We start from the raw sequence: 57671 nt of genomic DNA, 5'->3' as shown, positions 1-57671 counted from the left end.
AGCGGCCCACGAAGATTTCACCCAGCGCTTCTCCAAGAACGCCATGCCGGACGAAATGCCGGAAGTCGAGCTGGCGCTGGAAGGTGAAGGGCTGGCCATTGCCAACCTGCTCAAGGATGCCGATCTGGTGGCCACCACCTCCGAAGCACTGCGGATGATCAAGCAGGGCGCGGTCAAGGTTGACGGCGAGAAGCTGGAAGATGGCAAGGCACTGGTTGGTGCCGGTACTGCCGTCTATCAGGTTGGCAAACGCAAGTTTGCCCGCGTGACTGTTAAGTAAACAGTATCGCCAAGTAAGCAGTACCATCAGGCAAGTCGGCCATCAGGTCGATTCAAGCTTGTTTAACAGGGCCTCCTTCGGGAGGCCTTGTTGTATCTGGGCGACACGGATCTGGGAGATAAAGTGCCGGAGGACGGCACTGCCGGGGTGCGGCCGTGTCGCCAGACTGATGCTGGTCATCATGCCGTTGCCTGCAATGGGGTGATAACTGACCCCGAGCGGGCGCAGCGCCGCCACCGAGCTTGGCACCAGAGTGACCCCAAAGCCCGCCTGCACCATGCCTACGGTGGAGATCACCAGCGGACATTCGGGCCCCAGTCTCGGCTCGAATCCGGCCTCCCGGCAGAGGGCCACGATGCCGTCATAGAGCCCGGGCCCGATGGCATGGGGGAACAGAATAAAACTCTCATCCTTCAGGCTGGCCAGTGGCAAGGGGCCCGGTCTGGCCTTGGGGTGGTTGGTCGGCAGCGCAATCAGCAGTGGCTCCTGATCGATAAGGTGATGGGTAAACCCCTCGCTGCCACGGCAGGGCAGCCGCAAGATGGCGGCATCCAGCCGATCGTTGCGCAGCGCCTCCACCAGCGCTGGCATTGTGTCCTCCTGCGGGCTGAGGGCCACCTCGGGGTAGCGCTCCCGGTAGTCGTGCAGCAGGGTCAGCACCGCGGGGTGGAGCACGGTTGAACCGGCAAAGCCGATCCGCAGCGCCCCCTGCTCGCCCCGGGCAATCCGCTTTACCTTCTGTTTCGCCCCATCGGCCAGCGCCAGGATCTGCGCCGCATCCCGATAGAGGCTCTCACCCGCCTCGGTCAGCTCGATACTGCGGGTCAAACGGCGCAGTAGCGGGGTGCCGAGGGTCTCCTCGAGCTTGCGGATCTGCTGGCTCAGCGGCGGTTGGGCCATGTTGAGTGATTCGGCTGCGCGGGTGAAATTCTGCTTTTCAACAACGGCCATGAAGTAGCGGAGCGTACGAAGTTCCATATCGATTGAGTCTCAAAGTCATGGGGTCAGCGTATTGGTGTTGAAATGTGAACCAAGTCACCATTGGATCCGAACGCTAACAGGATTCACGGTGGAGGTGAAACCCGAATGGAACATATTGCAACATCTGACAGTGCCGGGTGCAGCTGTGCCCTCGAAGTGAGCCAGCAGTTTTCCCGCTGGCGCAGGCAGCATGACGGTGGCGAGATCTACCAGAGTTCCCTGATGAGCGCCCTGCTGGCAGGGGTCTACGAAGGGGAGACCACCATGAGCGAGCTATTGCGCCACGGTGACTTTGGCCTTGGCACCTTCAACCACCTCGATGGCGAGCTGATCGCCTTCGAGCGCCAGATCCACCAGCTGCGCTCCGATGGCTCGGCCCGTCCCGCCCGCGCCGATCAGAAGACCCCCTTCGCGGTGATGACCCACTTTCGCCCCTGTCTGGAGCGCCGCTTCGACCATCCCCTGAGCCGCGACGAGATCCACCAGTGGGTGGATCGGCTGGTGGGCTCCGACAACGTCTTCGTCGCCCTGCGCCTCGACGGCCAGTTTGAAACGGCCAAGGTGCGCACGGTACCGCGTCAGGAGCCCCCCTACCGCCCGATGCTGGAAGCCATCGAACAGCAACCGCTGTTCCGCTTTGCCGCGGTGGCGGGAACCCTGGTGGGCTTTCGCTGTCCGCCGTTCGTGCAGGGGGTCAATGTGGCGGGCTTTCACGAGCACATGATCACCGCCGATCGCAAGGGGGGCGGCCATCTGCTCGACTACACCATGGCCCACGGCACCCTGCGACTCTCGGTGGTGCGTCACCTCAATCTTGCCCTGCCAGCGGATCCGGCTTTTCGTCAGGCCGATCTCAATCCGGCCGATCTCGATCGCGCCATTCAGGCCGCCGAAGGCTGATATACAAGGATCAATATCATGGAAAACAGACAGTGGAAGTGCGGTGCCGAGCTGGTGGTACGCCATCTGGAGGCGCAAGGGGTCAAGCAGGTGTTCGGGATCCCGGGTGCCAAGATTGACCGGGTGTTTGATGCGCTGGAGGACTCCCCTATCGAGACCATAGTGGTGCGCCACGAGGCGAACGCCGCCTTTATGGCGGCTGCCGTGGGGCGCCTCACCGGCAAGGCGGGGGTGGCGCTGGTCACCTCGGGCCCCGGTTGCTCGAACCTCATCACCGGGCTGGCGACCGCCACCTCGGAAGGGGACCCCATGGTGGCGCTGGGTGGTGCGGTGCGCCGTGCCGACGGCCTCAAGCTCACCCACCAGAGCATGGATACGGTCAACCTCTGCCGTCCGGTCACCAAGTTCAGCGCTCAGGTCAACAGCGGGACGGCGATCTCGGAAGTGATGGCCAACGCCTTTCGCGCCGCCGAGCTGGGACGGCCGGGGGCGGCGTTCGTCAGCTTGCCGATGGACATCATCAATAAGCCGGTGCAGGGCAGTGTGCTGGTGCCCCACGAGGTGCCGGAGCCGGGCTGCGCCGATGAGCAGAACATGGAGCAGGCATTGACCCTGCTGCGCAGCGCCGAGAATCCGGTGGTGCTGCTCGGCCTGATGGCGAGTCGGCCTTCGACCGCCGAGGCGGTGCGCGCCTTCCTCGACAAGGCGCGGCTGCCGGTAACCGGCACCTATCAGGCCGCCGGGGTAGTGGACAGCTGCCACTTCGATGACTTTGCCGGACGGGTGGGGCTATTCAACAACCAGCCGGGGGATCAATTGCTGGCAGGGGCCGATCTGGTGATCTGCATCGGCTACAGCCCCATCGAGTACGACCCCGTGCTGTGGAATGGCGATCGGGAGCGGCGCATCCTCCATATCGACGTGCTGCCCGCCGATATCGACAGCAGCTACTGCCCGACCGCCGAGCTGGTGGGGTCGATCCGCGCCAACCTGTTGCAGCTGACCCGCATCATGGGCAATCCGAAAATCCGTCTCCCCGAGGTGGATCGGCTGCTGCAAGGGGTACGCCAGCAGCGGCTGCGACTGGCGTTGCGGGCCGACGATCTGCACGGCAATCCGGTTCACCCCCTGCGTATCGTGCGCGAGCTGCAGGATCTGGTGCGCGATGACATGACCCTTTGCGTCGACATGGGCAGCTTCCATATCTGGATTGCCCGCTACCTCTACAGCTTCCGCGCCCGTCAGGTGCTTATCTCCAACGGTCAGCAGACCATGGGAGTGGCGCTGCCGTGGGCCATCGGTGCGGCGCTGGTGCGGCCGGGGGAGAAGGTGATCTCGGTATCGGGGGATGGCAGCTTTATGCAGTCGAGCATGGAGCTGGAGACGGCGGTGCGGCTCAAGAGCAATATCGTTCACATCATCTGGGTCGATAACGGCTACAACATGGTGGCGATGCAGGAGCAGCAGAAGTATTGCCGTACCTCCGGCGTCTCCTTTGGCCCTATCGATTTCAAACGCTATGCCGAATCGTTCGGGGCGGCCGGTTTCGCGGTGCGCTCGGCCGATGAGCTGCGCGCCACCTTGCGGGCCGCGCTGGCGGTGGAGGGGCCTGCGGTGGTAGCGATCCCGGTGGATTACTCCGACAACCCCGGGCTGATGGCCCAGCTCAGGCCAGAAGTATTGGCATAAGTACGGGCAGCAGTGCTGGTTTGAGTAGATAAGCGCAGGCAGGCCAGCTCACATAGCAAAAACCGGCATCAGGGATGCCGGTTTTTTATTGCTACGCGGGATTGGCGGCCTTAACGGGCCAGCTGGACGGCGGCGCGCGCGCGGGCCGGTTGCGGGTGGTGCCTGGCTTTTGGCGCGCAGGCCACTTTCAGGCGCAGCCACTCGCGCCACAGCAGCCAGCAGAGCGGCAGGGTCAGCAGCAGCACGGTGGCGGGCTGGGCCATCAGCACCCCATCGCGGCCCCACAGTTGCGGCAGCAGGAAAATAAGCGGCAGCAGCAGCAGGGTTTTAGCGAGGGAGATGACCAGCGCTTGCCGGGTACGGGCCATGGATTGCAGCAGCACTATGCCAAATACGATGATCCCCTCCAGTGGAATGGCACCGAGGTTGAGGGTCAGGCTGCTGATGGCGGCGGCCAGCAGTTCGGGATCGTTATTGCCGGTATAGAGCATGGCGACCTGTCTTGGCAGCAGTTGGATGGTGAGCCACACCAGCATGCCGTAGATAAAGGTGATCTTGAGCCCCATCTCCATCAGGAATTTGAGGTCGCGGTGGCGCTTGGCCCCTGCCGCCTTGCTGATCAGCGGCTGAATGCCGAAGGCCAGCCCTTGCAGGATCACGATAAAGACCGCTTCGGTGTAACCGGCCACGGTAAAGCCCGCCAGATCCTTCACATTGCCGTACACCATCAGTTGGCTGTTGTGCAGCATTAGCAACAGGCCGAGGTTGAACTGGGCGATCAGGCTTGGCAGCCCGGTAAACAGCAGGTTCGGCATGGCCGGGAGGTTTGGCACCAGATCTCGCCATGCGAGTTGCAGCCGTGCCCAGGGGGTAAAGAAGTAGCCAAGGCCGATCAGGCTAACGATACCTTCTGCCATCAGGGTGGCCTGGGCGGTGCCGATCAATCCCAGCCCCAGCCGACCCACCATGATGTAGTTGAGGATGATGTTGAGCACGGCGCCGCTGCTCACCAGCACCATCGCCAGTTTCGGGCGGCCATCGTTGCGCAGCAGATAGGGCACCGCCAGATTGCTGGCCAGCAGCAGGGTACCGCCGCCAATCCAGGTGAGGTAGTCGCTCGCCTGCTTCCAGGTGTCGGTGCCCTGCTCGATCCCCAGTCCCAGCAAGATATCGGTGTGGGTGTAATAGAGCAGCGCGGGTGCAAGCACCCCGAGTCCTGCCAGCAGCCAGAGGGCATTGACCAGCGCCTGACGGGCCAGCTTGTCGTTTTTCGCCCCTTGCTGGAAGGAGATGGCGGTAGCCGCCCCCATGCTGATCATGGCGGCCAGACCGATCAGCACCATGATGACCGGATAGACCAGATTGATCCCGGCGAGGCCAGCGGCGCCAACGTAGTGGCCGACGAAGATGCCATCGATGAGGTAGTAAGCCCCCGAGACCAGCATGGCAAGAATGGAGGGGAGGGCGTAAGCCCAGAAGCGGCGGGTCATCGCCTGCTGGCGCAGTGTTAAATAGGCAGACATATCTGTTCTCTTGGGGAGTTCGATTATCGAACAGACAGTGTAGATTAATACTGATTTGGTGATAATCAGGGTTTCACTTGATGGATTGCTGAGTATTTCTCATTAATTCGAGGTGGGTAGTGGGCCTTGAGCATGTCGATCAGGATGCGCAGGCCGCTGCCCAGTTGATGGCGGCTGGGATAGAAGAGGGAAAAACCTGCAAAGATGGGGCACCAGGGCTCCAGCACTGTGAGCAGTTTCCCCTCTGCCACTTTTTGGCTCACCTCCTCTTCCAGACAGTAGGCCAGCCCAAGCCCCGCCTCGGCCGCACCCAGATAGAGGGCCGGGGTGCTGGTGGTGAGTGGCCCGGTCACCTCGATCTCCAGCATGTTGCCATCGGCGGCAAAGGCCCAGCGATAGTGATGGTGCGGGGTGAGGCGATAGCCGATGCAGGCGTGGCGACTCAGCTCGCTCGGGTGCTGCGGTGCGCCATGTTCCGCCAGATAGGCGGGGGAGCCCACCACCAGATAGCGCTGGGGCGAGCCGAGGGGGATACCTATCATCTCTTTGGGCAGCAGATCGCCATAGAAGAGCGCCGCATCATACCCATCTTCAATCAGCCGGGGCATCAGCTCCTGCTCCACCACCTCCACCTGCATTCTGGGATAACGGCGCAGATAGTCGATAAGCACCGGTGCCAGCAGGCTGTCGATGGCGCCGCGCGGGGCGCAGAGCTTGATCCGGCCCACCGGCTCGTCGCTGTTGCGAGCCAACTCGCTGAGCGCCTCTTCCAGGGTGTTAAGGGTTGGCAACAACTGCTTGAGCAGCCGCTGGCCCGCATCGGTCGGCACCACGGCGCGGGTGCTGCGGTTGAGTAGACGGACACCTAATCTGGCTTCCAGTCCCTTCAGGCTGTGGCTAATGGCGGAGGCGGAGACCCCGAGTTCGAGGGCGGCCTTGCTGAAGCTGCGGTGGCGGGCGACGGCGGCGAATACCGCCAGTTCGGCGAGATCGGTACGGGTAATGGTCATCATCAATCAACAAAAAGGCGTGAGCCACAAGGGTACGCCAAGGCTGTGCTGCACACAATCCGCGCGCAATGAGTGACTTGTTGCAAAAATGTATCTGCTCGCAGGCCATTGATTCCAGTGAAACTAAGTTGAATTGTTAAAAAAAACTCACAACAAGGCATTCGCAATGTGATCTTGGTCGTCCGAAAGGCGACACGAATCAAACTTTGGTTGATTAATTCAAAAAAACGCTGTGATTAATAGGGGTATTTAATTAGAGTCAACCCATCAAGAGTGGTGCACGTTAAGCAGTTGTTAAGTAAGACGGGCACTGACCCTCAGGGTCAAAATTTCGCACTGTTGTTTGTTGCGGTCTTGTTGTCACAAGGAGTGATGGCCAGGTTGCCGGGGTGCGAGAGGTTAATGAGAGGGATGAACAGCAGGCGTTCCAGGGAGATGGAACCGGGCCGAGGGCCCGAACAAACAAGAATCCCATTTTTCCTAGATGACAGGAACAACGTATGTCTGACATGAATATTGCAGCTGATGGTCGTTTAGCCAGCAACACTTCCCGCGGCATCAACAAGGCCGATGTGGTCTGGATGCTGGGTCTGTACGGTACCGCGATCGGTGCCGGTGTGCTCTTCCTGCCAATCAACGCCGGTGTAGGTGGTCTGTGGCCGCTGGTTGCCATGTTGATCCTGGCCCTGCCGCTGACTTTCTTCGCTCACCGTGGTCTGGCCCGCTTCGTGCTGTCCGGCTCTACCCGTGATGGCGACATCACTGAAGTAGTAGAAGAGCACTTCGGCAAGACCGCAGGCAAGTTCATCACCCTGCTCTACTTCTTTGCCATCTACCCGATCGTACTGATGTATTCAGTCGCCATCACCAACACCGTCGAGAGCGTGATTGTTCACCAGCTGGGCATGTCTGCACCTCCCCGTGCCGTCCTGTCACTGGCGCTGATCCTCGGTCTGATGGCGGTTGTTCGTCTGGGCGGCCAGGTTATCGTTAAAGCGATGAGCGTGCTGGTATTCCCGTTCGTGATCACCCTGATGGGCCTGGCGTTCTACCTGATCCCGCACTGGAACGGTACCATCATCACTGAAGCACCAGCACTGGCTGACGCTTTCAACGGTGACTTCCTCAAGACCCTGTGGCTGGCTATCCCGGTAATGGTGTTCTCCTTCAACCACTCCCCGATCATCTCCTCCTTCGCGGTGGACAACAAAGGTCGTTACGGTGAAGGTGCCGAGAAGAAGTGCAGCAACATCCTGCTGGGCGCTCACGTCATGATGGTAATGACCGTTATGTTCTTCGTATTCAGCTGCGTACTGAGCCTCTCTCCGGCTGACCTGGCTGCTGCCAAAGAACAGAACATCTCCATCCTGTCCTACCTGGCCAACCACTTCGACAACCCGGTTATCGCCACTGTGGCTCCGTTGATTGCCATGGTTGCCATCAGCAAATCCTTCCTGGGTCACTACCTGGGTGCGCAAGAAGGCATGAACGGCCTGATGGCTAAGGCGCTGCGCGAGAAGGGCAAGAACGTTGACATCAAGCAGCTGAACAAAGTAACTGCGGTGTTCATGATCCTGACCACCTGGGCTATCGCCACCATCAACCCGAGCATCCTCGGCATGATTGAAGACTTGGGCGGCCCGATCATCGCAATGCTGCTGTTCCTGATGCCGATGTACGCCATCACCAAGGTTCCGGCCATGCGCAAATACGCTGGCAACATCAGCAACGGCTTCGTGACCCTGATTGGCCTGATCGCCATGTCCGGTATCATCTACAAGCTGATTGCCTGATAACTCCGGTTACCAAGTTGAATGAAGAAGCCGCCTCGCAAGAGGCGGCTTTTTTATTGCCTGCTCAACAGCGGCAGACTTGCATAAACCCGAGCATATTCTCTGCACTCTGCTTAACAAAGGGGCGGGGGAGGCCTAACATGGCGGGATGTTTTTTTAGTCAGGACAAAAGGATATGTCTGGGTTGAAAAAGGATCTCGGGCTCTGGCAGGGGATGGGGCTGCTCGCCACCTCGCTGCTCGGCACCGGGATCTTCGTGGTACCGGCGACCGCCGCCTCGTTGGCGGGTGGGGCCTCGCTGTGGGCCTGGTTGCTGCTGATTGCGCTGGTGCTGCCCATCGCCTTTACCTTCGCTCGCCTCGGCCGTCGCTATCCCCATGCGGGTGGTGCGCCGCACCTGATTGGTCTCGCTTTTGGCAATGGCGCCGAGCGCTTCTCCGCCTTTCTCTTTCTGGCAGTGTTACCCGTGGGCCTGCCTGCGGCGTTGATGATTGCCGCCGGTTTCTGGCACGCCCTGTTCGAGATGGGGGAGTGGGCCCTCTGGGGCATCCAGCTGCTCACCCTGCTCGGGGTGTTTCTGCTGGGGCTGCGCGGGGCGCGCTCCTCCGGCAACCTGCAACTGCTGATCGCGCTGGCCATTCTGGGGCTCACCCTGCTTATCTGGTTCAAGGGGGAGGTGAGCTGGCGCGATGCGGCCCGGCCCTTGCCGAGCGCGGAGGAGTGGCCCCCTATGGCCACCGCGCTGGCGGTGATGTTCTGGTGTTTTGTCGGGCTCGAGGCCTTCGCCCATATGGGGGAGGAGTTCAAGCGACCGGAACGGGACTACCCCATCGCCCTGCTCGGCGGGGTGCTGTTGGCGGGGCTTATCTACTGGGTGCACTCGCTGGTGGTGCTCAAATATGGCCTCTACGGCGATGAGGCGAAAAACGCCACTGCCATCCCCTCCCTGTTGGCGCTGCTGTTTGGTCCCACCGCCAAGTGGCTGGTGGCGGTACTCGGTTACCTCTCCTGTTTTGCCAGCATCAACATCTACATTCAGGGCTTTGCCCGGCTGATCTGGAGCATGGCACGAGAAGGCAAGTTGCCCGCTTCGCTGGCGCAGCTTACCGCGCGCGGCGCACCGCTGCGGGCGCTCAGCCTGGTGCTTGCCATCTGCCTGCTCTGTATCACTCTGATCATCTGGCTGCGACTGCCCCTTGATGAGCTGATCCGCTACGCCAACGGCAACTTCGTGCTGGTCTACCTGCTCTGTATGGCGGCGGGCTGGCGCCTGCTCGGCGGGGTGGGCAAGGGGCTGGCGGGGGTGAGCGTGCTGCTCTGCGCCCTGATACTGGTGGCCCTCGCCACTCAGGTGCTCTATGCGGTGGTGCTGAGTCTTGGCTACGGCTGCTTCTCGTTGTGGCGGCGTTATCTGCGCCGCAGTCGTCAGCAGGATGCGCTCCCGGTGGCGAAGTAACGTTTCCCCGATTGCCGGAAAAATGAGAAAGCCCTGATGTTCAGGGCTTTTTTGATTCCGGCATATGGGATGTTCATATGAATACTAGCTGGCACGCAATTTGCCGAAAAGTGCGGGGTCGGATCAACTCAGCGGCGATTTATAGCCAAAAAAAGTGGGATCCAGCTCCCGTTTTGCTTAAAGTGCCTCTTTCCGATCCCGGTGGTCGGAATGCCCGCAAGGATGCCCTTCAGACGTAAACAGGATGGCCTGGCCAGACTGACTCACAGCGATATTCACTGTTCCGGTTCCCTTTTCTGCCGCTTCCTTGTTGGCAGCGCCCTGTTCCGTTCAGTCAGTCCGGGTTTTGCGTCACTCTCATCGTGCATTGTCACCATCTGCAGCGAGTGAATCATGAGCGAATCGGTTTTTGAGATCCACGACTGGACCCTGAGCGTTGACGACAACATGTTGTGTCGCCCCGACCGCGAGGTCTACCTCGAACCCAGACTGGTCAATCTGTTGCGGTTTCTGGCCCACAATGCCGGCACCGTGTTTGGCCGCGATGCCCTGATCAACGAGGTGTGGGACGGCGCCGAGGTGACCGATCAGGTGGTGACCCAGTCCATCTTCGAACTGCGCAAGATCCTCAAAGATGGTCGCACCGATGCGACCGACTATATCGTTACCGTGCCCAAGCGCGGCTACAAGCTGGTGGCGCCGGTGCGGCAGCCGCAGGTGGTTGCTGTGGTGATGGCGGACGAGCAGCCCGCGCCCGCGGTCAATACTGCTCTCTCCGACAACCCGACTCTCTCTGATCTGAGCCCGCCCACGGCTGATCACGACGATGATGCTCTGCCCAATGTCGCCCCTTTTCCCGCCGGGCCCCTGACCCGCGCCATCTCCACCCATGCCAAGGATGCGCGCAGCCGCTGGAAGATGGTGAGTTTCGATATCTTCGTTGCCATCGTGCTGATCGCCATTGTCAGCATGCTCAGCTACCAGCACACCAGCCCCCAGGTGCACGCCATGCTGGATCCCAACCTGCTGGTGTTCCGCTTCCACTCCGGCATGGATGACAACAACGAGAACGTGCGTCTGGCCGATGGCATTACCCGCGCCCTGATGGGGGAGGTGGCGGTGGCCACGCCGCTGCGGGTGCAGTACGGCGCCACCAATCTGATGGGGGGCATCATGCCCGGCAAGGAGCTGAGCGTGCGGGTTACCCGCCAGCCCCGGGGCACCTATCTCGACTTGGAGTACCGCAATATCAACACCAACCGGGTGCTGTTCAGCCATCAATACCAGCTCAGCCGCCACAATGTGCACGGGGTGTTGCAGGCGAGCAGTCAGGATCTGCTGCGCGCCCTCGACCAGCCGGATGCCGAGCCGGGCATGGGTTGGCCCACCGATGATGCCTCGCTGATGGCACTGATGGAGGCCCACTACTACACCAACAGCCGGGATCCGGTCGCCCTCAAGCGCGGCATCGATCTGCTGGAGCAGGCGCTGATTGCCCATCCGGATCAGCCGCTGCTGCTGGCGGAGCGCTATCTGGCTGGCGAGGCGCTGGCGACCCTGGCGGGCAAATCCGAGAGCGAGCGGCTGCAGGGGATCGGCACCCATCTTGCCAGCGTGGTGCAAAACAGCGGCGCCCTGCCTGCCAGGGTGTGGGAGGCTTTGACCCTGCAGGCGATCCTCAACAGCCAGCAACAGCAGGCCGACTATCTGCTGGAGCAGGCGGCGAGTCGTGGCCGCTCGGTGCTCTACTACATACTGCAGGGCAAGCTGGCGGAGCTGGGCGGTCGCCCCGAGGCGGCGGGGGATGCCTACAGTCAGGCCTTCCTGATGGAGGCGACCGAGCAGACCTATCTGCTCTGCCAGCAGCTCGGTTTCTACAGCAATATGGAGACCCTCACCCCCGCCCTGTTCAATGCGCTGGGCCAGAGCAAGGTGAAGCTCTTCTAACACTGCGGCTCTTGTTTTCCTTCGGCCAGCCCCGTTGCTGGCTCCATCCACAGGCTGCCTTCTGGCGGCCTGTGTTGTTTCTGCCTGTCTCAATCCTGCTTGTTTGCCACCAGATAGTCGTACTGGAGTGGCCCGATTTATCCCCCGCAGCTCCCCACTATCCCCATTTGCCTTATCGCGGTATTTGCGGCACTCGCGTTTGTCCGGCTTTGTGCCGCGCGCGCAGCTTGTGACATCTGCTCATTGTTGGCGGCGGGATAAGCTGTCCGTCACTACCCATTTCTCATTGCTTACCTTCTCATTGCTTACCGGTTATCGCCGTTGCGCTTTACCTCTGAGCCTGGATTGTGATGAGCCGAGCGGAGGGCCGAACAGGAGGTGAGCGGCCACTCAGAGTGATGATCAGCAGGTCTTCCAGATGGCCACAAGGGGAGGGGGCGCAATGGGTGCCTCGTTATCCCGGGTTTATCTGACCAAAAATATCAAGACGGCGAGATAAGGGGGTTATCAAGGGGCAAAAACGGGGCGGTCGGATATCAAGGTTTTATCAAGATGGTGGTGCGCCTTGATGTCAAGATGCTGTTTTTAAATGATTTTTATAAAAAATAATGAGGCGGCGAAAAAAGTTGCCTCATATTTTTATCCGTTAGCTGGTCTTTATGTTTTCCGGGGATGAGAGGCCTAGTCTGTGCCCATTCGTTGGCGGGACGTTCCGCCAAATGTGTATGTGACGACCCGACCTTTTATAGAACCGGAGATCTTATGTCCCTCGATACGAGCAAGAAGATTGGCCTTATCGCCTGTACAGGTGTGGTGGCCGGCAACATGATGGGGAGCGGTATCGCACTGCTGCCTTCGGCACTGGCCACCATCGGCTCCATCTCTGTCTTTAGCTGGGCAATCTGTCTGGTAGGCGCCATGGGCCTCGCCTTCGTCTTCGCCCGCCTTGCGACCAAGAACCCGCAAGAGGGTGGCCCCATTGCTTACGCTGGCGAGATCTCTCCGGTGTTCGGTTTCCAGACCGGTGTGCTCTACTACCACGCCAACTGGATCGGTAACCTGGCCATCGCCATTACCGGCGTCTCCTACCTCTCCGTTTTCTTCCCCATTCTCAACAGCCCAATTCCGGCCGCCGCAGCCACCATCGCTGCCGTCTGGATCTTCACCTTCGTCAACCTGCTTGGCGGTAGCTGGGTGAGCCGACTCTGTACCCTGGGTCTGGTGCTGATCCTGCTGCCGGTTGTCGGTACTGCGGTGATGGGTTGGGGTCATTTTGATGCCACCGTCTACAGCCAGAACTGGAACACCACCAGCGGCAGCGACCTGCATGCGGTCATCAGCGCCGTGCTGATCTGCCTCTGGTCCTTCGTCGGTGTTGAATCTGCCGCCGTCTCTTCCGGCATGGTGAAGAACCCCAAGCGCACCGTACCGCTCGCTACCATGCTGGGTACCGGTATCGCGGGTGTTATCTACATCCTCTCTACCCAGGTGATCAGCGGCATGTTCCCGGCCGGTGAAGTGGCTGCCTCCGGTGCCCCGTTTGCCATGGCCTCCTCTGCCATCTTCGGTAGCTGGTCTGCGCCGTTCGTCTCTGCCTTCACCGCCCTGGCCTGTTTTACCTCGCTGGGCTCCTGGATGATGCTGGTGGGCGAGGCGGGCAAGCGTGCCGCCAACGATGGCAACTTCCCGAAAATCTACGGCGAACTGGACAAGAACGGCGTCGCCAAGAAGGGTCTGATCCTCGGCTCCCTCAAGATGACTGCCCTGATGATTGGCCTGACCGCCTTCACTTCCCAGTCCGCTCACGCAGCAGATCTCTTCAACGTGCTGACCACAGATGCGGTGCTGCTGACCATGCTGCCCTACTTCTACTCCAGCATTAACCTCATTCGCTTCGAGGGCATGACCTCCCGCAGCATCGGCACCATGATCTTCTCCGGCGTCGCCTGTGTCTTCTGTCTGGTCGCCCTGATGGGCGCCCAGGGTTCCAACCTCACTGCCACCTTCGTGGTGTCGCTCATCATCCTGATGTTCTACGCCAAAAAACAGGGGCTGCGTCAGCACGACGCCCTGCTCAAAGAGCAAGCCAGCCACTAATTCCGTTTTCCTTTTCCGAGCGCTCTTCACTCACCATCCCTGATGGAGAGCGCCCCTCTACGTGTGGAGCATCAAGATGAATATCATTGCCATCCTCAACCACCTGGGCGTTTTCTTTAAAGAAGAACCCATTCGCCAGCTGCAAGCCTCCCTCGAGCGCAAGGGTTTCGAGGTTGTTTATCCGGTCGACGTCGCCGACCTGCTGAAACTGATCGAGAAGAACCCCCGTGTTTGCGGCGCCATCTTCGACTGGGACAAATACTCGCTGGGTCTGTGCAAGGAGATCCACGATCGCAACGAGAAGCTGCCGATCTTCGCCTTTGCCAACGACCAGTCCACCCTGGATATTCACCTGACCGACCTGCGTCTGAACGTGCATTTCTTCGAGTACCGTCTCGGCATGGCTGACGACATCGCCCTCAAGATGGGTCAGGCCACTCAGGAGTATCAGGACGCCATCCTGCCGCCGTTCACCAAAGCGCTGTTCAAGTACGTGGAAGAGGGTAAATACACCTTCTGTACTCCGGGTCACATGGGCGGTACCGCCTTCCAGATGAGCCCGGCCGGCAGCATCTTCTATGACTTCTACGGCCCCAACGCGTTCAAGGCTGACGTCTCCATCTCCATGCCGGAGCTGGGCTCCCTGCTGGATCACTCAGGTCCGCACAAGGAAGCCGAAGAGTACATCGCCCGTACTTTCAACGCCGATCGCTCCTATATCGTCACCAACGGCACCTCCACCGCCAACAAGATCGTCGGCATGTTCTCCGCCCCGGCCGGCAGCACTGTGCTGGTTGACCGCAACTGCCACAAGTCCCTCACTCACCTGATGATGATGAGTGACGTGACCCCGCTCTACTTCCGCCCGACCCGCAACGCCTATGGCATTCTGGGCGGTATCCCGCAGAGCGAATTCAGCCGCGAGACCATAGCGGCCAAGGTTGCTGCCACCCCGGGTGCCCAGGCTCCCCGTTATGCGGTGATCACCAACTCCACCTATGATGGCCTGCTCTACAACACCGGTTTCATCAAGGAGGCGCTGGATACCCCTTACATCCACTTCGACAGTGCCTGGGTGCCTTACACCAACTTCAGCCCGATCTATGAAGGCAAGTGCGGCATGAGTGGCGAAGCGATGCCGGGCAAGGTGTTCTACGAAACCCAGTCCACCCACAAGCTGCTGGCAGCCTTCTCCCAGGCCTCGATGATCCACATCAAGGGTGACGTGGAGGAAGAGACCTTCAACGAAGCCTTCATGATGCACACCTCCACCTCGCCGCAGTACGGCATCGTGGCTTCCACCGAGATCTCTGCCGCCATGATGCGTGGCAACACCGGCAAGCGTCTGATCAAGGACTCCATCGATCGCGCTGTCTCCTTCCGTAAAGAGATCAAGCGTCTGCGTGATCAGAGTGAAGGCTGGTTCTTCGACGTATGGCAGCCGGACAACATCGACACCGTCGAGTGCTGGAAGCTGGATCCGAAAGATGACTGGCACGGTTTCAACGGCATCGACGATGACCACATGTACCTCGACCCCATCAAGGTCACCCTGCTGACCCCGGGTATGGGGCGTGATGGCCAGCTGCTGGAGAAGGGTATCCCTGCTTCACTGGTCTCCAAGTTCCTGGACGAGCGCGGCATAGTGGTGGAGAAGACCGGTCCTTACAACATGCTGTTCCTCTTCTCTATCGGTATCGATCAGTCCAAGGCGATGCAGCTGCTGCGTGCCCTGACCGAGTTCAAGCGCGGTTATGATCTGAACCTGACCATCAAGAACATCTTGCCGAGCCTCTATCGTGAAGACCCGAGCTTCTACGAAGGGATGCGCATTCAGGCGCTGGCCCAGAGCATCCACGATCTGACCTGCAAATATCGTCTGCCGGAGCTGATGTTCAAGGCATTCGACGTGCTGCCGGAGATGAAGATGACCCCGCACGCTGCATGGCAGCAGGAGCTGGCGGGCAATCTGGAAGAGGTGCCGTTGCGTGACATGGTTGACCGTATCAGCGCCAACATGATTCTGCCGTACCCGCCGGGAGTACCCTTGGTACTGCCGGGCGAGATGGTGACTGCCGACTCCCTGCCGGTGCTCGAGTTCCTCGAGATGCTGTGCGAGATCGGTGCCCACTACCCGGGCTTCGAGACCGATATCCACGGCCTCTATCGTCAGGCCGATGGCAGCTACACCGTCAAGGTGCTGCGTTAATCGCCAGTGACAACCATCGAAAGTGACCACCATCGAAAGTCACAACAACGGGCCGCCAGGCCCGTTTTTCCCTCCGGAATTTTTGTTCTTATTGCGTGAGTCGCCAACCATGAAGCGAGTGCTCTCCATTCAATCCCACGTAGTCTTTGGCTGTGCCGGTAACAGCGCCGCCGTTTTTCCCATGCGTCGCCTAGGCATCGAGGTGTGGCCGATGAACACGGTGCAGTTCTCCAACCACACCCAATACCGCGAAGGCTGGCAGGGGATGGTGATGCCCGGCGGCCATATCCGTCAGCTGGTAAATGGCCTGGCGGAGATCGGCGTGCTGGCCGAGTGCGATGCGATCTTGAGCGGCTACCTCGGCTCGGCCGAACAGGGGGAGGAGATCCTGGCGGCGGTGGCCAGACTCAAGGCGCTCAATCCGGCCGCCCTCTATTTTTGTGACCCCGTGATGGGTCACCCCGACAAGGGGTGCATAGTGGCACCCGGCGTCGCCGATTTTCTGAAAAACCGGGCATTGGCCTGCGCCGATATGCTGGCCCCCAATCTGCTGGAGCTGGAACAGCTCACCGGCCGCGATATCCGCAATGTGCCGGAGGCCATCGAGGCGTGCCAGCAGCTGCGGGCACAAGGGGTCAAGCTGGTGATGGTGAAACATCTGGGCAAGGCCGGTTTTGCCATGGACCGCTTCGAGATGCTGCTGGTGTGCGAGGAGGGGGCTTTTCACCTCTCCCGCCCGCTCTACCCTTTTGCCCGCCATCCCATCGGGGTGGGGGATCTGCTGAGCGCCACCCTGCTGGCCAATCTGCTGGCCGGTTGCACCCCGCTGGCGGCGTTTGAGCGCACCAACGCCAGCGTCGATGCGGTGCTGGCCCAGACCTGGCTGGCGGGGGCCTATGAGCTGCAACTGGTGGCGGCCCAGCACGAGATGGCGCTGCCGCAGGTCTCCATCCGGGCGACCCGCCTCTGAGCCGTTTGCGCCAACCGCAGAAACAACAAAGCCCTGATCATCAGGGCTTTTTATATTGCTTGTGCCGGGAGATGGGTCAGTCCTGCGGGCTTTTGAGCGCCTTGACCACATCCTCTTTGGGCTCCAGCTCCTTGACCTGATTGAAGATCTCCAGCTCCCCTTGCGGAGTGACGGTGTAGGCATCGGCATCCTGATAGCTGCCGCTGCCAGCGCTCTCGATGATGACCACCAGCTCGGGCTGTTTGTCGCCATTCAAATCGACCAGCTTCAGCTCCCGGATAAAGCCGTTGCGGGCCATCACCTTGCCATCCTGAAACTCATCCAGTGGAAATTGGGCGTTCTGACCTGAATAGAGCCGCACGTCATAGCTGCCGATGGAGGCGGGCTCACCGACCCCCTGCGCAACCCTGATCACCTGACCGGAGGGGAGGGTCAGTTGTTTGCTAAATCCCTCTTCGGCTTGTGTTTGTGCTTGCGCCGCCAGCGGCAGGGTCAGCAGCCCTGCCATCATCAATGCTCTGTTCATCTTGCAACCTCTTGCTGTCTGTTGAGCGCGGGCTCCCGGGGGAGCCCGCCGTGATGCTGTTACCAGATCTTCACCCGCTTCTGGGGTGGCAGATAGAGCTTCTCCCCGGGCTGGATGTTGAATGCCTCGTAGAAGGCGGGAATGTTCGGCACCACCCCGTTGACCCGGTACTCGGGGGGCGAGTGGGGGTCGGAGCGCAGCAACATCTGCATCAGCTCGGGACGATACATCCCCTTCCACACCTGTGCCCAGCCGAGGAAGAAGCGCTGTTCGCCGGTAAAGCCATCCAGCACCGGCGCCTCCTTGCCATCCAGTGACAGCTCGTAGGCCTTGTGGGCTATGGTGAGACCGCCCAGATCGCCGATGTTCTCCCCCAGGGTGAACTGGCCGTTGACGAACTGGCCGTTGATGGGCTCGAAGCGGTTGTACTGGGCCACCAGACGGCTGGTACGGAAGCGGAACTCCTTGAGATCCTGCGGTGTCCACCAGTCGCGCATCATGCCGTCACCGTCGGATTTGGCCCCCTGATCATCAAAACCGTGGCCCATCTCGTGGCCAATGACCCCGCCGATGGCGCCGTAGTTGACCGCATCATCCGCCGTCATGTCGAAGAAGGGGGGCTGCAAAATGGCCGCCGGGAAGACGATCTCGTTGTTGCTCGGGTTGTAGTAGGCGTTCACCGTCTGCGGCGACATGTGCCACTCATCCCGGTCGACCGGTTTGCCGAGGCGCGCCAGACTGTCTGCGTATTCAAAGGCTTGTGAGCGCTGCAGGTTACCCACCAGATCATCCGGTTTGATGGCGATGGCGCTGTAATCCTGCCACTTGTCGGGGTAGCCGATCTTGGGGCGGAACTTGGCCAGCTTCTCAAGCGCCTGCGCCTTGGTCTCGGGCGACATCCAGTCGAGCTCCTTGATGCTCTGGCCGTAGGCGGTGCGCAGGTTCTCCACCAGCTGCTCCATCCGCTCCTTGGCCGCTGGCGGGAAGTAGCGGGCCACATAGAGCTGGCCGACCGCTTCACCGAGATGATCGTTCAGCACCCCGAGCGCCCGCTCCCAGCTGGCGCGCTGCTTGGGCGTGCCGCTCAGGGTGGTGCCGTAGAAGGCGAAGTTGGCCCGGTCGGTCTCGCTGTCGAGATAGGGGGCGTAGTCGGTCAGCAGTTGCCACTTGAGGTAGGCCTGCCAGTCGGCGATGGGGGTCTGTGCCATCACCTGATCCAGCGCGCTCAGATAGGCCGGCTGACCGATGATGAGATCCGGCTGGGCAGCGATGCCCGCCGCGTTCAGATAGGCCTGCCAGTCGAGATGAGGGGCGAGCCGTGCAAGTTCGCTGGCGGGGCGCTTGTTGTAGTTCTTCTCCCGATCCCGCAGCGCGACGTTGTCCCACTGGATGGTGGCGAGCCGGGTTTCGAGGGCCAGAATCCGCTTGGCCTTGCCGCTCGGGTCAGACTCCCCGAGGCGGCTTAGCATGGCGGCGATATGCAGCTGGTACTTCTGGCGCAGGGCCTGACTCTCGGGATCCTGCTTGAGGTAGTAGTCCCGATCCGGCAGCCCCAATCCCCCTTGATAGAGGTGGACGGCATAGCGGTCGGGGGATTTGGCATCGGCGTCGATCCAGATGCCGAACGGCGCGCCGCCGCCCATGCGGCCTGATTGGGCAAAGGCGCGGGCCAGTGCGGCCTGATCACCGATCCGGTCGATATCGGCCAGCGCCGGTGCCAGCGGGGTGAGCCCCTTGGCATCGCGACCTGCCTGATCCAGATAGCTGGCGTAGAGATCGCGGATCTGCTGGGTCGGCGTACCGGTGGCGGCCTCCTGCTTGGCCAGCCCCTCGACCAGCACCCGCACATCGGCGAGGGATTTATCCCGCAGCATGTAGAAGGCGCCATCGGCGGGGCGATCATCGGGGATCTTGGCGGTGGCGAGCCACTTGCCATTGACGTAGCGGAAGAAGTCATCGCCGGGTTTGACCTGGGTGTCCATATTGGCCAGCGCCAGCCCGGAGTGTTTGGGGGATTCTTGCGGTGCCTGACTGCAGCCAGCCAGCAGGGCCAGTCCAATCAGGCCGGCCAGTAAGCTTTTGTTATTGTTCATGCTGTTTGATTCCAATTCGGGTTGTTTGCTTCCCAGCCTCATTGCTCCGACATGCGGTTCGAACGCTTTGTCTGTCGGTTCGTTTGCTTGGCGGCCTGCCTGCTTGGTGCTGAGGGGGAGCGAGCCTCACTCTAGCAGCAGGGGGGCAGCTTGATAAGCCTGACTCTGCTAAGATTCGGCCGGTCTGTTTTGGGGAAGCCTATGATTTCTCATCTTTATTCTCGCTTTAGTCTGACTATGCCTGCGCCGGAAGGTTCCACCGGTTTGCTGGTGGCCTTTAGCGGTGGTCTCGACTCTACCCTGCTGCTGGTGCTGGCGGCGCAGTATGCCCGCGAGCACGGCCTTGTGCTGCGCGCCCTGCACGTGCACCACGGCCTCAGCCCCCATGCCGATGAGTGGGTTGCGCATTGTGAATCTGTGTGTCAGCAATTGGCGGTGGAGCTGCTGGTCGAGCGGGTGACCCTGGCCCGTGGCAATGGCGAGAGTCTGGAGGCGCAGGCGCGCACCGCCCGTTACCAGCGGCTGACGGCCCGGATGCGGGAGGGGGAGTGGCTGCTCACTGCCCACCATCAGGACGATCAGCTGGAGACCCTGCTGCTGGCCCTCAAGCGTGGCGCCGGTCTGCGCGGGCTGGCGGGGATCCTGCCAAGCCAGCCCTTTGCCGGTGGCCTGTTGCTGCGCCCGCTGCTAGATGTCAGTCGCGCCGAGCTGGCTGAGGCGGCGGCCACTCTTCCCTTTGGCTGGGTGGAGGATGAGAGCAATCAGGACGTGAGCTATGACCGCAACTTTCTGCGCCAGACGCTTATCCCCCAGCTCAAGGCGCGCTGGCCCGCCATGGCCCAGACCGCGGCGCGCAGCATGGCCCTGTGCGCCGAGCAGGAGGCGCTGCTGGACGAGCTGGCCGAGAGTGACTGGCAGCTGGCGGGCGAGGGGGAGGCGCTCCATATCGGCCCGCTGCTCGACCTTTCTCCTACCCGGCGCAACAACCTGCTGCGCTACTGGATCCGCCGTCAGGGGGGCGAGATGCCATCCCGTGAGCAGCTTGCCCGACTGTGGCAGGAAGTGGCGCTGGCGCGCGGCGATGCCAATCCCCAGCTCAACTGGGGGCGCCAGAGCTGCCGCCGTTTTCATGAGCGGCTCTATCTGGTGAGCCCTGACCTGCAACCCTGTCATCAGGTGTTGCCGCTGATTGTGGGTGAGCCGCTGACCCTGCCAGAGGGGCTGGGCGAGCTGGTGGTGCGCATGGCGGAGCGCGGCGAGGGGCAGTTGCGTGCCCCCCGGTCGGATGAGCCGCTCTCGGTGCGTTTTCAGGTGGCGCCCGGCATCCCCCTCAAACCGGTGGGGCGAAGCGGCAGTCGGCGGATGAAGAAGCTGCTGCAGGAGTATGGCGTTCCCTCGTGGCAGCGGGGGCGCATTCCCATCCTCTACTATGGCGAGCAGGTGGCGGCGGTGGTGGGGCTCTTTGTCTGCGACGGCTTTATGGCGCAGGGGGCCGGGCTGGTGTGCCGCTGGCAGGAGCGCGGTACGACCCCCATCCTGCCCGAGCGCGATCTCCCCTGACTTGATCTCGGTGTGAGCGGTTAGCCCCAAAAAAAAGAAGCTCCGGTCACATGATGCACATGTGCCGGAGCAAAGAAGAGTTCGGGATTATTCCTGATGACTGGCCTTGCCGGCTTTTTTGCGGGCGTAGAGGTGGCTGTCTGCCGCCTCGTAGAGGCTTTGCACACTGATGCCCGATTGCCAGCTGGCGGCGCCAAGGCTACAGCCGACCGAGAAGGTGCTGAGCTCCTTGTTGGTCATTAACATATGCTGCAGTCGCAGCCAGACCGGGCGCCACGCCTCGGGGTCGGCCGGTTGCAGCAGCAGGGCAAACTCGTCCCCCCCGAGCCGGAAGGCTTGATCCGTACTGCGGATACACCCCTTGAGCAGCTGGGCGAAGCGGCTCAGTACCAGATCCCCCACCGGATGACCCCAGGTGTCATTGATCTGCTTGAAGCGATCGAGATCCAGCAGCACCAGCACCAGACCGTAGGGCTCGCGGCTGTGTTGCTCGATGGCGCGGCCGATGGCTTCGTCAAAGTAGGATCGGTTGCCAAGGCCGGTCAGGTGATCGAGCCGTACCAGTTGATCCAGTTTTTCCAGCCGCAGGTAGAGGGGCAGCAGCAGACAGAGCAGTTGATGATATTGCGTCAGTACCCGTTGCTGTCTGCCACTGAGCGGATGTTCCAGCTCGTAGTGGAGTTGACCCAGCAGCTGGCTGTGCTGACCGCGCAGCTCAAACGGATAGTTGTGCAGGTTGAGGGTGGCCAGCGGCGGGTGCTGGATCAGCACCTGGGGTTGGCCACAGTCGAGGTAAAGACCATGGATCCTGACAATTTTTGCCGCACGATCGGCAAAAGTTGTCAGCAAACCGCCAAGATCGCTCTGCCCCAACAACTGCTCCAGCAACTGGTTGCGTTCCACGCTGGGTAGCGGTGTGAGCCGCTCCATCTGGCGAACCCACTGCTCGATGCCATGACTAAAGCCATTAAGTGACGATGTATTTTCCATGGTCTTTCACCTGTGTATCTAACGACTTTCCTACTCGTCGCTTGCAATTGGCATGCCCAATATATCTTTCCTTCCGCCCACATCGGCTGACTAGACTTAAGTCGATAAAAAGGAGAGGAAAATTTGTACACAGACCTGCTGATCCTGCTGTTTACCGCCGTCTTGCTGGTGGCAACTTTCCGGCGCCTCGGGCTGCCGGTGATCCTCGCTTACCTGATTGCCGGCGTATTGCTCGGCCCTCACGGGCTGGCGGTGATCACCGGCCAGTCGATCATGCAGACCATTGCCGAGCTCGGGATCGTCTTTCTGATGTTCTCGCTGGGGCTGGAGTTCTCCCTCCCGAAATTGCTGGCGATGCGCCGACTGGTGTTGGGGGTGGGTGGCTTGCAGGTGCTGCTCACCTCGCTGCTCTTTTTCGCACTGGCCTGGTGGTGGGGGTTGGGTCTGGCGCAGGCGCTGGTGGTGGCGGGGACGCTGGCGCTCTCCTCCACGGCGGTGGTGATCAAGCAGCTCGGCGAGCAGAAGCAGCTCCACACCCGCCGCGCTCAGCTGGGGGTGAGCGTGCTGCTGTTTCAGGATCTGGCGGTGGTGCCCCTGCTGGTGATGATCCCGATCCTCGCTCAGCCGGACGTGCAGGGCAGCGCCCTGGCCGCCGAGATCGCCTGGGCCACCCTCAAGGGGTTGTTTGCCTTGCTCACCCTGCTGGCGGTCGGCAAGTGGTTGCTGCCGCTGCTGTTTCACGAGGTGGCGCGGGCCCGCTCCGACGAGCTGTTTGTGCTGAGCGCCCTGCTGGTGGCGCTGCTCGCCGCTTTCATGACCCACTCGCTCGGGTTGTCGATGGCGCTGGGGGCTTTCTTGGCGGGGATGATGCTGGGGGAGTCCCACTACCGTCATCAGCTGGAGGTGGACATCAAGCCGTTTCGCGATGTGCTGATGGGGCTCTTCTTTATCACCATCGGCATGGCCATGGATTGGGAGCTGGTGGCGCGGGCATGGTGGCAGGTGCTGGTCTGTGTGGTGCTGTTGGTGCTCTGTAAATCCCTGCTGGTGCTGCTGGCCGGGCGGCTGATGGGGGAGCGCAAGCGCGACAGCATGGCCGCTGGCATCATGTTGAGTCAGGTCGGTGAATTTGGCTTCGTGCTGCTGGCGTTGGCGCTCCACCATGGCCTGCTGGATCAGCAACTGGTCTCCCTGCTGATCGGCATCGGCATCATCTCCATCGCCATGACCCCCTGGTTGGTGACCCAGGCCCATTCGCTGGCCCGCAGTCTCACCGATCCGGCGCTGCTGACTCGCTCCGAGGTGGCCCAGTCTGGCCTGAGCAAAAACCAGCACGTTATCATCGCCGGGTTTGGTCGGGCCGGGCAGACCTGTGCCCGTTTCCTCAAGATCGAGGAGATCCCCTTTCTGGCCCTCGACCTCGATCCCGAACGGGTGAGCGAGGCCAAGCTGGCGGGGGAGCAGGTGGCCTTCGGTGATGCCAGTCGCCGCGATATTCTGCTGGCCGCCGGGTTGCTGCGGGCGCGGCTGGTGATCATCACCTTCGATGATCGCAAGCGGGTTGAGGCGATGCTGGCGCTGATCCGCGAACTGGCGGGGGAGCTCAAGGTGCTGGTGCGCACCCGGGATGACAGCTTTCTGGAGCAGTACAAGCAGGCGGGGGCATTTGAGGTGATCCCCGAATCCCAGGAGGGGGCCCTGATGCTGGTTTCCCACCTGCTGCTCAACTGCGATATCCCCATCGGTCGGGTGATCCGCCGGATGGAGCTGGAGCGCAGCAGTCAGTATCGCTTCCTGCACGGCTTCTACTGGGGGGATCAGAGCGCCAGCAATCTGGAGGCAGATCAGCTGCTTGAGCGTCTCCATCCGCTGTTGCTGCACGATCAGGCGTGGGCGGTGGGGCGGGAGGTGCGGGAGTTGCCCCTTGATGAGATAAGGATCAAAGAGATTCAGCGCGGGGATCAGAGTCTGGAACCCAGACCCGAGCTGGTGCTGGCTGCCGGCGATCGGCTGATCCTGTTCGGTACCGTGGTGGCGATGGAGCAGGCGGAGCAGCGTCTGCTGGAGGGGCACTGAGTCCCCTCGCACTCATCGGCCGCCCGTTTACTCCCCCTCGTTTGGCTGCCCTTCGATATCAAGGAAGGCCGCGACCCGCTCCCGCTCTCTGAGGGTGTCCTGATAGCCCAGCTTGATCAGCTGCTGGCAGTAACCCGGATAGAACATCAGAAAGCTGGCCAGACTGCTGGTCTCATCCCCCTTCACGCCCAACACCCGCAACAGGCGGCGCAAGGGCAGCGGTAGCTTGTGCAGATAGGCCAGCGCTATGGTGTCAAGATCCTGACTCGGTTTCAGCACGCAGGTCTCCACCCGTTTCAGCTGCAGGCGGTTGCGCTCCCGCTCCGGGATAAGATCCAGGGTCTGGTTGATGCGCCACAGCCGCTCCAGATCGGAGTTGAGGGTGTCGGTAAAGACCGTATCGAGCAGATGGCTGGCGATATTGGAACTGGTGAGGTGGCCGTGATGATGGGTGGGCGCCGAGTGCTCAGGCGGATCGAGGGTGATCAGCAGGATCCGCTCCGCCCCCAGATGGATGGCAGGGCTTAACGGGCTCAGCTGGTGGATTGAGCCATCACCGTAGAACTTCTCGCCGATATGGGTAGCTGGAAAGACAAAGGGTAGCGCCGAGGAGGCGAGCAGATGCTCCGAGGTGAGCAGGGTGCGCACCCCGCGGCGTCTGGCCCGCTCCCACGGATGGTGGTCGGCCCGCCCCTGAAAGAAGGTGGTGGAGAGGCCGTCATCGTAATCTGACGCCGTGATGGCCAGCGCCTCCAGACTGCCGTAGAGGATGTTGTCATCGATGCGGTGATAGTCGATGAGCTGATCCAGCAGGCGGCGCAGCGGGGCGTTATCAAAGAGCTGAAAAGCGTGGTTGGTGTGGGGATTGATCAGCCCTGCCGAGCCCTCGTACATCAGCCGCCACAGCAGCCGACCGGGGTGAAAATCGAAGATGTGGTGCGTCTCGAAGCGGCGCCAGACCCACTCCAGCTTGCGCACCCCCAGATGGAAGCAGGAGGCGTAGCAGGCGAGCGCAGTGACATTGATGGCCCCCGCCGAGGTGCCACACAGAATGGGAAAAGGGATGCCGAGATTGCGCGGGTAGAGCTCCGCAATCGCCTTGAGGGCGCCGACCTGATAGGCGGCGCGAGCACCGCCACCGGTGAGCAACAACGCTGTATTCGGTCTGGCCATATGCTGGCGCCTTATTGTTGGCCCGAGAGGGGCGTTCCCACTGACAAGTTAACTATAAGGCGCTGTATCAAATATAAAAACGGGCGCTCGCCCGTTTTTTTCATGACCCTCTGTCAAAGGGCGCGGTGAGGATTTTCCGGCCGCGCCAGCTGATCGAAGGCGGCGAATACCGGGGCACTGGCGAGGATGCGACCGTGGCCCAGACCCCGGGTGCTCACCAGCCGGGTATGACCATCCTGACTGGCCCGCAAGGAATCGCCGTGGGGGGCAAACCTGTCCTCCTCGTCATGCACGATTATCGCCGCGCCGCTGCGGCTGGCGAGTCGGCCCAGCGGATCGACCGTGCTCAAGGGGTGTTGGTACTCCTGCTCAATCTCCTTGACCACCGCATCGAACAACCGGATGGAGTAGCCGGAGCGCGCCACCATGCCGTAGAGCTGGGGCACATAGTCGAGCACCGGCGAAATCAACAGCAGTGGCAGGGCATCGATACCAGGCTGACGGCTGGAGAGAGTGACGGCGCCCCCCATGCTGTGGGCGATGACCCCGTGCAGCGGGCCCACTTCGCTGGCCAACCTGGTCGCCAGCTCGTCGAAGGCACGCACGAAGCGGGGCAGGTGGCCGGTATTGCCTGCGCTCTGGCCGTGGGCCGGATGATCGTAGGCAATGGCGGTGAAACCCTGCGCGGCGATATGGCTCATCAGCGGATAGAACTGGCTGGCGCTGCCGGACCAGCCGTGCATCAGCAACCACAGTGGCCCCTGACCGAGCCGATAGCTCATCAGTACCCCTTCGCTGGTATGGACGGCCTGTTTCACCAGACCGGCAGGTTCGCTACCATCCCGCTGGTTGCGCTGGGGGGTGAGTAGCAACTTGCTGGCGGTACGCTTGGCATGGGTGGGGGCGAATCTGTGGTGCAACCGGGTGCCGATCCCCAACAGCCATTTGCTCGGGCTGAAGCGGCGGGTGTTGAAGTAGATCTTGCTGCTCATGGTCATCCTGTGGTTTTTATGTGCGAACGGTCGTGCTTTTTTATCGGTTTTTAAAAAGTCGTATTGAACGGATGCTAAAACATCAGCGCCAGCTGCTCAGCAGAGCATCCACCTCGGGCCAGAAGTGGCGGGCCGGATCCTGACACAGTTCGAGGTCGTTGAACACCTGATCCGCCAGATAGAGGCCATAGAGGCGGTAAACGGCGCGCCAGGGATCCATCTCCTGTCGCCACTCGCCTGCGGCCTGACCCTGCACCACCTGACGGGCCAGATAGTCGAGCCAGAAGCGCACCAGCTGACGGGCTGCTTGCTGCACCTGGCTCGTTTGCTCATGGCCATCCTGCGCCGAGGTCCAGGCGTCGAGGAACATGCAGCGTCCGGCGAAGCAGTGGTTCCACGCCTGCCAGGCGCGCAGCAGGGCGATCAGCTTGTCATGCTGGCTGCGGTGATCTTGTTGGCGTACCGGCTGGATCACCCGCAGCCGAAACACCTCGGCGGCGTACTCCAGCACGGCGATCTGCAGATTGTCGCGGGATTGAAAGTGGGCAAACAGGCCGCTTTTCGACATTTCGCAGGCGCTGGCCAGCGAGCCGATGGTCAGGCTCTCCAGCCCTTGCTGGCTCGCCTGCTCAAAGGCAGTTTGCAAAATGTTTTCCCGGGTCAGGCGCCCCTTGCTCATCACTCTCTCCTAGTTGGCGCTGGCAGCATAAAGTACGATCGTGCTAATTGTCGAGCAACAAATAGCCAGCATGGCTGGCTATGCTGTCTTGCGCGTGTCTCAGTTCTCCCTGATATCGAGCTGTTGCAGGGCGATAACCGCCTGAGTGCGGTTCTTGACCCCGAGCTTGCGGAAGATGGCGGTGATATGCGCCTTGATAGTGGCCTCGGAGACGTTGAGTTCCCAGGCGATCTGTTTGTTGAGGCTGCCGTCGCGCAGCATGATCAGCACCTTGTACTGCTGGGGGGTGAGGCTGGCGAGCTTGCTGGCGAAATCGGGGCCATCTTCCGATTCGGGATGGAGCGAGATGCCTTCCGGCACCCAGTTATCCCCCCCGATCACCGTATTGAGGGCGTTGACCAGCTCCTTCATCGGTACCGACTTGGGAATAAAGCCGAGCGCGCCGAGCCGCAACACCTGTTGGATGATGGCCGTATCTTCCGAGGCGGAGACCACCACTATGGGCAGGTCGGGATATTGGCCACGCAGGTGGGCCAGCCCCTCGAAGCCATTGGCCCCTGGCATCTTGAGATCGAGCAGCAGCAGGTCAACTTCGGGGTGCTCCCCCAGCAGGCTGATCAGGCTGTCGATGGAGTCCGCTTCCAGCAATTGAGCGTCGTTGATGGCCATGTGCACCGCTTGGTAGAGGGCGCCCCGAAACAGGGGGTGGTCATCTGCGATGACGATGGTAAATTGGCTGTCCATATTTCGGTTAATGGCTCACATTGTTGCTAACTGATTGTTTTGAAAAATCAAACTAGCATCGCTCACCAAGGGGGTCAAACCCGCCGGTGCGCAAATGTGAAGCGACCATCGGATGTGTTGCCATCAGGGCAGACAGGCTGGTCGCAGGCAACTCATGCAGGAGGCAACAGATGGGATCCTTGGTATTGGCGGTGGGCACAGGTTCGACCTGGGCGATGCGGGCGGCACTGGTGCTCGCCATGAGCGGGCTGACGTGGCAGGAGCAGGTGTTCGATCTGGAGGATGCCAAGTCGCTGGCGCGACTCAAGCGGCTGGCACCGGCCGGTCTGGTGCCCTGGCTGGAGCATGACGGGGTGCGGGTCCACGACTCGCTGGCTATCGCTGAATATATTCACGAGCTCTGTCCCGACCGCCAGCTCTATCCTGTTTCGCTGGCCGAGCGGGCGCTGGCTCGCAGCCTTTGCGCCGAGTTGCACGCGGGATTTCGCCAGATCCGTTCTCTGCTCCCCTTCTTCCTTGGTGCGCCAACCCGTATCGATCCTCCGGTGGAGGCGGTCGGCGAGCTGGCCCGTTTGCAGGAGATCTGGTCGCAGGCGCGGGGCCCCTTCTACTTTGGCGAGGCGGGTATTATCGACGCCTTCTATACCGTGATGGCTTATCGGCTGGCCAGCTACGGCATCGTGCTGCCCGGTCAGGCCGGAGCCTATCAGCAGGCGTTGCTGGCCTGGCCCCTGTGGCAGGAGACTCTGCTCAAGGCGCGGTTGCAGTGGCCGGTGGCGGCGCGCCAGTCACAGTGAGTCGTGGCAGATGGATAAACGAGAGAGGGGAGCCAGTGGCTCCCCTCTCTGCTGCTGGTGAATGTGGCTCAAGGGTTACTTCTGCCGACCGGCAAAGACCACCACCACCTTGTCATCCCCCTTCTCCCGCACGAAGGCGTAGGGAGTCTCCGAGAGTTTCTGGTGGCTGCCTGCCGCAATGGCCGGATGGGCGGCGCGGAACTGGCCCAGTTGCTGCCAGTGCTTGACCAGCTCAGCCTTGTCTCCGCTGGCCAGCTCCTGCCAGTTCATGTCCGAGCGAACACTCTGATCAAACACCCCGCCATCCTTGGCCAGCCCGCGGCCAGACTCGTCGCCGTAGTAGAGCTGGATGCCCCCCGGCAGCAGCATAAAGCTGTTGGCGACCCGGCGCTGCAGCGGTACATCCTGATAGTCGCCAAAGAACAGCTTGGTGTCGTGGGAGCTGATGTAGCTCAACACGTTGAACTCGGGATCCTGATTGATGCGACTGGCGTAGCTGGCATAGGTGGGCTCGGCGCTGGCCATGCACTGGGCCTGGGGCAGGGCGAACTCGCGCTGATAGTCAAAGTTGATCAGGGAATCGAAGCCGTTCTGATACCAGAAATCCTTGGCGACCCCGTGATCCCACACCTCGCCCACCATGTAGAAGGGGAGCTCGTCGAGGGCTTTGTCCGGGTTGGTGGCCTTCCACTCCTTGAGCGCAGTGGTGCCCGCCTGTTTGAGCTTGGCCCATACCTCGGGCTCCAGATGTTTGACGGTATCGGCCCGAAAACCGTCGATGCCAAAGCGGCGCACCCAGTCGGTGTGCCAGGCGATCAGGTAGTCGCTCACCGTGGCGTCGGGCAGCACCTTGGCCTTGGTGTCTTTTTTCGCCGCCAGCAGCGGCGGCAGCCCTACCGGTTTGGTCGATTCGGTCAGAAAGTCCGGCAGCCCCGCCACCGAGCCGGTGACATCGTCGGTGCCGGGTTGCGGGTAGCCGGGCAGACCGGCGCGCACCCAGTCACCGCTCCACCACTTGTTCCACGCTGGCGATTGATAGTCGATGAACTGGTTGTAGCCATGCCAGTTGAGGCCGCCGCTCGGGCGCCACTGGTTCCAGGTGGTCGGCAGTTTGCCGCTGTTCTGGGTCAGCCCGGTGAGCCCCAGATCCTGCAGGTCGGCGAGGGTGGCGTAACCGGCGTGGTTCATCACCACGTCGAGGATGATCCGCATGCCGCGTTTGTGCGCTTCGTCCACCAGGGTTTTCAGGCTCTCCTCGTCGCCGTAGTTGGGGTCGATTTTGGTGAAGTCGAGCGCCCAGTAGCCGTGGTAGGCATAGAAGGGGAAGTTGCCCTGCTCGCCGCCGCCAATGAAACCGTGCACCTGCTCCACCATGGGGGTGATCCAGACGGCGTTCATGCCCAGCGACTTGATGTAGTCGAGCTTCTCGGTCAGCCCCTTGAAGTCACCGCCATGCCAAGTGGCCACCTCATCCTGACCATCCTTCTGGCGGCCGAAGCTGTGATCGTTGGCAGGGTCGCCATTGTGGAAGCGGTCGGTCAGCAGAAAATAGACGCTCGCCTGATCCCAGCTGAATGGCGATGGCTTGGCTCTCTTGACCGGTTCGAGCAGCAGCAGGCCGCCGCTCTCTTTACTCGGGGTCAGAGTCAGCTTGCCCTGTTTGACCACCGCCTCCTGTTTCGAGTAGGCATCTCGCAGTCGGGTGCCGTCGGGCCAAACCCCTTTCAGGGATACCGTGACCGGACCACCATCCCAGCTGATGCAGGGCTCTTGTGGTGGCTGGCGTTTGAATTCGCTCTTCTTGGTTGCCCGCAGCACCTTGAGGCTGGGGGTATCCGGGTTGAAGGTGAACTGATACTCCCCCGCCAGCATCACCCGCAGGGTAAAGCTCTGCTCCTTGCTGCATTTGTCCATCGGCTGGGCGGTGCTGAAGGGGAGTGGCTTGCTCTCGCTCGGGCCAAAGCTGGTGCCGCAACTGTTGCCTGCATCGCTGATGCGGATCTGGTGGCTTCCCTTGGCAAGGGGATGGGTCAGCTCCACCATGCCCTTGTCCAGCGCGATCGGGGCCGCCACCGGCTGACCATCCACATAGAGGTGAACCTCGGGGGCGGCCATCGCCTGTTGGGTGAACAGCGGGGCGGCCAGCAGGGCGAGCCAGAGGGGGGATAAAAGGGGAGCACGACGCATTAAGCCATTCCTTGAGCAGGGCAGTTCGGACAAGGGCCCATTCTAGGAGGCCATAAGGCACTGTTGGATCGGCAAAATACCGATTTGTGAACTCAGTGCAAATGGTTACGTTTTCAAGCCGAGGAAAGTGTGACGGAGACGGGAGTGAGATAAATCTGGGGATAAAAAATGCCGGTCAGGTGACCGGCATTTGGCGTTTCAGGCATCGTCCTTACATCAGACGGTGAAGAACTTGAAGTTGACGAAGGCCACCGCGATGAAGGAGGCAACCATGCCGCTGAGGCAGAGCACCGCAGGACGGATGGCGGGCCAGCGATGGGTCAGCAGAATGATGGCCAGCAGGGTCGGGTAGAGCCCGAACATGTAGCGTGGCATGGCGTTGAGGCCGGTCATCAGCGGAATGGTGCAGCAGATGAACATCAGGGTCGCTTCAGCCCAGCGCTTCTGGCTGAACAGGTAGCCGTTCAGACACCAGCCGAAGATCACCATGATGGAGAGGTAAGCCTTGCGGCCGCCCAGCTCGAATCCGCTCAGCCACCAGTCCAGCGGGCTGTCCATGTAGCGACCCCAGGCCACCTGAATGTGCTTGAACGCCATCGCATCACCGGTCAGGTGATAGAGGTAGACCATGTAGGCGAACAGGCCAAAGGGGATCATCCAGAGGGTGAACACCACCTTGAAGGCGCGCTCGGTGAAGCGGAAAAACTCCCGCCAGCCGTAAGCCTGCAGCGCCAGGATCAGCACCGGGAACACCATCATCACCCCCAGGTTGCGGGTACCGGAGATACAGACCCCCAGCAGGGCAACCATTAGCCATTGCTCCCGATAGGCGAACAGGAACATCCCCAGCATCAGCGCCATAAAGGTCGATTCGGTATAACCGGAGACGAAGTAGGCGGAGAAGGGGGAGAAGGCGAGCAGCCAGACGCCAAAGCGGGCGGTGTCGTCACCGAGCTTGAGCTGACGCAGCACCAGCAACATCAGCGCCAAAGCGGCGAAGAAAGAGGCGTTGGCGACAATGATGAGGCCGATTAGGCTCTCGACATTGAACAGGTTGGAGATGGCGCCGGAGACCATCGGATAGAGCGGCATAAAGGCCCAGTTGGCCGCATTGCCCTTGCTCAGCCAGCGCGGGTAGAGGTCGTAGCCGTTTTCGATGATGCGCTGGAACCAGACACAATCGAACTGGCAATAGGCCTGCAGCGGGCCGATATCGGGGGAGCCATAGAGCTGGACACCGAAGTAGCCCATGCCATAAAGCGCCACCCGACTCAGCAAGAAGGCGGCGATGATCATCAACCAGTCACGGCCGCTGATGCGCAGTGACGGGCGATAGGGGAGTGCAGCCCCGGTTAACGGGGCGGTATTGGTCATATCATTCATCAGGCAAAAACCCAGACGCGAGAGAGAACGTAAGTGAGGACGGTAACGGTCAGGGTGGCGATGACCACCGGCAGCAGACCGGAGAGCCCGGCAAACAGCAGGCCGCTCAGGATCAGGTTACGTACCGCCAGCGAGAAGAGAGCGACCAGCAGAAACTTGCTGGCGGCTCCCTGCTTCTGGAAGGTGATGTAGCGGTGACCAAAGAAGGAGAACCAGAACGCGATGGCAAAGGCCAGCGTCGTTACCAGATGCTCCGACATGGTCGGCCAGGTATGAAACAGTGCGATGGAGGTGCCAAGGTCGACGAGGGTAGCCCCCCCGCCGACAAAACCGAAACGTACCAGCCGCCAGAATTCCTCGCGGGAGATCATTGAGGCGCTTGCTCCTGCTTATCTTGCGGCTCTTTTACATCATCCGGCTTTTTATTAGCATCCCGTTTGGCGTACTCGCCATAGACACCTTCGATGAGGTAGACGGGGCGCTGCTTCACTTCCACGAACATGCGGCCGATGTACTCGCCTATGATGCCCAGCGACAACAGCTGGATACCACCGAGGAACAGCACCACGGACATCAGGGAGGCGTAACCGGGTACGTCGATGCCGAAGAAGAGCACCTGAGTGATGATTTTCAGGATGTAGAGGAAGGCAACCAGCGAGACGCTTACCCCCACATAGCTCCAGACTCGCAGCGGCCAGCTGGAGAAGCTGAGCAGACCGTCGAGGGCGAAGTTCCACAGTTTCCAGTAGTTGAACTTGGTTTCACCGGCGTGACGGGCGGGGCGCTCGTAGGGCACACCAACGGCACGGAAACCGGCCCAGGCGAACAGACCCTTCATGAAGCGGTTGCGCTCGGGCAGTTGCTTGATTGCCTCGACCACGCGGCGATCGATCAGGCGGAAATCACCGGCGTTCTCCGGCAGCTTGGTGCTGGTGGAGAGGGCGTTGAAGAAACGGTAGAAGCCACCGGCAGTCAGGCGTTTCATCGGGGTATCGGCGCTGCGATCGACCCGGATGCCATAGACGGTGTCATAGTCACCGGTTTGCCACAGTTTGACAAATTCCAGGATCAGGGCGGGCGGGTCTTGCAGATCCACGTCCATCGGCACGATGGCGTCCCCTTTGGCATGGTGCAGGCCAGCGGTCATCGCCGCCTCTTTGCCAAAGTTGCGAGCCAGGTTGACCAGGGTGATGCGCGGGTCGCGGGCAATGGCTTGCTCGACTACTTCACGGGTGCGGTCACGGCTACCATCGTTGACGAATACAATTTCAAGCTGGTCTTTCAGCGGGGCCAGTTCATTGTCTATCGCGTTGATGAAGGCATCGATACTCTCTTCCTCGTTATAAACGGGAACGACCAGAGAGAGTCGAAAATCTGGATGCGACATAAGAACGTCCTTATTAGAGATAGTTGTTTTTATAAAATGGTATTCGGCGCAAGGATTACTGGGCAACAGTCAAACGTACCGACTCCACGTTGATGGGAGTAGGTGCCGATAGTGCCAGAAAGTTGGGGTGTTTGGGGTCTGCGGTAAGAGAGTCACCTGGCAGGCTGAGACGGATCTCGTTGATACCCGCTTTGGCCATTTTAATCGTGGTGGTGAAGTCGTGACCCAAGGCCACCTTCAGCAGAGCGCCAGCCTCTGGGCTGTTGATGCGGGCGTGTACCGTCAGTTGATCAGGATTGGCTGACTGTTTTGGCAGCACAAAATAGAGACCGCCTTGACCGGTGAGCAGGGTGCCTGCATCGCTTGGCTTTTTGGCCCAGCCTTCGCTGGAGAGGAAGCGGCTCGGCTTGGTCAGATTGAGCTCGTTGCCTGGCTGATAGGTCATGCTGGAGTTGTGTTCCCAGAAGCGGGTTTTGCCTTCCAGATAATAGAGTTTGTAGGCCAGACTCACGTTGGGGTGAGCAGCCAGATAGAGGGTGTAAAGATAAAAACCGCTTAACGCCATAATGGCAGTCAAAAAACCGAACTTTTTGTACGTCATATCACTCTCTACGCCTGACAGAATTGGTAGGCCGATGTCGCGCATATGCTAATCCAATTGCAAAAAAAGCATAGTGGATCACAAAAAAAAATTTGGTCACATATTAACCCCTCTTTGTCCTTGTGCCAAATAGTGCTGTTTTTTCCAATATGCAGAGTTGGCGAGGCGCCAGTGACCGGAATCCGTGGCGATCACACAAGCAGATTGACATGCATCACCGTTTTGCTGTGCCATTTTTTAGCGCATGCCATAGTTATGTGCCCTCTATCGCCATTTTACCGGGGCCGTTTTATGATGGCCCATCTTTTCGTCAAGGATGACATATGAAGTGGATCTCTTACTGCCTGTTATGCGGGTTATGGGCGCCAATGGCCTTTGCCAAGGCACTCTGTCCCGAGCCCATTCAGGTCGGTTACGATAACTGGCCTCCTTACCATTATCACGAGGCCGACTCACCGCAACAGGTGCGCGGTTATGCCGTCGAAGTGCTGACGGCCGTGCTCTCCTCCATGGACTGCAAGGTCAACTATGTGGAGCTGCCCTGGAAGCGGGTACTCCATGAGATGGAGTACGGCGAGATAGACATGGCGATGGAGGCGAACATCAATGATGAGCGTGCCCGTTACGCCTGGTTTTCAGACGCTTACAACCCCGGGCGGACCCTGTTATGGATCCGCAAGGACAGCAACTACTCAGAGCCGGATCTGGCGAGCTGGCTGGCCAAGGGTTATACCCTCGGGATCACCAAAGAGTACTTTTATGGTGATGAGGTGATGGCGCTGCTTGGCCGTTATGCCAGCCAGGTGAGTGAGGTGAGTGACAAGCAGAATTACGACAAGTTGGCTAGGGGGCGCATTGATGGCTTTCTCGGTGACATGTTGGCGACACCCAGTGGGCTGAAAAAGGAAGGCCGGAGTGGCCAATTCGCCTATCACCCCATGGTGGTGTATGAATCGCCGAGTTTTTTTATGCTGAGCAAACGCAGTGTGTCGCAGCAGTTCTTGCAACAATTTAATCAGGCGTTAACCGCGTTTAAGGGAACAGATGCATACGACATTATCTGGCAACGTTATGGCCCCGGGCGCTAGCAAAGTGATGGCTGTTCACGCATGATGAGCGCCCTGAGCATCAGGCCTGAAGATCAGGGCTGACTGAATGAATAAACCGTTTTGAGGTGTCCATGGGGATGAAGTATTGGCTGGCCCTTGCCAATCTGGTGTGGCTGGGATGTTGGCCTGCCGGGGTAGTTCATGCGGCAGAATCACAGATGGTGGTGGCGGCCAGTGAACCCCGGCATGACTGGTATCAGGGCAGTCAGGCTGAACTGGTTCGTATCGAGTTGGAGCAACAGCTGCAAGAGGCTGTGTTGGCACAGCTGCACCCCGATTTTTTCACCTTGTGGAAGCGGCTGCAGGCGACCCCTGCCACCAAGCGTGGCGCCATCTATGACGATATTTTTGCCAAGCTGAGCCGTTTTCAGCATGCCTGGCGGGGGATGGATCTGGTCTCTCGCGAGCAGATGAAGACCCTCAAATTCGATTTGAACCGCCCTGTGGTCCGCAAGCCCAGCGATGATGACTTGCTCACCCAGGTAAAATCCCTGCGCCCCCAGGTGGCGGAATACGAGGCGGTGCGGGCCAAAGTGCACAAGCTGCTGGCGATGCCGATGGCCAGCAAGTGGCCGACGTTGGAGATGCCGACCCTGCGAGCCGGAGAGAGCTCAGCCGCACTGGGTCAGCTTCGCGCCATGCTCAACGAGCTGGGTGACAGCGCGCCGAGCCATGGTGATCTGATTTACGATGGCGATACCGAGCAGGCCATCAAACAGTTCCAGCGTCGTCATGGCCTGACTGCTGACGGCATCATCGGCCGCCAGACCCGCTCCTGGCTCAATACCGGCCCGCAAGTGCGTGCCAGCTTGCTGCTGCGCAACCTGTGGCGCCGCGATCTGGTGGATCAGCTCGCCGGTGGCCGCTATGTGCTGGTCAACATTCCCGATTACCGCCTGAGTGTGGTGCAGGCGGGCAGTGAGATATTTACCAGCCGGGTCATCGTTGGCAAGGAGCAGCGGGCGACCCCTATTCTGGCCAGCGAGATCCGCTCTATCGTGCTCAATCCCTCCTGGCATGTGCCGCGCTCCATCCTGAGCAAGGACATTCTGCCCAAGCTGGGCCGTGATCCCGCCTACCTCAATCGCGAGCAGTTCGAGGTGATCGACAGTGAAGGCAATCCGGTGCAGTTTACCGAAGAGGGGTGGCATCAGGCGCTGGCTGCCGGTTTCCCCTATCGCCTGCGGCAAAAACCGGGTGACCACAATGCCCTGGGGCGCTACAAGTTCTACCTGCCCAACAATGATGCCATCTATCTGCACTCCACCCCGCGCAAGGCGCTGTTCGAGCAGGGGGCGCGTGCCTTCAGTTCGGGCTGCATCCGGGTGGAACATGCGGACGATCTGGCCGAGCTGCTGCTGGCTGATTCCCGCTATCAGCCGGACAAGGTGGCCAATATCCTCAAGGAGAGCCAGACCAAATGGTTGCCGCTCACCACACCGATCCCGGTGTTTACCGTCTACTGGAGCAGCTGGATCGACGAAAATGGTCGCCAGCAACTGCGCAATGACATATACGGATTTGATCGAGTCAGTTTCCAGAGTCGCCTGCTGTGATCCCTGCCACAGAGTGAGAAGCCCGGCCTGTGCCGGGCTTTTCTATGGGCAATGGAGGTTTGACATGGGCCCCTGCCGGAAGGTAGTTTCAAGCGCCTGTATCAAATTCATCCTGTGATCTCATTTAACTTTTTTCGCTTGAAACTGCGATGGACGAGCCCCTTATGCTGGAACAAGAGATAAGTCGACGCCGCCTGTTGCTGGGAGCCGGTTGCCTGTTGGGCAGCTCGCTGATCTCCTTCCCTGCGCTGGCAAGCCGCAGTACCTCCGGGCGTGAACTCAGTTTCTTCAATCTCAATACCGGCGAGCGGGTGCGCGCCAGTTATTGGGAAAACGGCCACTATCTGAGCGATGGATTGGCTGAACTCAACCACATCTTCCGCGATTACCGGCGTAATGAAGTGTTCAACATCGACAGGAAGCTGTTTGATCAGCTTTTCCTGTTGCAACACAAGCTGGGTCGGCGCAGCGAGATCCAGCTTATCTCCGGCTATCGTGCACCTGCCACCAATCGCCAGAAGCGCCACAAGAGCCGCGGCGTGGCCAAGCACAGCTATCACACCCTGGGTCAGGCGGTAGATGTGCGGATCCCCGGCGTACAGCTGGCCCATCTACGCAAAGCTGCCCTCAATCTCAAGGTGGGCGGTGTCGGTTACTATCCCCATGACAACTTTGTGCATCTCGATACCGGTCCTGTTCGCAGCTGGTAACGGGGTTTGGCATGCTTGTCAGGCAGCAGGTGAACCGAGCGAAATAAGTCGCTTGGGGGGAGGCTCCATCACTTCGGATTTAGTCAACAACGCCGTAATGGGGACGTAGCCTCTTTATTTATCTTGATCCCAGCAGTGACAAATCCGGTGCAGTCGCCGTTTTAACTGGCGCCAGCTGCGCCGTTGTTGCCGTTCGCTGAGGGGGGCATAACGCCAGCGGCGATAGAGCCAGGCGGCCTGCAACAAGGGGTGGGCAAGGTCGGGACGCAGCCGCGCCAGCCGCTCGCACCATGCCCCCATGCTCTCGGCGGGCTCTGGGGGATAGCCGCTGCGTTTGCTCCGTTTGAGCAAGGGTTGCCAGATGCGCCGCTCTGGCGGCAGGCGGGCGGGCAACAGCAGGGGCAGGCTCACCAGCAGGGCGACCAGCATCAGGCTGGCGAGGATCAACCAGGGTGTGTGCCCCGCCAGTGCAGGCCAGCGCAGGCTGATTTGCTGCCAAAGCTGACCGGCATCGTGGCCGATCACCCAGCGACTCCACTGGTAGTCGATATTGTTGCCCCACCAGCGCAGTTGGTTAAGTAGCGCCCAGTTGCGATAACGCTGCAAAGCGAGCGGGTCGGCGGCGGTAAACTCGTCGCTCAGGGCCTCCCTCACGCCGCCCTCAATGCGCTCCGGCGCCACCGCCGCGGTGGGATCTACTCGCCGCCACTCTCCCCCTTCATCGAGATACTCCACCCAGGCGTGAGCATCGAACTGATGTACCGCCAGATAGTTGCCACTGGGATTCCACTCGCCGCCGAGATAACCGGTGACCAGCCGTGCCGGAATACCGGCCGCGCGCAGCACGAAGGCAGTCGCCATGGCGTAGTGGCCGCAAAAGCCCTGCCTGGTATCGAACAGGAACCCATCCACCCCGTCACTGCCAAGTCGTGGCGGGGTCAGGGTGTAGTAATAGGATTGGCTGCGAAACTGTTCGAGCAGGGCGGCGACCAGCTCTGCACGTTCTGGATAGCGCACAGCCAGCCCTTGGCCATAGGCTCGCGCTCTTGGGTTGCCCCCGGCTGGCAGTTGCAGGTTGCGCTGAGCGGCTTGGTAGTCATCCTCGGGCTGCGCTTCGCTTTGGCCGATGCGATAGCGGATCGCCACCTCGCCGCTCCCCTGCCGATAGAGGGTGTCGAGGGGGGTGAGCAGTACCGGGCCCGCCAGCAGACGCGGTTTACTCAGGGCAAAGGCCCAGCGGTGGCGCTGGGGCTCGGCAATCACCTCGTAGCTCCCGGCGGGTAACGGACTATCTGCCAGTTGAGTACTGGCCTGTGAAGAGGATGCCAGAAGGGTGAGCCCGGTTTGCACCGGCACTGTCTGTTGCCACGCCTTGACCTCGGGGCTCAGCAGCCAGCGCTGGCCATCGAAAACCTCCTGCCGCATCACCGGAAAGTAGCGCTCGCGGGCAGGGGGCGGGCCATCGGCAAAGGTAACGCGAAAGGCCAGTTCCGATGAGTTGACCAGTTCGCTGATATCGCCGGGGGCAACCTCTTCCGCCAGCCCCGACAGGGCGCGGCTGGTGGTGGGCATCTGCCAGAGGGGCGGGAGCTTCGGCAGTAGCAGAAACAGGGTGATGAGCAGGGGAAGCGCCAGCAGCAGGGCGCCGCCCGCGCTGTGCCACGGTCGTTTCTGTTCGGGGGCAATGGCGGCCACCAGCGCGGTCACTGCCAGCCAGAGCGCCACTGCCATCCCGGCCGCCCAGCCGATGCTTTGTCGCTGCACCAGCGCCAGCGCGATGAGAAAGAAGGCGAGCAGCAGCACCTGCTCGATATCCCGCTCGCGCCGCACCTCGATCATCTTCAGGCCATAGCCGAGCCAGAGTAGATTAATCAGGGCAGGCAGGGTGCCCAAGCCACGCCACTGCAACCCCAGCAACAGCACGGTAGTGATGGCCAGCAGCGCCAACCAGCGGGCCGGAAGAGGCGGCCAGCCGCGCCACAGCATCATGGCCCGGATGCCGAGGGTGATGGCGCCCACCGCCACCACCCAGAGCTGCAACTGTGGCCAGAGCGCTGCGACCAACAGCAGCTGTTGCAGGGCGATGAGTGGCAGCAGGCGGCGGTTATCGAGCAGCATCCGGTGTGCTCTTCGGTGGTTTGGCATCGAATCTGGCCAGTGCCAGCAGGCAGCGCTGCATAAAGGTGGCGCCGCTATCGGGCCCCAGCGTCTGGTTGGCCAGCGTCAGGGTGAAGGGGATGCCCCGCTTGCCGTAATCGGCGCACCACCAGGCCAGCACCGCCAGCCGCTGCTCCAGATCCCCGCCCGCGACCCGCTGCAAGGTGAGGTGAGTGTCATCCTGCTGCGGTTCATTGAACTGCTTGGTCAGCAGGCCACGCCCTTGGGCAAGTTGCTTCCAGGCGATGCGGCTCAGTGGCTCGCCGGCTTGGTGTGCCCGCAGGGTATCGAAGTCGCCGAGGGGGGCCGGAGCGGGCTGGCCCTGATGACCCTTGTTGTCACCCGACGCTTCCCCCCTCAGCGCTCCGTACTCCGGTTTGGGGGCAAGCCAGCCCTCCAACTGCAGATCTAGCAGGGACCAGCAGCGAAACAGGCCGAGGGGGTAGCGGCTCTCGACCCGCACTCGGCCAAGGGGCAGTGGCCCACGGCGCGAGCCCAATACCGGCAGGATCAAGGTACGGGGCACAGAGTCGGCTCGGGCCAGCCAGAGGGTGCCTTCGTTGAGGCTAAAGCGCAGTGCCAGCACCGGGCGCGGGCTTTGTACCGTAAACCGAATGGGCAACTGGCTGCCCGCTTCCCCCAGCACCAGCGGGCCTCCCAGCAGCTCTAGTCCCAACAGATTGCGATGGGTGAGCCACATGGCGGCCATAAACAGGCTGCCGAGGCAGTAGGCCACCAGCAGCACCAGATTGTTTTGGTAGTTGGTGCCGAGCAGATAGATGGCGAGCAGTACCAGCAGATAGAGCAGCCCCATGCGGGTGGGGAGGATAAAGAGGCTGCGGGTACCCAGCGTGATCTGGCGGGCCGGGGGAATGCGGCGATCGAGCCAGCGTCGCTGCCAGCGGGCGCGCCGCAGTTGCAATCGGTTAAGCAATTTGCTCATCAGGGATTGTCCGGATCGACCCTGGCCAGCAACCGCTGGCTCAGGGGGCAGGCTTCTCCGTGCTGCACGCCAAAGCTGCCCCGCAGCCGGTGTTCGGCCACATAGGGAAAGACCGTCTGCACATCCTCCACCGTGACGAAACGCCGCCCCGCCACCAGTGCCCAGGCCCGGCTCACCGCCAGCAAGGTCTGGGCTGCCCGGGGGGAGAGGGGTTGTGGCAGATCCCCATCAAAGCGGCTCTGGTGCACCAGCGTCAGCAGGTAGTCGAGGGTGGCATCGGAAACATGGATAGCATCCCCCTCCGCTTGCAGGGCAGCGAGTCCGGCGCCATCCAGCATGGCGGGCAATGGGCCACTCGGCTGGTGGCCGCGCAGCAGCTGGCGCTCCGCCTCTCGTGGCGGAAAACCCAAAGAGAGTCGCACCGCGAAGCGATCGAGCTGGGACTCCGGCAGCGGATAGGTGCCCGCCTGATCCGCCGGATTCTGGGTGGCGATAACGAAAAATGGATCGGGGAGGGGATGGGTGTGCCCCTCGATGCTCACCTTGCCCTCGGCCATCGCCTCCAGCAGGGCGCTCTGCACCTTGGGGCTGGCGCGGTTGATCTCGTCCGCCAGCAGTACCTGGGTGAAGATGGGGCCGGGGTGAAAGCAAAATGTTTGCTGTTGGGGGTCGAAGATCTGCAACCCCAGCAGGTCGGCGGGGAGCAGATCGGCGGTGAACTGCATTCGCCTGCATGCAAGCCCCAGCACCTGCGCCAGCGCGTGGGCCAGGGTGGTCTTGCCCATGCCGGGCAGATCCTCGATCAGCAGATGACCACGCGCCAGCAGCGACACCAGCGCGATTTTCAGTTGCAGCGGCTTGCCCAGAATGACTCGCTCCAGTGCCGCCAGCAGCCCGGCAATCTGCTCTTCTTTCTTCATTCCCTTCATACACATTCCCTGTATTGCGTCGCCCCTACAGCTTATACGCCCGCAAAGGCGAAGGCGGATAACTGGTTGGCGGTAAAAGTGAGGCGATGAGATGGCAATGAGCGGGAGGCGACCCGGTTTATTGCTGTGTCTGGTCGATTCAATATGGCCGCTCAGGCACGCAACCTAATATGATATTTCCTGATTGGAATGTACCGATCGCCATCTCTTCACTAGGTGCGGGCGGTGGGCGCCCATATAGTTGCCCCCATTGCGACGCGCTGCGTTGCTACCTTTGTCACCACCTTGGCCCCGCCACTCTTCGCCTGTTGCTGCCATCTGGCCGATGCTGGCGGGCCAATCTGTAATGGAGTATCCATGCCTGTTTTCCTGTTGTGCAGTTTTCTGATGATCATCCTCTATCCGGTCGGGATCGATCTCTATCTGGTGGCGGTGCCCCAGATTGCCGATGCCCTGCAGGCGAGCGAGGCGCAGATCCACACCGCCTTCTCCATCTATCTGTTCGGTATGGCGGCCACCGTGCTGCTGGGCGGGATGATTGCCGATCGCTACGGGCGGCGCTGGGTGGTGCTCGGGGGCGCGCTGATTTTTGTCCTCGCCTCGCTGGTGGCAGGCAATGCGGAGGGGATCAAGCAGTTCTATTTCGGCCGTTTCTGGCAGGGGGTCGGGGCCGGTGCGCTCTATATCATGACCTTTACTGTGCTGCGGGATGTGTTGAGTCAGGAGCGGCTGGCGATGGCGCTCTCGATGATTAACGGGGTCATCTGCGTGATCCCGGTGCTGGCGCCGGTGCTTGGCTACCTCATCCTGTCGCATTTTGACTGGCGCGGGATCTTCATCGCGATGGCGCTGGTGGCGACCGTCAGCGGTCTGGTCAACCTGTTGCTGCTCAAGGAGACCCGCCCGGCCCGGCAACCGGGCAGTGGCGCGGCGCTGCCATTTGCCCTGCTGCGATCGCCGCGCTTTATGTTGCTCTCCCTGCTGACCAGTGCCAGCGTGACCTCCATTCTGGTTTATGTCAGCGTTTCGCCACTGATCCTGATGAAGGAGTTTGGCTTCACCACCGAGCAGTACTCCATCGTGATGATGGTGATGGCCGGAGTGAGCATGTCCACCTCCTTCCTGACGCCGCTACTGCTGCGCTGGCTTGGTAAGCACAAGGTGCTGGCGGTATCCCATCTGGCTTATCTGCTGGCTGCGTGTTTTCTGCTCGGGTGCTGGCAGTTGGGGGGTAATATCCACCTGCTGTTGCCGGGATTTGCGCTGGTCTGTGTCGGGTTCTCCTGTGGCTTCGGGGTGGCGATGGGGGAGGCGCTCGATGGTTGTCAGCACAATGTGGCGTTCGCCAGCGCGGTGCTCTGCATCATGCAGATCAGCCTCTCCGGCCTCTATATCTGGCTGCTGGGCCAACTTGGCTTTGCCCCGACCGAGATGCTGATCTGCGCCCTGCTGCTGGCACTGCTCAGTTACCTGGCTGTCAAAGGGCTGGTACCATGGCTCGCGCTTCGCGAAGCGCGGTCGCGGGGATAACGAACTATGAGAGGGGATATGCGCAATCTGGGTGAACTCGATTTGAACCTGTTGGTGGTCTTCAAGCACCTGATGCAGGCGCGCAGTGTGGCAGGGGCGGCCAAAAAGCTCTGTGTCACCCCGTCGGCGGTGAGCAAGTCTCTGGCCAAGTTGCGGGAGTGGTTTGACGATCCCCTGTTTGTGCGGGTACGGCAGGGATTACAGCCCACCAACCTCTCCCTGACGCTGGAGGAGGAGTTGAAGGTCTGGTTCCAGCTCACCGACAGCATCACCTCGCTCAATAGCGACGCGATCCCCGACGGAGCCCGCTTCACGCTGGTGATGGAGTCCCCCTTCTACATCAGCTTTCTGAGCGATCTGCCGATGACCATCTACCAGAAGTACCCCAACTCGGTGGTCAGGATGCTGGGGTGGGATCACCACTCTCTCAACGACATCGTCAACGGTGATGCGGATCTCGGCTTCTGCGCCCGTGAGACCCATGGCCGCTCTCAGGCCAAGGTCAACCGGTTGCCCTACTACATCGATCACGAGGTGCTGTTCACCGATCGACCGGTGGTTTTTCTGCGCAAGGATCACCCCTTGCTCCAGCAGAAGTGGTCGCTGGAAAACTTTCTGGCCTGCCCCCAGATCAGCATGGTGTGGGAAGCGAACGATACCTGGGCCCTCGACAGTCTGCTGGAGGACGAGGGGCTGAAGCGGGAGGTGCCCATCATGGTCTCCAGCTTCGAGCAGGCGTTGCATATTGCCTCCCAGTCGAGCCATGAGCTGATTGCGGTGGCTCCCTCCTACTGCGGTGGTTATGCCAGTCGGCATCACGGCAATCTGATCGCCATGCCGCTGCCGCTGCCGGAGAAGCTCTATGCCCAGCTGGAGATCGCCTTCATCCTGCTGTGGCACAAGCGGCACAATCAGGATGCCAAGGTGATGTGGCTGCGCAATGAGATCCGGCGACTCTACAACGACGAATCGCCACGCTAATGTGGTTGTGACGGTGCCCATTGATCAGCCGGAGCCATCTGCTCCGGCTTTTTATTGGTTATTTAACAGGCGGTGATGATGGCGATGGATCAGCTGGTTGCCTGTTTTCTCGCCAAACAATGTCGCAACATACTTTCTGAATTGGAATGTTCTGACTTCTGCTTTTGCTGTAGACGCCAGCATGGGGCCGTTAGATACTGCGATTCATAATAAGAAAGGCTAGCTTGCATTCAATCCCTATTGAGGGGACGCAAGAGGGTTTACATTAAAATTGACTTGAACAAACATCATAGCCCTGCGTTAACACGGGAAGTGTGGCAGGATGATGTTGATCAAAAAAATCCTCATCATATATATCATTTCTAATTTTTACGGTCGTGACACTGCCATCCAAATATTGGCGGTGCCATATCTGGTAGTCAAAATTTGATGATGTTATTGGCCGCACCAGCAAGGTAGTTTAAATGGTTAATTACAAAACTCTCATTATCGTCTGCTTGACGATTGTTAACTGTGGTTGTGCCAAACAGGTTATCGATGTCAATGCCGCACAGGCATTTACACTCGGTAACGAAAATAGTATCAGTTCGACCGAGATCACCAGCCACTTCTTCTTTTCAGATATTGATATTGGTCTGAACGAGCCTATAGATGCTGCCGCTATTTGTCACGGTGCCGAGAATGTTGTCAGGATCGAGACAGAACAATCCTGGCTTAATTCATTGGCCAGTGGGATTACCTATGGGGTTTATACCCCTCGGGAAGCCAGGGTGTATTGTTCCAAAAAATCATAGCGAGAAATTTTCTGATGATGAATAGTCATAAATGGGTATTGTTGGGGGCTTGCATGGCCACCCTGTCTGGCTGTGGTGGCTCAGATGATAACAAATCAACCGCAGCGACCAGTGTTGCTCCTGTTCCCCATGTTGCAACAACACTTAAAGCAGGCATTGTGCTACCACAGCCAGGGGTTTACCAAACGACGTTGCTTACGCGCGATGATCCGCACAAGACATTGGTTAATTTCGCTGGCTTGGCAATCGTTTACCCACAACATGATGCTGAGCTGCGTTGGGATATCTGGGCCGATGATGGCGCCGTGGCTACCTGGTGGCTTGGCCAGGCCGGAATACATTCCGATAGCATTAATCCATCGCCTCTGACGTTGACACGTATTAGCAGAAATAAAGTGGCAGACAGTGCTGTTTTGACGCGGAATGATTCAGGTGCGCAGTTTGTGTCATCGAATTACCAGAGGCAAAGTAGTGTCCCCAGTAAGGTCATGATCAAAACCATGCCCGTCATCAATGCAGAGAGTGAGCGGGTCAGATATTCTGCATTTGACCTTTCGAGTACCGGAACCACTGCATATCACAATTGGAATGGCCAGGTTGGCATTACAAAAGTCAATACAACGGATATTAAATCAGATACATGGCCGAGCGTAAATGGCTTTACAACAGATATGTTGACTGATACTAAAGTGACTAATGATGGTGGCAAGTTGACCATTATTATTGATCTACAATTAATACGGTGTAAATTAGTCGGTGAGGGAGAGGAAGATAGCAATCACACATTGAGCAAACTGACATTTACCGGATTCGAACAATGTGTATTTGTTAAACCTGACACTGTCAACTGGAGCCAGAGTGACATTAAAAATTACGAGGCATTGGCAAAAGTAAAAGGCACTGCCACCGCATATATTGCCGAATTTAACGATGCAAATAATATCGACACATTAGTTATTGGGTTCCCCGAGTTGGATGGTGTCATATTTAATCTGAAAAAGGGATAAAAATCCCTTCAGTCATATTCCATGGGGTGCAATAGCGCCTCATGGGATTTTTTATCCGTTCTCTTGCCGATTGATAACGATGTTTCTGTCGGCCATCAGGCTACCTGCACGTCAGCGAGTCGTCAGATCCGTTGTCTGGGGAGCTTTCTGTGAACGATCTTGTTGGTCACAATGGGCGGCAGAGCAGCCGAAGTGACTACCAATATTTTTTATTCGGCCAAGTAAGGTGTGATTCTTTCGCTATCGGAGAGATCGTATCTGGTGTTGAATGGGGCGAGAGTGGTCATTTATCAGTGCCACTGGCTGCATGGCGAACGGGTCGCCCGAAGCAATTACGTCGCAAGAGGTTGTATGCGAACACTGAGTGAACTCGATTTGAACTTGCTGGTGGTGTTCAAATATCTGATGGTTGAACGCAGCGCCGCAGGTGCGGCTACTCTGCTCGGTGTCACGCCTTCCACTGTGAGCAAGTCGCTTGCCAAATTACGGGAGTGGTTTGGCGATCCGCTGTTTGTGCGGGGACGCAAAGAGTTACAGCCCACCAATCTGGCCTTTGCTCTGGAAGAAGAGCTGAAACACTGGTTTCCTCTTACCGAACGGATCGCGTCACTCAATAGCGAGGCGATCCCCGATGGCGCCCGTTTCAGTCTGGTGATGCAATCCCCGTTCTACAACAGTTTGCTCAGTGATTTGCCGATGGCTATCCATGAGAAGTATCCCAACTCGGTGGTTAAAATGCTGGGATGGAACCGCAACTCTCTCAATGACGTCGTCAACGGTGATGCGGATCTGGGGGTCTGTGTCCGCGAGAGCTATAGCCGTTCTCAGCTTAAGCTTAGCAATCTGCCCTATTACATCGATCATGAAGTGCTGTTTTGCGATCGACCTGTGGTCTTTCTGCGCAAGGATCACCCCCTGCTTCAGCAGGAGTGGTCACTGGAGAATTTTCTCAATTGCCCTCATAGCAGCGTGGTGCTGGAGGTCAAGGAGACCTGGGGGCTCGACATGCTGCTGGAGGATGAGGGACTGATACGTAAAGTCCCGGTCATGGTATCCAGCTTTGAGCAGTCATTGCACATCGCATCCCAGCCCGACAACGATCTGATCGCGGTCGCCCCTTCTTATTGCGCCGGACATGCAGCGAAATATCATCCCAATCTGATCACAAGGCCACTGCCCCTGCCTGAAGCGCTTTATCAGCAGTTGGAGCTCACCTTTATCCTGCTGTGGCACAAACGCCACAATCAGGATGCCAAGGTGATGTGGTTGCTCAATGAGATAAGGCTGCTCTACCACCGCGAGTCGCGACCTTCAGCCAGATAGCAGGAGCCGGAGCAAGATGCTCCGGTTTTTTATGGTGAACCGTGCGGGAGTGGTGGTGGCACCGTGGATTGAGCCGTGCTGAGAAGAGGTTACCCGTTTATTTCACTGCCAAATCATGACTGTGGCATGCGCTAAAAGAAAAAGCCCATCTGTTTCCAGACGGGCTTTTTCAGCAATCTGTCATACCGACCACAACGCCGGATAGACCCTGTTTAACCGATTGTTTAAAAAGGGCTAAAGCACTTATACGTTGAACAGGAAGTTCATGATATCGCCATCTTTGACGATGTACTCTTTCCCTTCTGCACGCATCTTGCCCGCTTCTTTGGCGCCTTGCTCACCCTTGTAGGTAATGAAGTCGTCAAAGGCGATGGTTTGGGCGCGAATAAAGCCTTTTTCAAAGTCAGTGTGGATCTTGCCTGCCGCTTGCGGGGCGGTGGCGCCGACCGGGATGGTCCAGGCGCGAACCTCTTTAACACCGGCGGTGAAGTAGGTTTGCAGATTGAGCAGCTCATAGCCTGAGCGGATCACCCGGTTCAGGCCCGGCTCTTCGATGCCAAGGTCTGCCATAAATTCGGCACGGTCTTCGTCGTCGAGCTCAGCGATGTCTGATTCGATGGAGCAGCAAACCACGACCACTACAGCATTCTCGGCGGCGGCGATTTCACGCACCTTGTCGAGGTAGGGGTTGTTGTCGAAACCATCTTCCGCCACGTTGGCGATGTACATGGTTGGCTTGAGGGTCAGGAAGTTGAACTGGCTGATTGCGCCCAGCTCTTCCTTGTCCAGCTTCAAGCCACGGATCATCTGGCCATCTTCCAGTGCAACGCGGATCTTCTCCAGCACTTCCACTTCCAGCTTGGCATCCTTGTCGCCACCTTTGGCGCGCTTGGATTGGCGGTGGATGGCGCGCTCGCAGGCGTCCAGATCCGACAGGGCCAGCTCGGTGTTGATCACTTCGATATCGTCAGCAGGGGAGACCTTGCCGGCAACGTGAATGATGTTCTCGTCGTCGAAGCAGCGCACCACGTGGCCGATCGCTTCGGTTTCACGGATGTTGGCCAGGAACTGGTTGCCCAGACCTTCACCCTTGGATGCGCCAGCAACCAGGCCTGCGATGTCGACAAATTCCATGGTGGTCGGCACAACGCGCTGCGGATTGATGATGGCAGCCAGCTGATCGAGGCGGGGATCCGGCATCGGGACCACACCGGTGTTCGGCTCGATGGTGCAGAACGGGAAGTTGGCGGCTTCGATACCGGCCTTGGTCAGCGCGTTGAACAGGGTGGATTTGCCTACATTGGGCAGGCCCACGATACCGCATTTAAAACCCATGGATTGTTACCTTATTGATGGATGCTGTTGGGGGCCGCCCACAGGCGGCCCATGTCATGCTTGTTCTGGTCGTTGCTCATGCACCGGCACAATGCCCGTACAGGGTCAAACCGACTTAACCCTTTTCAGCCTTGAAGCTGTGCAGCCGGTTCATGGCCTTGGTCATATTTTGTTTGAACAGGATGTCGGTGGCGTACATGGACATTCATCCCACGCGTCATCGATCACAGCCTGTTCAGACTTTTTCGGCCTTGAAGCTGTGTAAGCGATTCATGGCCTTGGTCATATCTTGTTTGAACAGGATATCGGTGGCGCGCAGAGATTCATCCAGCGCGGCGTCGATCAGGTTCTGTTCACTGCCGGAGGCCCTGGTCAGCACAAAGCCTGCCACCAGCTCTTTGCTGCCGGGATGGCCGATCCCGAGGCGCAGCCGGAAGAAGTTATTGTTGTTGCCCATTTTGGCGATGATGTCTTTGAGGCCGTTATGGCCGCCGTGACCACCGCCCTGTTTGAACTTGGCGATGCCCGGCGGCAGGTCAAGTTCATCGTGGGCAACCAGCATTGCTTCTGGCTCAATCTGATAAAAGCGCGCCAGAGCAGCGACCGCTTTGCCAGAGAGGTTCATATAGGTGTTCGGGATGAGCAGACGCACATCCTGCCCCTCGACCTGAATGCGGGCAGTATGGCCAAAGAACTTGGGTTCTTCACGCAGGCTGACATTGTGCCAGCGGGCCAGTTGCTCCACATACCAGGCGCCCGCATTGTGGCGGGTCTTGGCATATTCCGGGCCGGGGTTACCCAGTCCGACGATCAGTTTGATTTCGCTTGTCACGCTTGATGTCTTCACTCGCAGCTGCCATGGGTACACTACCCAGGGCAATAGGACGCAATATTCTAGCCGCCGAGTGACGATCACTCAACCAATGCTCATGTTCTGGCGGGATTTGAGCCACTCTGGCAGCTAACGGTCGGCTAGCAATCAATAAACAGGCCTCATGCAAGAGGCCTGTTGCAGGTAACGGATAGGCCGATCTACTTGGCTCGCAGCAGGGTGACTGTCTCTTCATCCAGCGCAGTCAGGGTGGGGCGAGCCTCGCGCACATACTCCACAAAGGAAGCTGCATCGGTGCCGCAATCCACGCCGCTGGCCTTGCAGTCGAGGGCCTGGCCCGGGGCATAGACGGCGCTGAGCAGTTCGCCGTTTTGTGCCACTTTCAGCACCGGGAAGGCGGTCAGCTTGCCGTTGACGTTGGCGATGTCGACCCGCTCGCTCTGGTGGCGCTGGGCATTGGCCAGTGCCTGCCAGCCATCGTTGCCGTTGGCGCTGTAGGCGTTCATCACCACCCGATAGCGCTGGTTATCCAGCAGATCTTGCCACTCGCCGGTTGCGGTCTTGCGCTGCAACTGGCTCAGGGTGCCTGCTTTGCCTGCGTCGGTTTCCTGGAAGGTGTAGCGCAGGTTGCCGCCGTAGGGGAACTTGCCGGCATGGGCGCTGGCGGGCAGGGTGGCAGTGATGGTTTCGCTCAGCAGGGTGCGCACCTCGGCGCCGGTCAGGGTCAGCACCGAGAGCTGGTTCTTGAACGGCAGCAGGGTGAGGGCACTATCCCCTTCACGCCATTCGCCAGCAGGCAGTTCGGCACGCACGCCGCCCACCGCCAGCAGGGCGAAGTCGACCGGGCCACCGGTCAGGGCTTGCACTGCTGGGGTGTTGGCCCAGTAGAACTCCCCTTCGGCGACCAGCGGCGCCACATCGGAGCCGTGGCTGTCGCTGCCGTTGTCGCCGGGGCGACGGGCATTTTGCAGCTGTGCGGGGATGGTGCCGATCACTGGGCCGTAGGCTTTCTCCAGCGCCGGTTTGTAGTGGCTGTCGATGATGCCGCGCAGGCGCGGATCTTCATCCACGGTTACCAGATTGGGCTGGTTGTCGACAAACTTGCTCGCCTCTTTGCTGCGGGTTTGGTCGAGCGCTTGCTTGCGGGCCGGATCGGCGAAGAAGTCGCGGCTGGCCAGCAGGCTGTTGTGGCCCTGGCAGTCGGTCAGCTGGCCTTGGCTGTCAAAGGTCACCTGCGCCAGACCGATGGCTTGGGCGTAAGAGCCTGCCTGCACCACGCAGGTCTTGCCAATGCCGTCCGGGTTGGTCACCAGCTTGGCGTAGTCGCCGGTCTTGCCCCAGCCGATATTGCGAAAATCGCCGAGCAGGCTGTGGGAGTGGCCGCCGACGATGGCATCGATGCCATTTACCTTGGCTGCCAGCGCCAGATCCCGCTCGTTGCCGATGTGGGTCAGGGCCACGATCTGGTTGATCCCTTTGGCCTGCAGCAGATCGACCGTGGCCTGAGCCGAGGTGACCTCTTTGCCAAAGCGCAGCTTGCCAACGTTGGGGGCGATATTACCCATGTCTTCCAGCACCAGACCGATGATAGCGACCAGCTGTTTGCCTTGCGGCAGCTTGTCGAGATCGGTGACAGGGCTCTTCTGGTTGCCGTCAAAGGCATAGACCACGAAGGGCTTGAGGTTGTCTGCCTTGCTCAGGGCAGGATCGGCCTTGGTGTCGAGGTTGGCAGCCAGCACCGGGAAGTTGACCCCCTCGATGAAACGGGCCAGCTTCTGGTTGTCCAGATCGAACTCGTGGTTGCCCAGCGCCATGGCATCCAGGCCAAACTGACTCAGCAGATCGGCATTGGCCATCCCTTCGTTGAGCTTGAAGTAGCCGCTGCCCTGCCAGGCGTCGCCACCGTGCAGCAGCAGTATGGGCTGGTTCTTGGCCAGTGCCTCGGCCTGATAAGCCTTTGCCATGGTCAGCAGGCGGGGGTAACCGCCAAAACGGGTGTAGAGGGTGTCCGTTTCCTCCTGCTGGCCAAAGATCTGCCCGGTGAGATCGGCATTGACCGGATCAAACTGGGAGTGGGTATCGTTCATGTGGGCCAGGGTCAGCACGAAGGGTTGACTCTCTTTCGCCGGTTGACAGGCAAACAGGGCGCTGGTGAGGGTCGCGAGCAGGAGGGGACGCAAGCAATTCATGGGTAAATCCTTAAGCCTGCCGGGGGCAGGGTCGTACCAGATAGCAGAGGGGTGGAAAGAGAGGGTTCAGAAAGACGAAAACCGCCAGCAGGCGGTTTTCGTTATTGCTGAATCTATCAATGCTCAAACATGGCAGAGATGGACTCTTCGTTGCTGATGCGGCGAATGGCTTCGGCCAGCACGGTTGAGAGAGTCAGCTGTTTGACTTTACCAATCGCTTTCATCTCCGCGGTGAGCGGGATGGAGTCGGTGATGATCAGTTCATCGATCACCGAGTTCTTGATGTTCTCGACGGCAGTGCCAGAGAAGACCGGGTGAGTGGCATAAGCGAATACACGCTTGGCGCCACGCTCTTTCAGGGCTTCTGCGGCTTTGCACAGGGTGCCGCCGGTGTCGATCATGTCATCAACGATGACGCAGTCGCGGCCAGCAACATCACCGATCAGGTGCATGACCTGAGAGACGTTCGGGCGGGGACGACGCTTGTCGATGATGGCGATGTCGGTGTCATCCAGCAGCTTGGCGATGGCGCGGGCACGCACTACGCCGCCGATGTCTGGCGAGACGACAACTGGAGACTCGAGGTTCTTGGACTTCATGTCTTCCAGCAGTACCGGACTACCGAACACGTTGTCGACCGGAACGTCAAAGAAGCCCTGGATCTGCTCGGCATGCAGGTCAACGGTCAGCACGCGATCCACACCCACGCTGGAGAGGAAGTCAGCGACAACCTTGGCGGTGATAGGTACACGAGCGGAACGGACGCGGCGGTCCTGACGGGCATAACCAAAGTAGGGGATAACGGCTGTGATACGGCCAGCTGAAGCACGACGCAGTGCATCCACCATAACGATCAATTCCATCAAATTGTCGTTGGTCGGGGCACAGGTGGATTGAATGATGAAGATATCGCCACCACGTACATTCTCATTGATCTGTACGCTGATCTCGCCGTCGCTAAAGCGACCTACGGCAGCATTGCCGAGTTTGATAAACAGGCGATCTGCGATCTTCTGGGCTAGTTCCGGCGTTGCGTTACCAGCAAACAGCTTCATGTCAGGCACGGTTTGAAACCTCGGGGTTGCATCCAGTATGTGGGGGAGTCTGAAACCAGACCCATATCGTTTTGGGGCAAACGATTTATCAAGATAACGAGCAAGGATATTATGGCTCTGGATTTGGCTGGGGTACTAGGATTCGAACCTAGGAATGGCGAGATCAAAACCCGCTGCCTTACCGCTTGGCGATACCCCAATCATTTGAACTGTTGCAATGTCCAGAAGAGAGGTGATATGTTCTCGCCTTTCGCGACAAACCCATCTAGCCCCTTCGGCACCTTGGCAAACACTTCCCGAGCAGTCACTTCGTCTTCAAATTGAGCAAAGACGCAGGCTCCTGTGCCCGTCATTCTCGACGGCGCGTATTCTAGCAACCAGCTGAGCGCATTGGCAACCTCGGGGTGGCGCTTTTTCACCAGTGATTCGCAATCGTTTTTCCACTCACCTGCCAGCAAGTTGTCCAACGCCATTTTCGGAGTGGCTCTGGGCAGGTCCGGATCCTGAAATACTGCCGCCGTGGCCACATGGCAATCGGGTTTGAGCACCAGATACCAGGCGCTTGGTAATTCGACCGGTTGCAGCCGCTCGCCCACCCCTTCGGCAAAGGCCGCCTTGCCACGGACAAACACCGGCACATCGGCTCCCAGCTGGACGCCGAGTTGTGCCAGTTCATCTTCACTCAAGCCTGCCTGCCAGAGCTGGTTAAGTGCCACCAGGGTAGTGGCTGCATCGGACGATCCGCCGCCAATTCCGCCCCCCATGGGCAGCACTTTCTCCAGCCGGATATGGGCCCCCTGCGGGCTCGGTAGCTTTGCTTGTAGCAGGCGAGCCGCCCGGATGATCAGATTCTGCTCATCAGGTACCCCGGGAATGGCCGGGCTCAGAGTGAGTGTGTCGCTGCCGGGAATCACCTCGAACTCGAGCCAGTCGTTGTGATTGAGGAAGATAAACAGGGTTTGCAGCTCGTGATAGCCATCGGCGCGACGGCCATTGACGTGTAAAAACAGGTTGAGTTTGGCCGGTGCCGGCCAGCGTGTGGAAGCCATTAACGTGCAAGAGTCCATTGGTTGATCTGAAGCTTGAGGCGGCTGTTCTGGCCGGTCATGGTCAGCTGGTGGGGCAGGCGGTAGCCATCTTGATCCCGATAATCGCCATAGACGATTTGCCACTGGCCGTCACGGACACTGGCCAGACTGCTGTCGGGGTTGAGTTCAAACTCCGCCTGACCCGGCAGCCCCTTGATCCACTCCGGCAATCCGGCGACCGGAATATGCCAGCCCGTGAGCTGATAGATCAGCGCCTCGGCATCCTGGCTCTGGTGGCGCTTGCCGTCGCTGTCGAGCAGGGTGATCACCCCCTTGCTGCGGGAGAGCTCCAGAATGCTGGTGCCGATCAGGCTGCTGAGGTTGAGACGATAATCCTCGCCATCCTGCTGCCAGTTGAGGCGGGCGCTACCTTTCTGCTGGGGGGTGATGATGGCCATCTTGCCGACGATCTGCCAGTGGGTCAGCTGTTCTAGACGGGTTCGCTCCTGGTTCCAGTTCACCTGATCCCGTTGGGGTTGGGTGGTGGCACAACCGGCCAGCAACAGCAGACAGGTGAGGGTGAAAATACGCAACAGCACGGCAAGGCTCCAGAGAGAGGGATTTGCCACAGTATACGGGGCTGCCGTATTGCTTTTAAAGACTTACCCTTTCTCGTACAATTGCCGCCTTTGCACCCTGCATATGAAATGATCGTCGCCCACTCATGAGTTTGCTAGCACTCGGAATCAACCACAACACCGCCAGTGTCGCCTTGCGGGAGCGGGTCGCCTTTGGCCCGGACTGCATCGATCGCGCCTTGCGTGAGCTGGTGAGCCAATCCGGTGTCAGCGAGGCGGTGATTGTCTCAACCTGCAACCGGACCGAACTCTATTGCAACCTGGATGGCGAGCAGCAGAGCGATGTGTTGCGCTGGTTGCAGCAATTCCACGGGCTGGACGCAGCCGAATTGGTCAATGCCATCTATCAGCACCATGACGAAGAGGCGGTGCGCCACTTGATGCGGGTGGCGTGCGGGCTTGATTCGCTGGTGCTCGGTGAGCCGCAGATCCTGGGCCAAATCAAGCAATCCTATGCCCATGCCCAGCAGTCAGAATCCCTCAAGGGAACCCTGGAGCGGCTGTTCCAGAAGTCGTTCTCGGTGGCCAAACGGGTGCGCACCGATACCGAGATTGGCGCCAGCGCGGTGTCGGTGGCCTTTGCTGCCGTTAGCCTGGGGCGACGGATCTTCTCCGACCTTTCCCAGACCAAGGTACTGCTGGTCGGAGCGGGAGAGACCATCGAGCTGGTGGCACGCCATCTGCGTGAGCAGAACGTCACCCGGATGATGGTGGCCAACCGCACCCTGCAGCGCGCCCAGACCCTGGCGGCCGAATTCGGCGCCCAGGTGATGACGCTCGAAGAGATCCCCGACTATCTGCACGAGGCGGATATCGTCATCAGTTCGACCGCCAGCCCCCTGCCGATCATTGGCAAGGGGATGGTGGAGCGTGCCCTCAAGGCCCGCCGCTCCAAGCCGATGTTTCTGGTGGATATAGCAGTGCCGCGTGACATCGAAGCGGAAGTGGATGAGCTCTCCGATGCCTATCTCTACACGGTGGATGATTTGCAGGGGATTATCGAGCAGAACCTCGAAACCCGTAAAAGGGCGGCGGCGCAGGCGGAAGTGATCGTGCAGGAAGAGCGCGACGAGTTTATGGGTTGGTACCGGAGCCAGCGCTCGGTCGATCTGATCCGTGACTATCGCCATCAGTCCCAACAGGTGGCTGACGAAGAGCTGCAGCGTGCCCTGCTGGCATTGGCACAGGGCGAGAGTGCCGAGCAGGCGCTCAAGGCGATGGCCCATCGCCTCACCAACAAGTTGATCCACGCGCCGACCCAGGCCTTGCGCCAGGCGGCTTCCCAGGGCGATCAGAGCGAGCTGTCCCGCTTGCGGCAGGCACTGGGATTGTCCCAAGAGTAATTGTTCGGGGTTGCCATGCTGGCGGCCCCTTCCTCCATTGAGAATGCAAGAGTTATGAATCCGTCACTGATCAGAAAGCTGGAAGGCCTCATCGAGCGCCACGAAGAAGTTCAGGCCATGCTCGGCGAGCCGGACGTAGTCTCGGATCAGGAGCGCTACCGCGCCCTGACCCGCGAGTATGCCCAGCTGGAAGATATCGTTCACGCTTTCCAGCATTATCGTCAGGCGCAGGATGATCTGGAGACCACCCAGCTGATGCTGGAAGAGGATGACGCCGACCTGCGCGAGATGGCGCAGGAGGAGTTGCCACTGGTCAAGGCCGCCCTGGAGCAGCAGGAGCAGGCGATGCAGGTCATGCTGCTGCCCAAGGATCCCCGCGATGACAATAACTGTTATCTGGAGATCCGCGCCGGTGCCGGTGGCGACGAAGCGGCGATCTTTGCCGGCGACCTGTTTCGCATGTATTCACGGTTTGCCGAGCGTCAGGGCTGGCGCCTTTCCATCGTCAGTTGCAACGACGGTGAATACGGTGGCTACAAGGAGGTGATCGCCAAGATCGACGGCGAGCGGGTCTATGGCCGCCTCAAGTTTGAATCCGGTGGCCACCGGGTGCAGCGGGTGCCTGAGACCGAATCTCAGGGGCGGGTGCACACCTCCGCCTGCACCGTTGCCGTGCTGCCGGAAGTACCGGAAGCCGAGCAGATCGAGATCAATCCCTCTGATCTGAAGATCGACACCTTCCGCGCCTCCGGTGCCGGTGGCCAGCACGTCAACAAGACCGACTCGGCCATTCGCATCACCCACCTGCCGACCGGTCTGGTGGTGGAGTGTCAGGACGAGCGCTCCCAGCACAAGAACCGCGCCAAGGCGATGTCAGTGCTTTCTGCCCGCCTGCAGGCTGCCGAGGATGAGCGCCACCGCGCTGCCGAACAGAGCACCCGCCGCAATCTGGTGGGCTCCGGTGATCGCTCCGAGCGTATCCGCACCTACAACTACCCGCAGGGCCGTCTCTCCGAGCACCGCATCAACCTCACCCTGTATCGTCTCTCTGAAATTTTGGAAGGGGATCTGGACTGCATCATCACGCCGCTGGTGCAGGAGTATCAGGCCGATCAGCTCGCCTCACTGGCCGAGAACAGTTGATGCAACTGGTGAACCGGCAAGCTCGCATTAAGTGTTGCGCCCATAGGATGGGGTGGCACTGATGCAGATCCAGCAGGCCCGCTCCCATATCATGACGGTGCTGGCTGGCGGGGAATCCCCCCGTGCCGACGCCGATGTGCTGCTCTGCCATCTGCTCGACTGCCGTCGCAGCTATCTGATGACTTGGCCCGAGCGCGAGCTGGATGCCGTCCAGCAGGCCACCCTGCAACAGTGGCTTGACCGTCGGCTGGCGGGTGAACCCATCGCCCATCTGGTGGGAGAGCGGGAGTTCTGGTCGCTGCCGCTGAAAGTGAGCCCGGCGACCCTGATCCCGCGTCCCGATACCGAGGTGCTAGTCGAGCAGGCGCTGACCAAAATTCCGCAAGGGCCGTGCGCCGTGCTGGATCTCGGCACCGGCACCGGCGCCATCGCGCTGGCGCTCAAGTCCGAGCGGCCCGAGGTCGAGGTATGGGCGGTGGATCGGATGGCCGATGCCGCCGCATTGGCCCGTGAAAACAGCGCCGCTTTGGGATTGCCCATCGAGGTGCGCGACGGCAGCTGGTTTGAGCCGCTGGGTGAACCTGATCGCGACCAGACGCCTCGTTTTGCGGTGATTGTCTCCAATCCCCCCTATATTGATGGCGCCGATCCCCATCTCGAGCGGGGTGACGTACGGTTTGAACCACGCTCGGCGCTGGTTGCCGATGAGGCCGGGCTGGCGGATATCCGCCACATCGTGGCCCATGCCCCCGCTTATCTGCTGACCGATGGCTGGCTGTTGCTGGAACATGGTTGGGATCAGGGCGCTGCAGTGCGGCAGTTGCTGGGGGATAGCGGCTACCGCGAGGTCGCCACGGTGCGCGATTATGGCGATAACGACAGGGTCACACTGGGGCGCTGTCCGTAGCGGCAAGGTCCCGTTTTAGCCTGAGTTTGGCCGAACGACAGATTTTATACGCGGGGTGCCGTTGTGGCGCTCCTTGCAAGGATTAACGAGGTATTTTGTGCTCAAACTGCTGCACTTCT

Annotated in this window: 48 protein-coding genes, 1 tRNA gene and 1 pseudogene (2 of these 50 cut by a window edge); 24 read left to right on the top strand and 26 right to left on the bottom strand. The window is 60.0% G+C overall.

The features are described 5' to 3' along the window. On the top strand, positions 1–280 hold the 3' portion of the coding sequence (gene tyrS / locus BN4575_RS14925; RefSeq protein WP_068978778.1) for a tyrosine--tRNA ligase. 920 nt of this gene lie to the left of the window's left edge; the window shows 280 of its 1200 coding nt (coding positions 921–1200); its start codon lies off the left edge, out of view; the stop codon is at positions 278–280. Between the two features lie 42 nt (positions 281–322). Here the strand turns inward: tyrS and BN4575_RS14920 are convergent, their stop codons facing one another. Continuing rightward, positions 323–1258, bottom strand: a complete 936-nt coding sequence (locus BN4575_RS14920; protein ID WP_068978777.1) for a LysR family transcriptional regulator — start codon at positions 1256–1258, stop codon at positions 323–325. Positions 1259–1366: 108 nt separating this feature from the next. On the opposite strand from BN4575_RS14920, the gene budA reads away from it, so the two are divergent. Both budA and alsS read left to right on the top strand, forming a co-directional pair. Then, positions 1367–2161, top strand: a complete 795-nt coding sequence (gene budA, locus BN4575_RS14915; protein ID WP_068978776.1) for an acetolactate decarboxylase — start codon at positions 1367–1369, stop codon at positions 2159–2161. A gap of 18 nt (positions 2162–2179) precedes the next feature. Continuing rightward, positions 2180–3850 carry an acetolactate synthase AlsS gene (gene alsS, locus BN4575_RS14910; RefSeq protein WP_068978775.1) on the top strand — a complete coding sequence of 557 codons (1671 nt, stop codon included), beginning with the start codon at positions 2180–2182 and terminating at the stop codon, positions 3848–3850. A gap of 110 nt (positions 3851–3960) precedes the next feature. Here the strand turns inward: alsS and BN4575_RS14905 are convergent, their stop codons facing one another. Next, on the bottom strand, positions 3961–5373 hold the full coding sequence (locus tag BN4575_RS14905) for an MATE family efflux transporter (protein WP_068978774.1): 1413 nt from the start codon (positions 5371–5373) through the stop codon (positions 3961–3963). Positions 5374–5438: 65 nt separating this feature from the next. Continuing rightward, entirely contained in the window at positions 5439–6383 is a 945-nt protein-coding gene (locus BN4575_RS14900; protein ID WP_042020465.1) for a LysR family transcriptional regulator, read from the bottom strand. A gap of 500 nt (positions 6384–6883) precedes the next feature. Between BN4575_RS14900 and BN4575_RS14895 the strand changes: the two genes are divergently transcribed. The 6 genes from BN4575_RS14895 to pdxY all read left to right on the top strand — a co-directional run bounded on the left by BN4575_RS14895 (position 6884) and on the right by pdxY (position 16855). Next, the gene (locus tag BN4575_RS14895) at positions 6884–8176 is read left to right on the top strand and encodes an HAAAP family serine/threonine permease (RefSeq protein ID WP_068978773.1); all 1293 of its coding nucleotides are present in this window, start codon (positions 6884–6886) and stop codon (positions 8174–8176) included. Between the two features lie 175 nt (positions 8177–8351). Next, positions 8352–9632, top strand: coding sequence for an L-methionine/branched-chain amino acid transporter (gene yjeH, locus BN4575_RS14890; RefSeq protein WP_068978772.1), 1281 nt, complete (start codon positions 8352–8354; stop codon positions 9630–9632). Between the two features lie 393 nt (positions 9633–10025). Further along, positions 10026–11579: a lysine decarboxylation/transport transcriptional activator CadC gene (gene cadC, locus BN4575_RS14885; RefSeq protein ID WP_068978771.1), complete on the top strand. Its 1554-nt coding sequence runs from the start codon at positions 10026–10028 to the stop codon at positions 11577–11579. Positions 11580–12341: 762 nt separating this feature from the next. Beyond that, positions 12342–13676: a cadaverine/lysine antiporter gene (gene cadB, locus BN4575_RS14880; protein WP_068978770.1), complete on the top strand. Its 1335-nt coding sequence runs from the start codon at positions 12342–12344 to the stop codon at positions 13674–13676. A 76-nt stretch (positions 13677–13752) separates the two neighbouring features. Continuing rightward, positions 13753–15885 carry a lysine decarboxylase CadA gene (locus tag BN4575_RS14875; protein ID WP_068978769.1) on the top strand — a complete coding sequence of 711 codons (2133 nt, stop codon included), beginning with the start codon at positions 13753–13755 and terminating at the stop codon, positions 15883–15885. Between the two features lie 109 nt (positions 15886–15994). Next, positions 15995–16855, top strand: a complete 861-nt coding sequence (pdxY, locus tag BN4575_RS14870) for a pyridoxal kinase PdxY (RefSeq protein WP_068978768.1) — start codon at positions 15995–15997, stop codon at positions 16853–16855. A gap of 76 nt (positions 16856–16931) precedes the next feature. Here the strand turns inward: pdxY and BN4575_RS14865 are convergent, their stop codons facing one another. Then, positions 16932–17381, bottom strand: coding sequence for a PliI family lysozyme inhibitor of I-type lysozyme (locus tag BN4575_RS14865; protein WP_068978767.1), 450 nt, complete (start codon positions 17379–17381; stop codon positions 16932–16934). Positions 17382–17440: 59 nt separating this feature from the next. Continuing rightward, positions 17441–19474 carry a M13 family metallopeptidase gene (locus BN4575_RS14860; RefSeq protein WP_068978766.1) on the bottom strand — a complete coding sequence of 678 codons (2034 nt, stop codon included), beginning with the start codon at positions 19472–19474 and terminating at the stop codon, positions 17441–17443. A 201-nt stretch (positions 19475–19675) separates the two neighbouring features. Between BN4575_RS14860 and tilS the strand changes: the two genes are divergently transcribed. Continuing rightward, the gene (gene tilS, locus BN4575_RS14855; RefSeq protein ID WP_068978765.1) at positions 19676–21034 is read left to right on the top strand and encodes a tRNA lysidine(34) synthetase TilS; all 1359 of its coding nucleotides are present in this window, start codon (positions 19676–19678) and stop codon (positions 21032–21034) included. Between the two features lie 87 nt (positions 21035–21121). Here tilS and BN4575_RS14850 read toward each other — a convergent pair whose 3' ends face one another. Then, entirely contained in the window at positions 21122–22024 is a 903-nt protein-coding gene (locus tag BN4575_RS14850; RefSeq protein ID WP_068978764.1) for a GGDEF domain-containing protein, read from the bottom strand. A 123-nt stretch (positions 22025–22147) separates the two neighbouring features. On the opposite strand from BN4575_RS14850, the gene BN4575_RS14845 reads away from it, so the two are divergent. Continuing rightward, positions 22148–24100, top strand: a complete 1953-nt coding sequence (locus tag BN4575_RS14845; protein ID WP_068978763.1) for a monovalent cation:proton antiporter family protein — start codon at positions 22148–22150, stop codon at positions 24098–24100. A gap of 27 nt (positions 24101–24127) precedes the next feature. On the opposite strand, the gene BN4575_RS14840 is transcribed toward BN4575_RS14845, so the two are convergent. The 4 genes from BN4575_RS14840 to BN4575_RS14825 form a co-directional block, all read right to left on the bottom strand. Next, positions 24128–25273 carry a patatin-like phospholipase family protein gene (locus BN4575_RS14840; protein WP_068978762.1) on the bottom strand — a complete coding sequence of 382 codons (1146 nt, stop codon included), beginning with the start codon at positions 25271–25273 and terminating at the stop codon, positions 24128–24130. A gap of 113 nt (positions 25274–25386) precedes the next feature. Then, the gene (locus BN4575_RS14835) at positions 25387–26265 is read right to left on the bottom strand and encodes an alpha/beta hydrolase (RefSeq protein WP_068978761.1); all 879 of its coding nucleotides are present in this window, start codon (positions 26263–26265) and stop codon (positions 25387–25389) included. Positions 26266–26347: 82 nt separating this feature from the next. Beyond that, positions 26348–26944 (bottom strand): TetR/AcrR family transcriptional regulator, encoded by a 597-nt coding sequence (locus BN4575_RS14830; protein WP_068978760.1) that lies wholly within the window; start codon positions 26942–26944, stop codon positions 26348–26350. Positions 26945–27043: 99 nt separating this feature from the next. Then, the gene (locus BN4575_RS14825; protein WP_068978759.1) at positions 27044–27688 is read right to left on the bottom strand and encodes a response regulator; all 645 of its coding nucleotides are present in this window, start codon (positions 27686–27688) and stop codon (positions 27044–27046) included. 170 nt (positions 27689–27858) lie between these two features. On the opposite strand from BN4575_RS14825, the gene BN4575_RS14820 reads away from it, so the two are divergent. Beyond that, entirely contained in the window at positions 27859–28485 is a 627-nt protein-coding gene (locus BN4575_RS14820; RefSeq protein ID WP_068978758.1) for a glutathione S-transferase, read from the top strand. Between the two features lie 75 nt (positions 28486–28560). Here the strand turns inward: BN4575_RS14820 and BN4575_RS14815 are convergent, their stop codons facing one another. The 5 genes from BN4575_RS14815 to BN4575_RS14795 form a co-directional block, all read right to left on the bottom strand. Further along, positions 28561–30672: an alpha-amylase gene (locus tag BN4575_RS14815; protein ID WP_068978757.1), complete on the bottom strand. Its 2112-nt coding sequence runs from the start codon at positions 30670–30672 to the stop codon at positions 28561–28563. 216 nt (positions 30673–30888) lie between these two features. Next, on the bottom strand, positions 30889–32055 hold the full coding sequence (locus tag BN4575_RS14810) for a hypothetical protein (RefSeq protein ID WP_068978756.1): 1167 nt from the start codon (positions 32053–32055) through the stop codon (positions 30889–30891). Next, positions 32055–32426 carry a GtrA family protein gene (locus BN4575_RS14805; protein ID WP_042020504.1) on the bottom strand — a complete coding sequence of 124 codons (372 nt, stop codon included), beginning with the start codon at positions 32424–32426 and terminating at the stop codon, positions 32055–32057. The genes BN4575_RS14810 and BN4575_RS14805 overlap by 1 nt, the downstream gene beginning before the upstream one ends. Then, positions 32423–33442 carry a glycosyltransferase family 2 protein gene (locus BN4575_RS14800; RefSeq protein WP_068978755.1) on the bottom strand — a complete coding sequence of 340 codons (1020 nt, stop codon included), beginning with the start codon at positions 33440–33442 and terminating at the stop codon, positions 32423–32425. Before BN4575_RS14800 ends, BN4575_RS14805 begins: the two co-directional genes overlap by 4 nt. Positions 33443–33497: 55 nt before the next feature. Then, complete coding sequence (locus tag BN4575_RS14795) at positions 33498–34043, bottom strand: hypothetical protein (RefSeq protein WP_068978754.1); 546 nt, start codon at positions 34041–34043, stop codon at positions 33498–33500. A gap of 323 nt (positions 34044–34366) precedes the next feature. On the opposite strand from BN4575_RS14795, the gene BN4575_RS14790 reads away from it, so the two are divergent. From BN4575_RS14790 to BN4575_RS14780, 3 genes are all read left to right on the top strand, one after another. Beyond that, the gene (locus BN4575_RS14790) at positions 34367–35131 is read left to right on the top strand and encodes a substrate-binding periplasmic protein (protein WP_068978753.1); all 765 of its coding nucleotides are present in this window, start codon (positions 34367–34369) and stop codon (positions 35129–35131) included. Between the two features lie 92 nt (positions 35132–35223). After that, entirely contained in the window at positions 35224–36708 is a 1485-nt protein-coding gene (locus BN4575_RS14785) for a L,D-transpeptidase family protein (RefSeq protein WP_068978752.1), read from the top strand. A 164-nt stretch (positions 36709–36872) separates the two neighbouring features. Next, positions 36873–37418 carry a DUF882 domain-containing protein gene (locus BN4575_RS14780; RefSeq protein ID WP_068978785.1) on the top strand — a complete coding sequence of 182 codons (546 nt, stop codon included), beginning with the start codon at positions 36873–36875 and terminating at the stop codon, positions 37416–37418. Between the two features lie 114 nt (positions 37419–37532). Here the strand turns inward: BN4575_RS14780 and BN4575_RS14775 are convergent, their stop codons facing one another. The 3 genes from BN4575_RS14775 to BN4575_RS14765 are packed head-to-tail and all read right to left on the bottom strand — an operon-like array spanning position 37533 to position 41438. Beyond that, positions 37533–39536, bottom strand: coding sequence for a transglutaminase TgpA family protein (locus BN4575_RS14775; RefSeq protein WP_068978751.1), 2004 nt, complete (start codon positions 39534–39536; stop codon positions 37533–37535). Continuing rightward, positions 39523–40518, bottom strand: coding sequence for a DUF58 domain-containing protein (locus BN4575_RS14770; RefSeq protein ID WP_068978750.1), 996 nt, complete (start codon positions 40516–40518; stop codon positions 39523–39525). Before BN4575_RS14770 ends, BN4575_RS14775 begins: the two co-directional genes overlap by 14 nt. Next, on the bottom strand, positions 40518–41438 hold the full coding sequence (locus tag BN4575_RS14765; RefSeq protein ID WP_068978749.1) for an AAA family ATPase: 921 nt from the start codon (positions 41436–41438) through the stop codon (positions 40518–40520). Before BN4575_RS14765 ends, BN4575_RS14770 begins: the two co-directional genes overlap by 1 nt. A gap of 366 nt (positions 41439–41804) precedes the next feature. Between BN4575_RS14765 and BN4575_RS14760 the strand changes: the two genes are divergently transcribed. The 5 genes from BN4575_RS14760 to yidZ (BN4575_RS14740) all read left to right on the top strand — a co-directional run bounded on the left by BN4575_RS14760 (position 41805) and on the right by yidZ (BN4575_RS14740) (position 47082). Next, entirely contained in the window at positions 41805–42977 is a 1173-nt protein-coding gene (locus BN4575_RS14760) for an MFS transporter (RefSeq protein WP_068978748.1), read from the top strand. A gap of 18 nt (positions 42978–42995) precedes the next feature. Beyond that, positions 42996–43958, top strand: a complete 963-nt coding sequence (yidZ, locus tag BN4575_RS14755) for an HTH-type transcriptional regulator YidZ (protein WP_042020521.1) — start codon at positions 42996–42998, stop codon at positions 43956–43958. Positions 43959–44422: 464 nt separating this feature from the next. Further along, positions 44423–44752: a Bor/Iss family lipoprotein gene (locus tag BN4575_RS14750; protein ID WP_083221054.1), complete on the top strand. Its 330-nt coding sequence runs from the start codon at positions 44423–44425 to the stop codon at positions 44750–44752. 14 nt (positions 44753–44766) lie between these two features. Further along, positions 44767–45759 carry a hypothetical protein gene (locus BN4575_RS14745; protein WP_141689817.1) on the top strand — a complete coding sequence of 331 codons (993 nt, stop codon included), beginning with the start codon at positions 44767–44769 and terminating at the stop codon, positions 45757–45759. A gap of 351 nt (positions 45760–46110) precedes the next feature. Next, positions 46111–47082, top strand: a complete 972-nt coding sequence (gene yidZ / locus BN4575_RS14740; RefSeq protein WP_068978746.1) for an HTH-type transcriptional regulator YidZ — start codon at positions 46111–46113, stop codon at positions 47080–47082. Between the two features lie 243 nt (positions 47083–47325). Here yidZ (BN4575_RS14740) and ychF read toward each other — a convergent pair whose 3' ends face one another. From ychF to lolB, 8 genes and pseudogenes are all read right to left on the bottom strand, one after another. Then, complete coding sequence (ychF, locus tag BN4575_RS14735; protein ID WP_068978745.1) at positions 47326–48417, bottom strand: redox-regulated ATPase YchF; 1092 nt, start codon at positions 48415–48417, stop codon at positions 47326–47328. A 115-nt stretch (positions 48418–48532) separates the two neighbouring features. Then, positions 48533–48619, bottom strand: a pseudogene (locus BN4575_RS21825) (aminoacyl-tRNA hydrolase); the annotation flags it as partial. Between the two features lie 33 nt (positions 48620–48652). Beyond that, entirely contained in the window at positions 48653–49249 is a 597-nt protein-coding gene (pth, locus tag BN4575_RS14730; protein WP_068978744.1) for an aminoacyl-tRNA hydrolase, read from the bottom strand. A 200-nt stretch (positions 49250–49449) separates the two neighbouring features. Continuing rightward, positions 49450–51438 (bottom strand): bifunctional metallophosphatase/5'-nucleotidase, encoded by a 1989-nt coding sequence (locus BN4575_RS14725; protein ID WP_068978743.1) that lies wholly within the window; start codon positions 51436–51438, stop codon positions 49450–49452. Positions 51439–51554: 116 nt separating this feature from the next. After that, complete coding sequence (locus tag BN4575_RS14720; RefSeq protein WP_042020535.1) at positions 51555–52502, bottom strand: ribose-phosphate pyrophosphokinase; 948 nt, start codon at positions 52500–52502, stop codon at positions 51555–51557. A gap of 115 nt (positions 52503–52617) precedes the next feature. Beyond that, positions 52618–52692, bottom strand: a tRNA-Gln gene (locus tag BN4575_RS14715). A gap of 1 nt (position 52693) precedes the next feature. Continuing rightward, positions 52694–53542: a 4-(cytidine 5'-diphospho)-2-C-methyl-D-erythritol kinase gene (gene ispE / locus BN4575_RS14710; RefSeq protein ID WP_068978742.1), complete on the bottom strand. Its 849-nt coding sequence runs from the start codon at positions 53540–53542 to the stop codon at positions 52694–52696. After that, positions 53542–54120, bottom strand: a complete 579-nt coding sequence (gene lolB, locus BN4575_RS14705) for a lipoprotein insertase outer membrane protein LolB (protein WP_068978741.1) — start codon at positions 54118–54120, stop codon at positions 53542–53544. Before lolB ends, ispE begins: the two co-directional genes overlap by 1 nt. A 125-nt stretch (positions 54121–54245) precedes the next feature. Here lolB and hemA point away from each other — a divergent pair, with 125 nt between their 5' ends. From hemA to BN4575_RS14685, 4 genes are all read left to right on the top strand, one after another. Next, positions 54246–55502 (top strand): glutamyl-tRNA reductase, encoded by a 1257-nt coding sequence (hemA, locus tag BN4575_RS14700; protein ID WP_068978740.1) that lies wholly within the window; start codon positions 54246–54248, stop codon positions 55500–55502. Between the two features lie 54 nt (positions 55503–55556). Beyond that, a complete protein-coding gene (gene prfA / locus BN4575_RS14695) occupies positions 55557–56645 on the top strand; it encodes a peptide chain release factor 1 (RefSeq protein WP_042020540.1) in 1089 nt (362 codons plus the stop codon). A gap of 61 nt (positions 56646–56706) precedes the next feature. Then, entirely contained in the window at positions 56707–57552 is an 846-nt protein-coding gene (gene prmC / locus BN4575_RS14690; protein ID WP_068978739.1) for a peptide chain release factor N(5)-glutamine methyltransferase, read from the top strand. 97 nt (positions 57553–57649) lie between these two features. After that, a protein-coding gene (locus tag BN4575_RS14685) for a SirB2 family protein (RefSeq protein WP_256028979.1) crosses the window boundary here: on the top strand, positions 57650–57671 show its 5' portion. Its footprint extends 353 nt past the window's final position; the window shows 22 of its 375 coding nt (coding positions 1–22); the start codon lies at positions 57650–57652; its stop codon lies off the right edge, out of view.

It is taken from the genome of Aeromonas sp. EERV15 (assembly GCF_900079845.1).
GTDB lineage: Bacteria > Pseudomonadota > Gammaproteobacteria > Enterobacterales > Aeromonadaceae > Aeromonas > Aeromonas sobria.
This window is presented reverse-complemented; position numbering and strand designations above follow the sequence as displayed.

Bases quoted from the DNA above. Each gene is read 5' to 3' on its own strand.
- BN4575_RS14920 (WP_068978777.1), bottom strand. From the start codon at position 1,258: ATGGAACTTCGTACGCTCCGCTACTTCATGGCCGTTGTTGAAAAGCAG.
- budA (WP_068978776.1), top strand. From the start codon at position 1,367: ATGGAACATATTGCAACATCTGACAGTGCCGGGTGCAGCTGTGCCCTC.
- alsS (WP_068978775.1), top strand. From the start codon at position 2,180: ATGGAAAACAGACAGTGGAAGTGCGGTGCCGAGCTGGTGGTACGCCAT.
- BN4575_RS14905 (WP_068978774.1), bottom strand. From the start codon at position 5,373: ATGTCTGCCTATTTAACACTGCGCCAGCAGGCGATGACCCGCCGCTTC.
- BN4575_RS14900 (WP_042020465.1), bottom strand. From the start codon at position 6,383: ATGACCATTACCCGTACCGATCTCGCCGAACTGGCGGTATTCGCCGCC.
- BN4575_RS14895 (WP_068978773.1), top strand. From the start codon at position 6,884: ATGTCTGACATGAATATTGCAGCTGATGGTCGTTTAGCCAGCAACACT.
- yjeH (WP_068978772.1), top strand. From the start codon at position 8,352: ATGTCTGGGTTGAAAAAGGATCTCGGGCTCTGGCAGGGGATGGGGCTG.
- cadC (WP_068978771.1), top strand. From the start codon at position 10,026: ATGAGCGAATCGGTTTTTGAGATCCACGACTGGACCCTGAGCGTTGAC.
- cadB (WP_068978770.1), top strand. From the start codon at position 12,342: ATGTCCCTCGATACGAGCAAGAAGATTGGCCTTATCGCCTGTACAGGT.
- BN4575_RS14875 (WP_068978769.1), top strand. From the start codon at position 13,753: ATGAATATCATTGCCATCCTCAACCACCTGGGCGTTTTCTTTAAAGAA.
- pdxY (WP_068978768.1), top strand. From the start codon at position 15,995: ATGAAGCGAGTGCTCTCCATTCAATCCCACGTAGTCTTTGGCTGTGCC.
- BN4575_RS14865 (WP_068978767.1), bottom strand. From the start codon at position 17,381: ATGAACAGAGCATTGATGATGGCAGGGCTGCTGACCCTGCCGCTGGCG.
- BN4575_RS14860 (WP_068978766.1), bottom strand. From the start codon at position 19,474: ATGAACAATAACAAAAGCTTACTGGCCGGCCTGATTGGACTGGCCCTG.
- tilS (WP_068978765.1), top strand. From the start codon at position 19,676: ATGATTTCTCATCTTTATTCTCGCTTTAGTCTGACTATGCCTGCGCCG.
- BN4575_RS14850 (WP_068978764.1), bottom strand. From the start codon at position 22,024: ATGGAAAATACATCGTCACTTAATGGCTTTAGTCATGGCATCGAGCAG.
- BN4575_RS14840 (WP_068978762.1), bottom strand. From the start codon at position 25,273: ATGGCCAGACCGAATACAGCGTTGTTGCTCACCGGTGGCGGTGCTCGC.
- BN4575_RS14835 (WP_068978761.1), bottom strand. From the start codon at position 26,265: ATGAGCAGCAAGATCTACTTCAACACCCGCCGCTTCAGCCCGAGCAAA.
- BN4575_RS14830 (WP_068978760.1), bottom strand. From the start codon at position 26,944: ATGAGCAAGGGGCGCCTGACCCGGGAAAACATTTTGCAAACTGCCTTT.
- BN4575_RS14825 (WP_068978759.1), bottom strand. From the start codon at position 27,688: ATGGACAGCCAATTTACCATCGTCATCGCAGATGACCACCCCCTGTTT.
- BN4575_RS14820 (WP_068978758.1), top strand. From the start codon at position 27,859: ATGGGATCCTTGGTATTGGCGGTGGGCACAGGTTCGACCTGGGCGATG.
- BN4575_RS14815 (WP_068978757.1), bottom strand. From the start codon at position 30,672: ATGCGTCGTGCTCCCCTTTTATCCCCCCTCTGGCTCGCCCTGCTGGCC.
- BN4575_RS14810 (WP_068978756.1), bottom strand. From the start codon at position 32,055: ATGAATGATATGACCAATACCGCCCCGTTAACCGGGGCTGCACTCCCC.
- BN4575_RS14805 (WP_042020504.1), bottom strand. From the start codon at position 32,426: ATGATCTCCCGCGAGGAATTCTGGCGGCTGGTACGTTTCGGTTTTGTC.
- BN4575_RS14800 (WP_068978755.1), bottom strand. From the start codon at position 33,442: ATGTCGCATCCAGATTTTCGACTCTCTCTGGTCGTTCCCGTTTATAAC.
- BN4575_RS14795 (WP_068978754.1), bottom strand. From the start codon at position 34,043: ATGACGTACAAAAAGTTCGGTTTTTTGACTGCCATTATGGCGTTAAGC.
- BN4575_RS14790 (WP_068978753.1), top strand. From the start codon at position 34,367: ATGAAGTGGATCTCTTACTGCCTGTTATGCGGGTTATGGGCGCCAATG.
- BN4575_RS14785 (WP_068978752.1), top strand. From the start codon at position 35,224: ATGGGGATGAAGTATTGGCTGGCCCTTGCCAATCTGGTGTGGCTGGGA.
- BN4575_RS14780 (WP_068978785.1), top strand. From the start codon at position 36,873: ATGCTGGAACAAGAGATAAGTCGACGCCGCCTGTTGCTGGGAGCCGGT.
- BN4575_RS14775 (WP_068978751.1), bottom strand. From the start codon at position 39,536: ATGCTGCTCGATAACCGCCGCCTGCTGCCACTCATCGCCCTGCAACAG.
- BN4575_RS14770 (WP_068978750.1), bottom strand. From the start codon at position 40,518: ATGAGCAAATTGCTTAACCGATTGCAACTGCGGCGCGCCCGCTGGCAG.
- BN4575_RS14765 (WP_068978749.1), bottom strand. From the start codon at position 41,438: ATGAAGAAAGAAGAGCAGATTGCCGGGCTGCTGGCGGCACTGGAGCGA.
- BN4575_RS14760 (WP_068978748.1), top strand. From the start codon at position 41,805: ATGCCTGTTTTCCTGTTGTGCAGTTTTCTGATGATCATCCTCTATCCG.
- yidZ (WP_042020521.1), top strand. From the start codon at position 42,996: ATGCGCAATCTGGGTGAACTCGATTTGAACCTGTTGGTGGTCTTCAAG.
- BN4575_RS14750 (WP_083221054.1), top strand. From the start codon at position 44,423: ATGGTTAATTACAAAACTCTCATTATCGTCTGCTTGACGATTGTTAAC.
- BN4575_RS14745 (WP_141689817.1), top strand. From the start codon at position 44,767: ATGATGAATAGTCATAAATGGGTATTGTTGGGGGCTTGCATGGCCACC.
- yidZ (WP_068978746.1), top strand. From the start codon at position 46,111: ATGCGAACACTGAGTGAACTCGATTTGAACTTGCTGGTGGTGTTCAAA.
- ychF (WP_068978745.1), bottom strand. From the start codon at position 48,417: ATGGGTTTTAAATGCGGTATCGTGGGCCTGCCCAATGTAGGCAAATCC.
- BN4575_RS14725 (WP_068978743.1), bottom strand. From the start codon at position 51,438: ATGAATTGCTTGCGTCCCCTCCTGCTCGCGACCCTCACCAGCGCCCTG.
- ispE (WP_068978742.1), bottom strand. From the start codon at position 53,542: ATGGCTTCCACACGCTGGCCGGCACCGGCCAAACTCAACCTGTTTTTA.
- hemA (WP_068978740.1), top strand. From the start codon at position 54,246: ATGAGTTTGCTAGCACTCGGAATCAACCACAACACCGCCAGTGTCGCC.
- prfA (WP_042020540.1), top strand. From the start codon at position 55,557: ATGAATCCGTCACTGATCAGAAAGCTGGAAGGCCTCATCGAGCGCCAC.
- prmC (WP_068978739.1), top strand. From the start codon at position 56,707: ATGCAGATCCAGCAGGCCCGCTCCCATATCATGACGGTGCTGGCTGGC.